This is a genomic window from Cellvibrio sp. PSBB006 (assembly GCF_002162135.1).
GTDB lineage: Bacteria > Pseudomonadota > Gammaproteobacteria > Pseudomonadales > Cellvibrionaceae > Cellvibrio.
The window spans coordinates 2,517,665-2,575,335 of record NZ_CP021382.1 but is presented as its reverse complement, the minus strand read 5'-3'; the positions used below and the strand labels follow the sequence as shown (position 1 = coordinate 2,575,335).

At 52.0% G+C, this 57,671-nt stretch carries 41 protein-coding genes and 1 tRNA gene (2 of these 42 running past the window's edge); 29 read left to right on the top strand and 13 right to left on the bottom strand.

Translation table 11 applies throughout. The annotated features are described in order from the left end of the window. Together CBR65_RS10730 and CBR65_RS10725 are read right to left on the bottom strand one after the other, a co-directional pair. On the bottom strand, window positions 1-1,290 hold the 5' portion of the coding sequence (locus CBR65_RS10730; RefSeq protein WP_087466844.1) for a sodium:solute symporter. 342 nt of this gene lie to the left of the window's left edge; only the first 1,290 of its 1,632 coding nucleotides appear in the window; it begins with the start codon at window positions 1,288-1,290; its stop codon lies beyond the left edge, outside the window. A 112-nt stretch (window positions 1,291-1,402) separates the two neighbouring features. Then, entirely contained in the window at window positions 1,403-4,174 is a 2,772-nt protein-coding gene (locus tag CBR65_RS10725) for a TonB-dependent receptor (protein ID WP_087466843.1), read from the bottom strand. Between the two features lie 321 nt (window positions 4,175-4,495). Here CBR65_RS10725 and CBR65_RS10720 point away from each other — a divergent pair, with 321 nt between their 5' ends. Beyond that, the gene (locus CBR65_RS10720; protein WP_087466842.1) at window positions 4,496-7,870 is read left to right on the top strand and encodes a LamG-like jellyroll fold domain-containing protein; all 3,375 of its coding nucleotides are present in this window, start codon (window positions 4,496-4,498) and stop codon (window positions 7,868-7,870) included. Between the two features lie 174 nt (window positions 7,871-8,044). Continuing rightward, window positions 8,045-9,391: a serine hydrolase gene (locus tag CBR65_RS10715; RefSeq protein WP_087466841.1), complete on the top strand. Its 1,347-nt coding sequence runs from the start codon at window positions 8,045-8,047 to the stop codon at window positions 9,389-9,391. 114 nt (window positions 9,392-9,505) lie between these two features. On the opposite strand, the gene CBR65_RS10710 is transcribed toward CBR65_RS10715, so the two are convergent. Next, entirely contained in the window at window positions 9,506-10,993 is a 1,488-nt protein-coding gene (locus tag CBR65_RS10710; RefSeq protein WP_087466840.1) for a family 43 glycosylhydrolase, read from the bottom strand. Window positions 10,994-11,379: 386 nt separating this feature from the next. After that, entirely contained in the window at window positions 11,380-14,196 is a 2,817-nt protein-coding gene (locus tag CBR65_RS10705; RefSeq protein ID WP_087466839.1) for a TonB-dependent receptor, read from the bottom strand. Window positions 14,197-14,596: 400 nt separating this feature from the next. Here CBR65_RS10705 and CBR65_RS10700 point away from each other — a divergent pair, with 400 nt between their 5' ends. Continuing rightward, window positions 14,597-16,972 carry a glycoside hydrolase family 127 protein gene (locus CBR65_RS10700; protein ID WP_087466838.1) on the top strand — a complete coding sequence of 792 codons (2,376 nt, stop codon included), beginning with the start codon at window positions 14,597-14,599 and terminating at the stop codon, window positions 16,970-16,972. A 142-nt stretch (window positions 16,973-17,114) separates the two neighbouring features. Here CBR65_RS10700 and CBR65_RS10695 read toward each other — a convergent pair whose 3' ends face one another. Next, window positions 17,115-18,134, bottom strand: coding sequence for an arabinan endo-1,5-alpha-L-arabinosidase (locus tag CBR65_RS10695; protein ID WP_087466837.1), 1,020 nt, complete (start codon window positions 18,132-18,134; stop codon window positions 17,115-17,117). A 154-nt stretch (window positions 18,135-18,288) separates the two neighbouring features. Here CBR65_RS10695 and CBR65_RS10690 point away from each other — a divergent pair, with 154 nt between their 5' ends. The 4 genes from CBR65_RS10690 (at window position 18,289) to CBR65_RS10675 (ending at window position 24,659) form a co-directional block, all read left to right on the top strand. Beyond that, window positions 18,289-19,341 carry a family 43 glycosylhydrolase gene (locus tag CBR65_RS10690; RefSeq protein ID WP_087466836.1) on the top strand — a complete coding sequence of 351 codons (1,053 nt, stop codon included), beginning with the start codon at window positions 18,289-18,291 and terminating at the stop codon, window positions 19,339-19,341. 165 nt (window positions 19,342-19,506) lie between these two features. Beyond that, complete coding sequence (locus CBR65_RS10685; RefSeq protein ID WP_087466835.1) at window positions 19,507-20,568, top strand: aldose epimerase family protein; 1,062 nt, start codon at window positions 19,507-19,509, stop codon at window positions 20,566-20,568. Between the two features lie 269 nt (window positions 20,569-20,837). Next, entirely contained in the window at window positions 20,838-22,760 is a 1,923-nt protein-coding gene (locus CBR65_RS10680) for a glycoside hydrolase family 97 protein (protein WP_087466834.1), read from the top strand. Between the two features lie 45 nt (window positions 22,761-22,805). Next, the gene (locus CBR65_RS10675) at window positions 22,806-24,659 is read left to right on the top strand and encodes a family 43 glycosylhydrolase (protein WP_087466833.1); all 1,854 of its coding nucleotides are present in this window, start codon (window positions 22,806-22,808) and stop codon (window positions 24,657-24,659) included. A gap of 257 nt (window positions 24,660-24,916) precedes the next feature. On the opposite strand, the gene CBR65_RS10670 is transcribed toward CBR65_RS10675, so the two are convergent. Further along, complete coding sequence (locus CBR65_RS10670) at window positions 24,917-25,645, bottom strand: FadR/GntR family transcriptional regulator (protein ID WP_087466832.1); 729 nt, start codon at window positions 25,643-25,645, stop codon at window positions 24,917-24,919. 337 nt (window positions 25,646-25,982) lie between these two features. Between CBR65_RS10670 and CBR65_RS10660 the strand changes: the two genes are divergently transcribed. Then, window positions 25,983-27,053, top strand: coding sequence for an ABC transporter substrate-binding protein (locus CBR65_RS10660; RefSeq protein WP_157672036.1), 1,071 nt, complete (start codon window positions 25,983-25,985; stop codon window positions 27,051-27,053). Next, window positions 27,050-30,799: a PAS domain S-box protein gene (locus tag CBR65_RS10655; RefSeq protein WP_087466829.1), complete on the top strand. Its 3,750-nt coding sequence runs from the start codon at window positions 27,050-27,052 to the stop codon at window positions 30,797-30,799. Before CBR65_RS10660 ends, CBR65_RS10655 begins: the two co-directional genes overlap by 4 nt. Here CBR65_RS10655 and CBR65_RS10650 read toward each other — a convergent pair. The 4 genes from CBR65_RS10650 to CBR65_RS10635 all read right to left on the bottom strand — a co-directional run bounded on the left by CBR65_RS10650 (window position 30,796) and on the right by CBR65_RS10635 (window position 34,303). Then, entirely contained in the window at window positions 30,796-31,737 is a 942-nt protein-coding gene (locus CBR65_RS10650; protein WP_087466828.1) for a hypothetical protein, read from the bottom strand. The two genes, CBR65_RS10655 and CBR65_RS10650, sit on opposite strands and share 4 nt — an antisense overlap. A gap of 147 nt (window positions 31,738-31,884) precedes the next feature. Next, the gene (locus CBR65_RS10645; protein WP_087466827.1) at window positions 31,885-32,244 is read right to left on the bottom strand and encodes a hypothetical protein; all 360 of its coding nucleotides are present in this window, start codon (window positions 32,242-32,244) and stop codon (window positions 31,885-31,887) included. 156 nt (window positions 32,245-32,400) lie between these two features. After that, window positions 32,401-33,204 (bottom strand): serine O-acetyltransferase, encoded by an 804-nt coding sequence (gene cysE, locus CBR65_RS10640; RefSeq protein WP_087466826.1) that lies wholly within the window; start codon window positions 33,202-33,204, stop codon window positions 32,401-32,403. Window positions 33,205-33,301: 97 nt separating this feature from the next. Beyond that, window positions 33,302-34,303, bottom strand: a complete 1,002-nt coding sequence (locus tag CBR65_RS10635; RefSeq protein ID WP_087466825.1) for a serine/threonine protein kinase — start codon at window positions 34,301-34,303, stop codon at window positions 33,302-33,304. A gap of 197 nt (window positions 34,304-34,500) precedes the next feature. Between CBR65_RS10635 and CBR65_RS10630 the strand changes: the two genes are divergently transcribed. The 3 genes from CBR65_RS10630 (at window position 34,501) to CBR65_RS10620 (ending at window position 37,501) form a co-directional block, all read left to right on the top strand. After that, window positions 34,501-36,141 carry a S41 family peptidase gene (locus CBR65_RS10630; protein WP_232461416.1) on the top strand — a complete coding sequence of 547 codons (1,641 nt, stop codon included), beginning with the start codon at window positions 34,501-34,503 and terminating at the stop codon, window positions 36,139-36,141. Then, complete coding sequence (locus tag CBR65_RS10625; protein ID WP_087466823.1) at window positions 36,138-36,521, top strand: hypothetical protein; 384 nt, start codon at window positions 36,138-36,140, stop codon at window positions 36,519-36,521. The genes CBR65_RS10630 and CBR65_RS10625 overlap by 4 nt, the downstream gene beginning before the upstream one ends. Before the next feature lie 212 nt (window positions 36,522-36,733). Further along, on the top strand, window positions 36,734-37,501 hold the full coding sequence (locus CBR65_RS10620) for a ParA family protein (protein WP_087466822.1): 768 nt from the start codon (window positions 36,734-36,736) through the stop codon (window positions 37,499-37,501). On the opposite strand, the gene CBR65_RS10615 is transcribed toward CBR65_RS10620, so the two are convergent. Next, window positions 37,496-38,239, bottom strand: a complete 744-nt coding sequence (locus tag CBR65_RS10615) for a ComF family protein (protein WP_232461415.1) — start codon at window positions 38,237-38,239, stop codon at window positions 37,496-37,498. The genes CBR65_RS10620 and CBR65_RS10615 overlap by 6 nt on opposite strands. 168 nt (window positions 38,240-38,407) lie before the next feature. Between CBR65_RS10615 and bioB the strand changes: the two genes are divergently transcribed. The 17 genes from bioB (at window position 38,408) to pnp (ending at window position 56,629) form a co-directional block, all read left to right on the top strand. Further along, entirely contained in the window at window positions 38,408-39,466 is a 1,059-nt protein-coding gene (gene bioB / locus CBR65_RS10610) for a biotin synthase BioB (protein WP_087466821.1), read from the top strand. A gap of 22 nt (window positions 39,467-39,488) precedes the next feature. After that, a complete protein-coding gene (locus CBR65_RS10605) occupies window positions 39,489-40,100 on the top strand; it encodes an outer membrane beta-barrel protein (RefSeq protein WP_087466820.1) in 612 nt (203 codons plus the stop codon). 52 nt (window positions 40,101-40,152) lie between these two features. Continuing rightward, a complete protein-coding gene (bioF, locus tag CBR65_RS10600) occupies window positions 40,153-41,331 on the top strand; it encodes an 8-amino-7-oxononanoate synthase (RefSeq protein ID WP_087469021.1) in 1,179 nt (392 codons plus the stop codon). Beyond that, entirely contained in the window at window positions 41,328-42,932 is a 1,605-nt protein-coding gene (bioC, locus tag CBR65_RS10595; RefSeq protein WP_232461414.1) for a malonyl-ACP O-methyltransferase BioC, read from the top strand. The genes bioF and bioC overlap by 4 nt, the downstream gene beginning before the upstream one ends. A gap of 21 nt (window positions 42,933-42,953) precedes the next feature. Beyond that, window positions 42,954-43,649, top strand: coding sequence for a dethiobiotin synthase (gene bioD, locus CBR65_RS10590; RefSeq protein WP_087466819.1), 696 nt, complete (start codon window positions 42,954-42,956; stop codon window positions 43,647-43,649). A 162-nt stretch (window positions 43,650-43,811) separates the two neighbouring features. Continuing rightward, window positions 43,812-45,503: a bifunctional UDP-sugar hydrolase/5'-nucleotidase gene (locus CBR65_RS10585; RefSeq protein WP_087466818.1), complete on the top strand. Its 1,692-nt coding sequence runs from the start codon at window positions 43,812-43,814 to the stop codon at window positions 45,501-45,503. A gap of 223 nt (window positions 45,504-45,726) precedes the next feature. Beyond that, complete coding sequence (locus CBR65_RS10580) at window positions 45,727-45,969, top strand: hypothetical protein (RefSeq protein ID WP_087466817.1); 243 nt, start codon at window positions 45,727-45,729, stop codon at window positions 45,967-45,969. 13 nt (window positions 45,970-45,982) lie between these two features. After that, the gene (locus tag CBR65_RS10575) at window positions 45,983-46,840 is read left to right on the top strand and encodes a putative metalloprotease CJM1_0395 family protein (protein WP_087466816.1); all 858 of its coding nucleotides are present in this window, start codon (window positions 45,983-45,985) and stop codon (window positions 46,838-46,840) included. Between the two features lie 92 nt (window positions 46,841-46,932). Then, a complete protein-coding gene (locus CBR65_RS10570) occupies window positions 46,933-47,112 on the top strand; it encodes a DUF3094 family protein (protein WP_087466815.1) in 180 nt (59 codons plus the stop codon). A gap of 93 nt (window positions 47,113-47,205) precedes the next feature. Next, a tRNA-Met gene (locus CBR65_RS10565) sits at window positions 47,206-47,282 on the top strand. A 265-nt stretch (window positions 47,283-47,547) separates the two neighbouring features. Continuing rightward, window positions 47,548-48,009, top strand: a complete 462-nt coding sequence (gene rimP, locus CBR65_RS10560) for a ribosome maturation factor RimP (protein ID WP_087466814.1) — start codon at window positions 47,548-47,550, stop codon at window positions 48,007-48,009. Between the two features lie 135 nt (window positions 48,010-48,144). Further along, window positions 48,145-49,626: a transcription termination factor NusA gene (nusA, locus tag CBR65_RS10555; protein ID WP_087466813.1), complete on the top strand. Its 1,482-nt coding sequence runs from the start codon at window positions 48,145-48,147 to the stop codon at window positions 49,624-49,626. Window positions 49,627-49,679: 53 nt separating this feature from the next. Continuing rightward, window positions 49,680-52,400: a translation initiation factor IF-2 gene (gene infB / locus CBR65_RS10550; RefSeq protein ID WP_087466812.1), complete on the top strand. Its 2,721-nt coding sequence runs from the start codon at window positions 49,680-49,682 to the stop codon at window positions 52,398-52,400. 108 nt (window positions 52,401-52,508) lie between these two features. Next, window positions 52,509-52,928, top strand: a complete 420-nt coding sequence (gene rbfA, locus CBR65_RS10545; RefSeq protein WP_087466811.1) for a 30S ribosome-binding factor RbfA — start codon at window positions 52,509-52,511, stop codon at window positions 52,926-52,928. Further along, window positions 52,928-53,890 carry a tRNA pseudouridine(55) synthase TruB gene (gene truB, locus CBR65_RS10540; RefSeq protein ID WP_087466810.1) on the top strand — a complete coding sequence of 321 codons (963 nt, stop codon included), beginning with the start codon at window positions 52,928-52,930 and terminating at the stop codon, window positions 53,888-53,890. Before rbfA ends, truB begins: the two co-directional genes overlap by 1 nt. Window positions 53,891-54,041: 151 nt before the next feature. Further along, window positions 54,042-54,311: a 30S ribosomal protein S15 gene (gene rpsO, locus CBR65_RS10535; protein ID WP_087466809.1), complete on the top strand. Its 270-nt coding sequence runs from the start codon at window positions 54,042-54,044 to the stop codon at window positions 54,309-54,311. A 191-nt stretch (window positions 54,312-54,502) separates the two neighbouring features. Further along, a complete protein-coding gene (gene pnp, locus CBR65_RS10530; RefSeq protein WP_087466808.1) occupies window positions 54,503-56,629 on the top strand; it encodes a polyribonucleotide nucleotidyltransferase in 2,127 nt (708 codons plus the stop codon). Between the two features lie 94 nt (window positions 56,630-56,723). Here pnp and CBR65_RS10525 read toward each other — a convergent pair whose 3' ends face one another. Together CBR65_RS10525 and CBR65_RS10520 are read right to left on the bottom strand one after the other, a co-directional pair. Further along, a complete protein-coding gene (locus tag CBR65_RS10525) occupies window positions 56,724-57,404 on the bottom strand; it encodes a ChrR family anti-sigma-E factor (protein WP_087466807.1) in 681 nt (226 codons plus the stop codon). Then, on the bottom strand, window positions 57,401-57,671 hold the 3' portion of the coding sequence (locus CBR65_RS10520; protein WP_232461413.1) for a sigma-70 family RNA polymerase sigma factor. The gene runs 335 nt beyond the window's last position; 271 of the gene's 606 nt are visible here — the last part of the coding sequence; its start codon lies beyond the right edge, outside the window; it ends in the stop codon at window positions 57,401-57,403. Before CBR65_RS10520 ends, CBR65_RS10525 begins: the two co-directional genes overlap by 4 nt.

The window sequence follows — 57,671 nt, the reverse complement described above, 5'->3', positions numbered from 1 at the left end:
AGTGGGCGTAATGCGTTTGGAAAACACGCCCAGCAAAAATACCGCCGCAATGCCCGGCGCAATCAACGCCTGCACCAGCTGCAAATATTCATAGAGAACACCGGACACCATTTGCATCACGGGTATCCACACAATACCGAGCACCACGACAACAAGGGTGGCAATGCGGCCCACCTGCAACAATTTTGCTTCGCTGGCGGCGGGTTTATATTTTTTGTAGAAGTCGATGGTGAATAAAGTCGCTGAGGAATTAAACAGCGATGCAAGAGAGCTCATCAGCGCCGCAAGCAATCCGGCGATGACAATGCCTTTAATACCCGCCGGTAATAATTCAGTTACCAGCACCGCGAATGCCTGATCGGCGCTATCAACCTGAATTTTTCCCTGCGCGTTCAACGCAAACGCGATCATGCCGGGAAACAAAAAGATAAACACCGGCAACAATTTTAAATAACCTGCAAATATGGTCCCGCGTCGCGCGGCCTGAATACCTTTGGCCGATAGCACCCGCTGCACGATGTATTGATCGGTACACCAATACCAGAAGCCAATAATAATGGAACCGAAGATCACGCCGGGCCAGGGAAAATTCGGATCGCTCGCCGGGCGAATCAAATGCATCTGTTCACCATTGATTCGCTCCAGTTCTGCCATACCGCCCACCATGTCGAGGCCGACATACAGAATCACCAGCGAACCCAGAATTAATACCGGGGTTTGAATGACCGATGTCCACAGGATAGCTTTCATACCGCCGAGCACGGTGTAAATGCCTGTGACTAATACTAATCCCAACGCAGCGACCCAGAAAAAATCAATGCCGAACATGCTGTCGATACCCAGCACAGTTTTTAGCACCACACCACCGGCATACACGGTGACGGACACCTTGGTTAACACATAGCTGATTAATGAAATTATCGACAAAAACGTGCGCGAGCTTGTGGAATAGCGTCGCTCCAGAAATTCCGGCATTGTGTATATTTTGCTGCTCCAGTAAAACGGCGCAAAAATCCAGCCGAGTAAGATAATAATCCACGACTGCAATTCCCAATGTGCCATCGCCATGCCTGACTGCATGCCCGCACCGGATAAACCAACCAAATGTTCAGAACCGATATTGGAGGCGAAGATCGATGAACCGATCACCAGCCAACCGGCATTTCGCCCGGCAAGAAAATAATCGGTGGTGTTCTCTTCCTTTTGTCGCAGAGACCAGATGACGATACCGAGGAGGAGGATGAAAAAACCGGTGAGGACGTACCAGTCCAGGGGGCTGAATTGGATCATGGGGTCTCCTTAGTTATTTATTTTTTATAATGAGAACGCTAAAAGCCAAAGGCCGCTCGACGCGACCTTTGGCTTTTAGCAATAACATAGATACTTTAGTGTGTTTCAATGTCTACATAGAATAGCGTAATCCCAATGCAAAAGTGCGACTGAATAAAGAGGCACCATTGTTATAGAGGTGGTCATCAGTATAGTAACCTTGATAAATCTCTCCAGTCAGATTGGTTGCATCAAATGTAACGACAATATTGTCAGTGACATCATAGCTAAGCTGGAAATCCATGCTGGCTTCTGGCTTGGAGTATGTACCACTCGGCATTGAGCAACAAGTGTTGTAACCGGTAAGGAATTCATCGCGGTAAACGTAAGACAAGCGCATATCAAAGTCTTGCTTATCATAAGCGAGTACTACGCTATATGAAGTATCCGAAACTCCTATCAACGGATTGGTAACTTTATCAACCAGAACACCATCTTCAAACACGGGATCATAATTTTCACCGTCCAGCCAAGTATAACTTGCTTGAACGCCGAAACCATCGAGCCAGGCAGGGACATTCTGTGGGAAGTACACCAAGCCTAACTCGATGCCTTCAAGTTTCCCATCGGCGGAATTGGCGGGCTGTGATAAACGATAGTCATAGGTACCATCCGGCTCTTCCGGGTCAGCCACGGTAATATTGGTAACTGATCCGACGATAAAACCTGTCACGTCACGGCGGAATAACACACCGTAAAGTGAACTTGACTCAGCAAAATACCACTCAAGAGACAAATCGTAATTAATCGATTCGGCAGGCTTCAGAGCCGGATTGCCGCTGCTTGCAGTACCGTATTCAAGGCCAGTAGATGATTTTTGGTAAGTGGTTGCCGGATTTAAATCACCATAGCCGGGGCGGCGGATAGTCTCTCCATAAGTAAAGCGAGCCATTAAGTCATCGGTAAACGAATAGCGGATAACAATGTTCGGAAGTACGGTTGTTTCGCTGGCTTCAGAATTTATTGGATTCCAGTTGCCTTCATCATCTACTTCCATAAAGTCCATGTCGGTATCTAATTGGATAACACGGACTCCAATTTGTCCATCAAGGCGCTGTGAGCCAATATCTACACCGTAGTCTGCTTGTAAATAAACAGTTGCGTTAGTTTCATCAATCGAGAAAGCATCGGCCGGCAAGAATTCCGAGCCACCTTGCTGCAGGCCATAAAGCCGGCGAATTTCATCAGCATTGGCGATCATATAGTTGCCATCTGCTGCGAGCCACTGACTCGGTACGTAAGCTTGATCATCGAAAAAGCCAGGCTCGCTTAAGTTAACCAAACCAGGATTGTCTGTGAGTAAGCAAGCGCTAACGTTTTGATTGCACTCACCACTCTGATCACGAAAATTTGCTTCAGCTCCGCGTAAGTCATAACGTACCCCAAAACTCAATCGTTCGATAAAACTCCAATCGGTTTCGTAATCACCATCAAAAGTCCAGGTGGTCGCTTCACCACGATCTTTACCACCGTTATCATAAACGGTACCCATACTCCATTCTTCTGGATTTGCCAGGGAGCTCTCATCCACATTTGGCGTATTTTCATCGTCCAGGAATGCAACCAGTGGCAGGCCATCGTCTTCATTGAAATCAATAACCAACCGATCGCGTACTGAATTTGTTCGCATCGCCAGGAACGAATACTCGTATTCGCTGGTTTGGTAAACGATCTCGGATTCCAGAGATAGTTTATCGGTTAAGTCCCACTTGCCGCCGAGGGCATATACGAAGCTATCGGTTTCGCCAGTGGAGCCATCACCGCTGGTGAACATACTGGCATTGTTGACGTAATTCTTCTTGATAACATTAGTGCCATCGTACAGCTCAGGGTTTCTGAAGTGACTGGTACCATTAGTGTTAATAAATGCGAGTGAATTAAATGATTGATTGCGGTAGCCGTTATAGAAAGCTTCGAATAGATATTCTGAAGACTCATTGGGGGCCCATTGTAGAGAAATATTGGCAGCTGGGCGCTCACGATTTCCTGTGAAATCAGTAAAGCCCATTGCATCTCGCAACAAGTAATATTCGGTGTCGACTCCGCCTACATTCAGTGTGGAGCCTGGCGCTGAAGGTAATCCTTCGATAGTACCTGGAGTGTATACAGCATTGTTGTTGCTATCGATGCGGGTAAAGTCGTCCGTGCGATAAGGGTCGAGAGAGCCGATCCATATATTCTGGTCGCGGTAATTGGTTTCAGCGTAGGAAACATTTATTAACGCGCCGAAATCACCGGCTCCTGTTTCCCATCTGTCGCTTAATAGCATGCTGACATTCGGATCAATTTCTTCCGAATTACTTTGGTAGATACCGCGGACAGCAAAGACAAATTTTGAATCATCAAAGTCAAACGGACGATTCGTAGTGATATCGATTTGTCCGGCGATGCCTCCTTCGACCTGGCTTGCCGAACGCGTTTTATAAACATCAACGCGATTGATAAGGCTTGCTGGAATATCTGCCAGTGCGACAGACCTTCCAGTAGAAGTAAAAATTTCTCGACCATTTACAGTTGTTGATACATCTGTAAGCCCGCGAATGGTTACCGTATTCACTTCGCCTGCACCGCGTGCTGTTACTTGCACACCTGTAACACGCTGCAAAGCTTCTACGACGTTGTTATCAGGAAATTTACCAATATCTTCGGCAACGATAGAATCGGTAATCTGAATTTTTTGTCGCTTGATATCCAATGCCTTGGTCAAACTTCCGCGAATCCCCGACACAACGATTTCTTCGATGGCATCGTCCTGTTCTGCGCCTGTTTCCTGCGCAAGAAGGGGTTGGTATGAGAATGCAATGGCAATAGCGATGGAGCTGCTTAATACAGAACGCTTAAACATGGGGGTATCTCCCGTTATTAGAGTTATTCGCCTCTTGCGGCAGCGCTTGAGGGGGCAAGGAGGACTTATTGTATAACCTCGCTCTATAATCATACTATTGTATGATTATTAAAGAGTCAACAGGCGAAAAATGTGAACTATTAGGTGATTAGACTTGCTCAAGCCGTACTTTGAGAATAGTATTATATTACAAAACATGTCTATTTTCTCACCGTTCCTATACCGGCGTCTGTTTAATAATAGCTACCAAGGATGCCGCTGGCGGAGAAAAAGCTCGATTTCACAATAAGTTATAACAACAGATAAGAGGGTTTACCCAAGATGAAGCTGAGACCTATAACGCTCGCTCTGAGCGCAATGCTCGCCATGGCTGGATGTGGCGGTTCCGGGGATAAAGAAGATTTACCCGATGATGTTGTCCCCGAAAATACCACCCACCCTGATCCCACCGCCGATGCCAGTGTCATTGCCTATAACGACATGGCTGTGCACGACCCATCGATTATTCGTGCAGACGACGGTACCTACTATGTGTTTGGTTCACACCTGGCAGCTGCCAAATCCACTGACCTGATGACGTGGGAACGTGTCGCAGATGGTGTGGATGATCTCAACCCGTTATTTGAAACGTATTCTTCAGAGATTTCGGAAGGTATTGAATGGGTGGGCGGCCATGTTGGGTCTTGGGCGGCTGATGTTATTCAACGCAAAGACGGTAAGTATTATTTCTATTACAACCATTGCGCGAATAATCTTTCCGAAGAAAATATTTGCAATGCGCCACGTTCTTATCTCGGCGTAGCCGTGTCGGATGACGTCAACGGGCCTTACGTTGATCAGGGCGTTTTTCTGCGCTCTGGCATGAGCGCCGAAGAAATTGAACAGGGCTATGCACCCGAAGGTATTGCGGCATACGACGGTGCCGTTATGCCTAACGCAATTGATCCCGACGTCTTCTATGACAAGAATGGCAATCTCTGGATGGTTTACGGCTCTTATTTCGGTGGGATCTTTATCCTGGAGATGGATGAGGCAACCGGTAAGCCAAAAGATGATCAGGGTTACGGTAAACATTTAGCTGGCGGCGGTTTTGCGCCCATCGAAGGAACCTGGATTTCCTACAATCCCGAGTCCGATTATTACTACATGTTCAATTCTATTGCCGGCTTTGATGCGGCAGGTGGATACAACATTCGTGTCTCTCGCTCGCGCAATCCGGATGGCCCCTATCTGGATGCTGCCGGCAACAATATGGTGCTCGCGCGTGACAACCTGGCGACCTTAAGCAAATACGGCGTCAAGCTGATGGGTGGCTTTAACTTTGTTTCTAACGTGGGTGATGCGGGCGATAGCTGGGGTTATCTGGCACCGGGCCACAACTCCGCCATTTATGACGAGACATTAAAAAAACATCTGTTGGTAACGCACACACGTTTTCCTGATCGCGGTGAACAACATTCTGTGCGCGTGCATGAGATGTGGGTTAATGCTGACGGCTGGTTAGTTGCATCACCACAACGCTACGCTCCGATCAGCGGTGATAACGTTGTTGATGCAGAAGATCTTATCGGCGACTACCGTTTTATCAATCATGAAACCGACTCTAATACTGTTGGGCATGATTCTATCTACATTCGCTTGAATGATGACCGCACGATCACTGGCGAAGCGAATGGCACTTACCGTCTGTCGGATAACAATCCAGAGCGTATTACCTTGGTGATAGCGGGTAAAACCTATGAAGGCATAATGGCCTGGCAATGGGATGAGGCTGCTCGCCGTCTGGTGCCCACCTTTTCTGCGGTGTCTACAGCAGGCGCTTCTGTATGGGGCTCACAGCTTCCGAAACGCTCTACTGCAGAAGCGCTTGATGCAATCGCTGATGCACTGGTATTGCCAGAAAATCTGAGCGACCCCAGTCTCACTTTGCCATTGCGTGGTACGAATGCAGCCACCATCACGTGGGATAGCAGTAATCAGTCCATCATTAATCCCAAACGCGATAAAAAGACGGGTGAGTTGACTGGCTTTGCAAAAGTAAACCGTCCGAGTGCTACGGCGGGTGATCAACAAGTCACCATGACAGCCACCATCACCTTGAACGGCCAAACGCAAACCAAAACCTTCGACATCAATGTGGTCGCCATAAGGCCGATCCCTGCATTGGCATTGTTCACCTTTGAAGGCAACCTCGAAGAGACTAACGGAAATTTTGAAGCAGGTACGGCGACCGGTGATCGCATCAATAACACCGGTGCTGTTGCTTATGCAGAAGGCTGGAATGGCCAAGCGGTTAGCTTGAATGGCACTAACGGTGTTTTGTTACCGCCCGGTTTGATTTCCAATTATGAATACGCCGTTTCATTCTGGATTAAACCTACAGCCCTGACTGCATTTACCACCGCTTTCTTCGGTGCAGTGGATACAGAACAATGGGTGAGCTTCTTGCCTCAAGGTTGGGACGGTAACACCATGCTATGGGCACGTGAGCCGGACTGGTTCGACGGTCTGACCGGTGAACTGATTCCAGCGAATGAATGGTCTAACTTGCTCTTCTCCGTGGATAACGGCGATGTTGCGGTTTATATCAATGGCGAGCGCAAATTTACCGGTACAGGTTTCGGAGATCTTTTCTCGAATAATATTGGTACCTTCGCGTTAGGCGTGAACTATTGGGATATTCCGTTTAACGGTCTGATCGACGATTTGAAAATCTATAACACCGTGTTGAATCCCGAAGATGCCACTGTGCTTGAACCGGGCGACAGAACGCCTGAGCAAGTGTTGGAGTTAGCAAAAGCGGCGTTGACGCTTGGAAATATTTCGGAGTTAAAGGAAGACATCGACTTGCCCATTGCTGGTCCTTACACCACGGCGATTAGTTGGCAGTCACTGAATCAGGATGCGATGGACAATGTTGGAAATATTACCCAGCCAAGCGCCACCTCTCCTGATGCAGAGGTAACGTTAATTGCGACAATTACTTACGGCGGCATATCAACCACCAAGGAATTCAATGCGGTTGTTAAATCCAAAGCGCCACCGGCTCCAGTGGCTGTCTTTGCGTTTGAGGAAAACCTTGACGAGCAAGATAACCTTGTCGGCCCGGGAACTGTTGTGGGCAATCTGGTAAACGTGGCCGGCGGTGAAATCAGCTACGCCGATGGTGTTGCCAATGCAGAAGGTGTCACCGGAAAAGCCCTGGTATTGGATGGAACGTCTGGCGTATTGCTGCCGGATAACCTGATCAATGATGACTCCTATAGTATTTCCTTATGGCTGAACGTCACGGCAGGTAACCAATTTACGCCGGCACTTTTCGGCTGGATAGATACTGAAAATTGGATCAGCCTGGTTCCTCGTGGTCCTGGCTCGGCGCAACACACAATGCTGTGGTCCGGCAGTACCCCCTTCTTTGATGGTACCTTTGGTGCGCAAGCTCCGGTCGCTACCTGGAAGCACTTGGTGATGACGGTTGATAACGGCACCTTGAAAACCTATATCGACGGTGTCCTCACCAATACGCTCACGGGATTCCCGGCAGTATTTGCCGGTGCAGGTGATAGCCACTTTGCCATTGGCGTGAACTTCTGGGATGTTCCCTTCACTGGCTTGATGGACGACCTGCGATTTTACGATGATGTATTAACCGCAGACGATGTAGGCATTGTTGCTGCGCAAAATGCGGCACCGTAATCGGTGTAAACAGTAGGTAGTAAAGAAAAAGGCGCTCCTGGTTGAGCGCCTTTTTTATTTGTGTGTTTGCTGAACAGTCAAGAGGACAACGTACTGCGTGTTGTGCTAATGCCAAGACGAACACTAGAATACAACGCATATTATTCACTAGCCCGATCATAAGGAAAATCAACTATGAAAAAATTTGTCATGCTTGGTAGCGCTTATTGTCTCGCAATAGTCTTGTGGGGTTGTAATACCCAACATCAAAAAATTGAATCCCCGCAACAATTTGACTACCACGCCACTCCCCAGGAAATCGGCACAACACCGCAGGCCATCGCGGACATAGATGCTCTACTGCAATCCTTTGTCGACGATAAAAAAGCCAGCAGCATTGCCGCTTTCGCGGCGAAGGACGGCAAGGTGATGTATTACGATGCCTTCGGTTGGAAAGACATTGACAATAAAATTCCCGCTTCTGTTGATGATTACTATGTGCTCTTTTCCCAAACCAAGGCAATAGTAACGGTGGCGTTTATGACGCTCGTGGATAAAGGCCTGGTGGCGATTGATGATCCAGTGGCGAAATATTTTCCAGAGATTCCGGATGAGGTAGTCACCAGGATCAATGATGACGGAAGCTATGAAACACGTCCCGTAACGACACCGATGACTTTTGCTCATCTGATGTCACATTCATCCGGTCTTGGTGCTGGATTAGCGGGAGATATTCGCCGCGCTGAGTTGAAACGCGATGATCGTCCCTCCGGTTTTTTTGGTGGACCCATACCAGACGTTGTTCCGCACGGCCAACATACCGGTGGTGGTGATCTGAATGCGAAATATCTGGAAGAAGAGATGCTGGCGCTGGTGAAATACCCGCTGGGTTTTGATCCGGGTAGTGAGTGGAACTATCACGTCAGCACCAATATGCTCGGCTATCTCATTGAAAGAATTTCCGGGCGGCCGCTACGTCAGTACGTGAAAGATAATGTGCTTTTGCCGCTGGGTATGAAGGATACCGACTGGTATTACGAGCCGGATGCGTTGGGCCGTTTTGTAAAAGCGTATAGCGCGAAAGACGGCAAATTAATCGCTGCATCCAATATGTACAGCGAGGGCGCCGTGAGTCCACAACAAACCTATGCGGAGGGCGCGATAGGTCTGAATGGCCCCATCGCTGACTACGCAAAATTTTGCCAGATGATGCTCAATAAAGGCACGTTTAACGGCAAACGAATTCTGAAACCGGAAACGGTTGAATTGATGACGACCATCAACCGGTTGCCGGAAAAAAATACCGGCGGTGAAGGTTTTCAGTTCGGGCTTGGGTTTGAGTTATACAACGAGAAGAAAAGTCCGATACCTGAAGTGTCCAATTCAGCTTATGCCTGGGGCGGGTTATTCGGGACCGAATACATCATCGACCCGGAGAATGATTTGATCGTTTTGTTTTATCTGAATATGTATGAACGCGATGCGCTTTATCCGGTATTTTTGCGTAAAGTGTATCAAGCGATAGACAAAGTGGGTCCATAAAAGATACATCGTTCTACGACACTGGTTTTGGAAAAACCTAACTTATCCTTCGGGACTGCGACGTATCGTGTCGCGCATCGCCTGCAATATTTGCAGGCGATGCTTGAGCTTTTATTACTGAACTCGTGTCATTTGAAATTGTTGGTTTGTGGAATTGCTGATACAGCTCCATTGATTGATGTTCGCGCCATCGTTTTGTGACACGCCCGATACATCAAGGCATTTATTGCTGTGTCGCGCGATGATCCGCCATTTTCCGCTACCGGCGCTTTGAAAACGAAACTGCTGACCTTCTCCCCCCCAGTATTCCCACAGCATAATATTGGCGCCATCGGCGGTAGAAATGCCATCCACATCAAGCGCTTTGGTGGGTGCGACGACGGGAGAGATGCGGTAGTAACCATTACCAACATTGGTGACTTGCCATTTCTGACAATCATTATTCAGCCATGACCACTGTTGCACGTTGCTGCCGTCACTGGATGCGCAATTGGCAACGTCCAACGCCTTGTTGCTGTGAACCGGCGTTATGCGATAGGTGCCATTCGCAATGGGTGCTGTGTTGTTATTGGGTTGACCAATTGGGTTCAACGTGAAATTACGTGTGAAAGTCGGCCAGCCATTGGACATATTGATTTGCAGTAAATCCAGCCGACCCGGCCAGCCAGTGGCGGTTGTGCCATCGTAGTAATGAATGGAAGCGAGATGCTGGCCGTTATTATTTAAATAACCGAAATGACCTGGGCCAATATAATTTCCGCTGGTAGATAACACTTCGCTGCCACCGTAATCCCACAGGCTACGGCCGTTTTTATCCAGGTAAGGGCCGGTAGGGCTGGTTGAGCGGCCAACAACAATGTAATACGTACTTTGATTGCCTGCGCAACACTCGCCGAGGTTGACGAACATATAGTAGTAACCATTGATGTATTGCACTTGCGCTGCTTCAAACTCGCTCCATCGTCCGTTGTTCCCTACAACACCGTGACGCGTGTTATTCAAACGCAACCCGGTGGCAGGGTTAATCTGAACCATGTAGAGGCCGGCATAGTGCGACCCGTATACTATCCAGACGTTGTTGTTTGCATCGCGAAAAACGCCTGCGTCGATTGCATTGACAGGTTCATTCGCTGATGAGCGAGGTTCATCTATCGTGGACACAATCATACCGAGATCGCGCCAGTTCGGATTATTGAGTGAGTCCGTTACCATCACGCCAATCGCCGAACGCATTCCTGACGTTGCACTGAAGGCGGAATAATACAAATAAAATCTGCCATTCATTTCGATCAGATCCGGCGCCCAGAAATTACCGTCAAAGCCCGGCACTTTGCTGTTGATCCAATTCGGATAAGTATTGCGTGGAATAGGTGAAGGGCCTCGCTGCCAATTAATCAAGTCGTAAGAGTAGAGCGCGTTGATCGGAAAATTATTGGCGCCACCGCCGGTACCGAAAGTCCAGAATCGGTCGCCATCTCGGACAATGGTTGATGGGTCATGGATATCGGTAGTGCCGGACAGTTGAATGGCGGACACAGACTGGATTAAAAACAGCGATAGAAAAGCAGCTATTAAATACGCTGACAAATGTTTAATTGTCATTGTCAGATCTCCTTGTTGAAAAATTATTATTCAATGCCCACTGCATTCGCGTTAATAGATGTTGCGAAGAGCACGGTGTGGATGCCGATAACGTTATGCGTCCCAGCATTTTATTTATGGAAGAGCAGGTGCCGTGTCAGGGTGTGGAGTTGGATAAAATAGTTACTATTATTGTTATGTTGAAAGATTGTTGATTATAAAGATCACGTGGATCTTCTCGTGATAAATAAAACTGCAATGTGACTCTTGCCTCATGCAGTGTTGCAGTAAGAAAACGAATTTTCATTAGAAAGAAAAATATAAAGAAATGGCTGATCATTATTGTTCTTTATCTTAAAAAGTGGCAGCCGTGTGTCTGCCACTTTTTATCACTCGAAGTACATCTTCTAGAACGAATATCGCGCACCAACGGCAAAGGTTCGGCTGTAAAGAGAAGAACCGAAGTTATGCGTTGTAGGATATTCATAATAACTTTGATACAACTCATTAGTCAGGTTTGTTGCGTCAAATGTCACCACGAGATTGTCGGTCACGTCATAACTTACCTGTAGGTCCATGCTTTCTTCCGCTTTGCGGTAGATGCCCAATGGGTTTGCGAATTGGCGAGCTTCATAGTTGTTCAGGAAGTCATCACGCCAGACATATGAGAGGCGTGCATCAAACTTATCCCTTTCATAAGCTAGCACAACGCTATAAGAACTATCCGAAACACCAAACAGAGGTGTTGTGTCTGTGCCAACCAGATTTCCTTCGTCATCGGTGATTGGAATGTCTTGAGTTGAATCAAGTGCGGTATAACTGGCTTGAATACCGAAGCCGTCGAGTATACCTGGAAGGTTATCAGGGAAATACACTACCCCCAATTCCAAGCCCTCAAGCTCACCATTTGAAGCATTATCCGGTTGAGTAAGAATGTAATCATAATCTTCATAGGTGACTCGACGCGCAAAATCTACAACGAAGCCTTCTACTTCTCGACGGAACAGTGTTCCATAGATGGAGCTTGAATCAGAGAAATACCACTCCAATGAAACGTCATAGTTTTTGGATTCGGTAGGATCAAGATTGGGGTTTCCACCTGTAGCTGTACCGTAACCAATATTGGTTACGTCCTCTACATAGTTTATGGTGGGATTTAATTGGAAGAACGCGGCGCGACGGAGTGTTTCACCATAGCTGAATCGAGCGATCAAGTCTTCAGTGATGCCATATCTTACCATCAGGCTGGGCAATGCTTTCGAAACACTGGTTGACACAGATCCGGTAGTGAATGCAACATCGGTATCGATTGAAACATAGCGTACGCCAAACTGTCCATCCAATACGCGGCCAGCGATCTCGGTTTCAAAATCAGCCTGTAGATAAACTGCCGTAGTTAATTCATCAACATTAAAATTTTCAACAACATTTAACTGATCACTTAGGGCCAGATTGGCTCCGGCCTCTTCGTTATACATTCTTCTGATAGCATCAGCATTACTGCGAATATAATGTCCATCGGCGACAGCCCAAGAGGTTGGCACATCTGATTCGCCATCGAAGAAAGCGCTATTGATGTGTACCAATCCAGGCAAATCCTGGAAGGTGGTAGTCAAACAAATCTCGGGGCCTGTTGGGTCCTCAGGGTTAATGCCGCACCTGTCAGTATCTTGAATTCGTTGTGCTTCAGATGCTTGACGATCATCGTAACGTAGGCCGAAACTGACATTCTTGACAAAGCCCCCATCAATACCATAATCGCCATCAATAGTGAAAGTGATAGCATCCCCATCGCGTTTGTTGCCGTTATCATAAAGCTGGTTGATAGTCCATTGACTAGGGTCTGCGGCATTGCTTTCATCAATATCCGCAGTGGCTGGATTATCATTGAAACCAAAAGCGGGAACACCTCCACCAGAGTTGAAATCTACGTCGATTTCATGAGTGACCCTTTCCGTTCTCATGGCAAAGAAGGTCTCATTGTATTCGCTGGTTTGGTAAACCAACTCTGATTCAAGTTCGAAGTTATTTGTGATGTCCCATTTTCCGCCTAGAGCATAAACGTAGCTATCGGTTTCTCCAGTGCGCAAATCTCCGCTGGTAAAATTATAAGGTGCCCCAATAGTTCTTTCCTTTATGATGTTTGTCCCATCATAAAGGCTTAGGGTTGAACTGGGATCATCACCAAGGTTGCCCCACCAATCAACGAAGGAGAAAAGCAATGAGTTGAAAGATTCATCGCGGTAGCCGTTGTAAAAGGCTTCAAACATATATTCCGATGTTTCACTTGGGGCAAACTGCAGAGAGATATTTGCAGCAGGACGTTCGCGTTTACCGGTGAAGTCACTAGCGAATATAGCGTCGCGAGATAGCAAATATTCAACTTCCTCACCATTCACTTCGAGAGTGGAGCCGGGTGCGAACGGTAGACCTGCTTCGAGTCCTGGTTGCCAAATAGGGTCTTCGGTGGCACGTCCGTCAGTGGAACGAATAATTTCATAGGGAGCCCAGCCTGCCGGTGGATTATCCGTAGCAAAAGGCATCATAGCTCCCGCTGTAACAGACTGATCACGATAATTGGTTTCAGCATAGGAAATATTTAATAAAGCACCGAATTCTCCGGCACCAGTTTCCCAGCGGTTGCTGAAAAGAGCGCTGATGTTCGGGTCGACTTCATCTGACTGTTCCTGATAGATACCGCGAGCAGCAATAACAACTTTACTACCATCGAAATCAAAGGGACGTTGCGTATGAATATCAATTTGACCAGCGATGCCAGTTTCTATTAAATCTGCCGAACGGGTCTTATAAACATCAACGCGGCCTAGGAGGCTCGCAGGTATATCTTGTAAGGCCACAGAAAGTCCGGATGCGGTGAAAATATTCCTACCATTGATAGTAGTGGTTACATCATCAAGGCCGCGAATGGCAACTTTGGATACTTCACCCGCACCGCGATCAGTCACCTGAATACCTGACACACGCTGCAAGGCTTCCACTACGTTGTTATCAGGAAATTTACCGATATCTTCGGCGACGATCGCATCAACGATTTGATAGGCGTTGCGTTTGATATCCAGACCTTTCGTCAAGCTCGCACGAATACCCGTCACCACGACCTCTTCGATCATGGAATCATCGGCTTCTTCCTGGGCTAAAACGGATTGGGCAGACACAGCGATTGCCACAGCAATGCTGGTGCTAAGTACAGAACGCTTAAACATTATTGTTACTCCCCTGAGGATTAAGCATTTCGCCGCGCTGCAACAGGTTATTGTTAGTGTGCAGGCGGGCATGTGAGTTATTATTGCGCTTGGAGGCGCTACCAATAATATTGTATTATAAAATTATAATCAAACTTTTCGCCAGGCAGCGAGTCCGAGTTGCTGATTCTGAAAAAAGAGCTTATTTATCAAATGGTTACGAATAACAGGAACTGAGTTATATTGATATTTTGGCACATTTTACATCACATTCCCGCCGTGCCACTTAGTTCTTTTTTGCTGGTCAAAACTAATTTAAGGATGATTATGTGCTATGCATGGAGCAAGAAAGGAGGTGCCTTCGGGGCCTGATAATAACGAGTGCGAGTGAGCAACTTCTCGCTTTTCTGTCAGAGGTCTTATGAAAATTTTCGCTGCTATTTTGTTATTACTTCTCGTTAATTCCGCACTGGTTGGCGCTGCTCCTGCGGTAGAGCCGTTTCCTCTGGAAGACGTTCGGTTGTTGGATAGCCCCTTCAAACACGCCGAGCAAACCAATCTCCAATACCTGCTCGCGATGGAGCCGGATCGTCTGCTGGCGCCCTATCGGCGTGAGGCGGGTTTGCCGTTAAAGGCAGAGAGTTACGGCAACTGGGAATCGTCCGGGCTCGATGGTCACATCGGTGGGCACTACATCACGGCTTTGGCGCTGATGTACGCATCAACCGGTAATGAAATCGTGCTGAAGCGCTTGAATTACATGATTGATGAGTTAAAAAAATGTCAGGATAAAAATGGTAATGGCTATCTCGGTGGCATTCCCGATGGTGATGATGCCTGGAAAGCGTTGGCTAAAGGCCAGATCAAGGTCGACAATTTTTCACTCAACGATAAATGGGTGCCCTGGTATAACCTCCATAAAACCTACGCAGGTTTACGTGATGCGTATCTCTATGCCGGTAATGAAACGGCGAAGGCAATGTTGGTCAAGCTGTCTGATTGGGCCCTGCGATTAACCGAGTCGTTAAGTGATGAGCAAATGGAATTGATGTTGCGCAGCGAATACGGCGGCATGAATGAAATATTTGTCGATGTGGCGGACATAACCGGCGATAAAAAATATCTTGTCCTGGCGAAACGTTTTTCCCATCGCCATTTATTGAATCCACTATTGCAATATGAGGATCAACTGAACGGCATGCATGCCAATACCCAGATACCCAAGGTTATCGGGTTCAAGCGTATTGCCGATGCGACGAATGATAAAAAGTGGAATGATGCGGCGCAGTTCTTTTGGGAGACTGTGGTAGAGAAGCGTAGTGTAGCGATCGGTGGCAACAGTGTGAAAGAACATTTCCACCCGGCTGATGATTTTCAGCCAATGATTGAGGAAGTGGAGGGGCCAGAAACATGTAATACCTATAATATGTTGAAGCTGTCCAAATTATTTTATGAATCTTCAGGAAATTTAAAGTACCTGGATTTTTATGAGCGTGGCTTGTACAACCATATTTTATCCTCACAACATCCGGATACCGGCGGGCTCGTTTATTTCACGCCGATGCGCCCCAATCATTATCGCGTTTATTCGCAAGTGGATAAGGCGATGTGGTGTTGCGTTGGTTCCGGGATTGAAAATCACGGCAAGTACGGCGAATTGATTTACGCGCATCAGGGCGATCAGCTTTACGTTAATTTGTTTATTCCGTCCACCTTGAACTGGCGTGAGAAGAAAATCAAAGTGCGTCAGGAAACGGCATTTCCCGATGCTGAGCGCAGTGCAATTCATATTGAGAATAACGGAAAGTTTACCCTGAACATTCGTTACCCGAATTGGGTTGCTAATAAAGCACTGGCCGTGCGCGTCAACGATAAAGAAATAAACGTTACAGCGAAGCCGGGTCAGTATGTACAGATAAAACGTGATTGGCGCGCTGGCGACAAAGTGACTATCGATACCCCAATGCATACGCACATGGAGTCGATGCCAGATCAATCCGACTATTATGCTGTGCTCCATGGTCCTATCGTACTCGCAGCGAAGACACAGCCTTTTCCCACGGAAAAACTGCAATATTTTGCCGATGACAGTCGCATGGGGCACATCGCGCAAGGTCAACTATGTCCGCTGGATACGGCACCTACCTTTGTGACGGACGATAAGGATTTTCTGCAAAAAATCACCCCGGTGGCTGGAAAGTCCTTAACCTTCCGTGCGCCGGCAATGGAAGGTGATCAGGCTCGCCAGGTGGAATTGATCCCGTTTTTTCGATTGCATGATTCACGTTATACCCTGTACTGGCCGATGACCAGCAAGAGACAATTTGAAGCCTTGCAGGCCGCGAATAGCATGAAGGAACGCACTCGCTTCGCGCTGGACGCTATGACAATTGATGAGGTTAATCCCGGCCAGCAGCAACCGGAGTCGGATCATTTTCTGAAATCTGAACGCAGTGATATGGGTATTCATCTGGGGCGCCATTGGCGTCACGCTGAAGGTTGGTTCAGTTATGTCATGAATGATCCGGAACATGTCGCTACCACTCTGCGGGTGACTTACTTTTCCGGCGACACCGGTCGCCGTTTTGATATTGTGATCAATGATCATGTCATTGCTGAAGTGGAATTGCAGGCGCGCAAAGATAAGGATTTTTACACAGTTGATTACCCGCTTCCACGCGCGTTGGTCGCGTCGGCACCGGGTGGAAAACTGGTAGTGAAATTTGTTGCAAAGAAGAATTCTATTGCCGGTGGTATTTATTACGTGCGTTTGTTGCGGGGTGGGCGAGGGGATTGATTTGCCGGATGCGATTGGTATTTCGCTAGGCTGGTGTTTCATTGTTAATTGTGTGTCGGATTACGGCTTTGCCTAATCCGACCTACCCGGTAGTTCCCGTAGGTCGGATTAGACGCGCCAGCGTCGTAATCCGACAGATACCTCAATCTATCAACTTACTTTGATACCGATCCAACGCTTTCGCATCAACCACTGGCCAGGCGTCTTTATCCCACGTCATCTCCAGGATTTTAATTTTCTGTAAATAATTATCCGCTGTTTCATAAGCATGTAGCACCAGATAATCTTTCTTGCCAAAGGTGTAAGCGCTGTTGTGGCCCAGGGCGATCCAATCTTTATTGCCGGCGATCACCAATGAACCGCCGCCGTGATTCATATCCACGCCGTCTTTATCCAGATAAGGTCCGCGAATATTTTTAGCGCGACCGACGACAACTTTATAATCACTGTCTTTTCCGCGACAACACTTATCCCAGGATGCAAACAAATAATAGTAATCGCCCTTTTTGAAGATAAATGGGGCTTCAATGGCGGCGGAACCGGCGCTGGCATCGTCCTGCAAGATGGAGCGCTCGCGTTTAGCGATCGTATGCCACTCCTGCGGCTCAGCCAGGGCCGTTAAATTTTCTGCCAATTTTACCAATTTCAATCCGGCCCAGAATGAACCGAAACTCATCCAGGGTGTGCCGGTTTCATCGACGATAACCGCCGGGTCAATGGCATTCCACATATCGCGATGGGGTACCGACTGCAAGACAATGCCCTGATCTTTCCAGCCATAATCCGGTGATGAAGTATCCAATGTTTTCGTTACCGTGACGCCCATGGCCGACGTGTTTTTGCCGAAGGCGGATACCGAGTAGTACAGATAAAACTGGCCTTTGTGCTGCACAATATCCGGCGCCCACAAATGACCGTTGAATTCCGGCGCAACGCGGCGTGCCCACTCTGGCTCTGTGGCAAACACGCGGCCTGCCTTGCGCCAGCTTTTCATATCAGTAGAGCTGTAGAAGGTAATGCCGGGGCCGGTGCTGAACAGGTAATAGGTGTCGCCCTCTTTAGCCATGACTGGATCGTGGACGTCCACTTGCCGGGCAAAGGCCAGGGAGGTCAACAGTAGGCCGCACAGTAGGGCCAAACAGGGGAGGGAGGGTAGACGCATGAGAAGCTCCAGAGGTGATTGTTTACAATTCTATTCATTTTATTAATAGCCCGAAGGTATCATGGGCTATTTATTGTATTATAATAATACTCCAAGTTGAGATAAGAATAACATCGCCCGTCCACTGATGGGCCAACCCGGAGTGTTGAGTTTTATGAAAATCCCTGCGGCGCTGTTCGCCTTCTGTCTATCGATAGTCTGCTGCCTGATTGTCGGCTGCGGCAACACACCGCCGCGCCAAGCTACGGCGGCCGCCCCCCAGCCCTTGATCCCGCAACGCGCTGACCCTTGGGTGTACCGTCACGATAACGGCCAATACTTTTTTATCGCTACCTCCCCGTCCTTTGACCAAATAGAAATGCGGCAGGCAAATTCATTGCAAGGTCTGGCTGATGCTGAGCCGCAGGTTGTCTGGCGCATACATGCCACGGGCGAGATGGGTGCAAATATCTGGGCGCCGGAGCTACACCGTATTGATGGTATCTGGTATATCTATTTTGCCGCCGGTGAGGCCGAGCAACCCTGGCTTATTCGCATGTATGTTTTGGCGAACACCTCGGCTAACCCCCCGGACGGCGAGTGGCAGGAGTTGGGACGTATTAAAACCCAGCGCGATTCTTTTTCTCTTGACGCTACTCATTTTGCGCATCGCAATAAGCGTTATTTGATTTGGGCGCAGAAAGATCCTGAAGAAAAATTTAATTCGGCCCTTTATATTGCCGAGATGAAAAGCCCCACAGAATTGCATGAACATGAAGTGATGTTGACGCGACCGGAGTTGCCTTGGGAAATTATCGGTTACAAAGTGAATGAGGGTGCAGCAGTATTAATTCGTAACGATAAAATTTTTGTTACCTATTCTGCCAGCGCCACCGATCACAATTACGCCATGGGTTTATTGTGGGCGGATGTGGGTGCCGATCTGCTCGATCCGGCTTCCTGGCATAAATCCGCACAGCCGGTATTTTTTACTCAGGAAGCGTTGCAACGTTTCGGGCCAGGGCACAACAGTTTTACTCTGGCGGACGATGGTAAGACCGATGTCATGATTTACCATGCGCGGGATTATCGTGACCTTAAAGGCACGCCGCTAACCGATCCGAATCGCCACACCTATGTGCGTCGGTTGTTGTGGGACAAGGATGGTATGCCGAATTTTGGACAGGATTTAAGTGACGCGGAAACCTGGCAGCCGCTTGTCGAATAATTTCCACAGACCTTGCAGTGAGTCGTTTATCGCGGCTCACTGTTATCGTCAAATAATGTCGCTGACGATATTGTTCACGCTAATGAGCGGCGTGTTTTCTTGTAGTCATTAAAACCTATTGCCAGTAGAATACCGCTCCTCCACGACCTTCCCGGAAGCTTTTTCATGTCAAAACCCGCTATTTCCACGTTTTTTTTTGGCACTACCCCTGCAGGTGAAACCGTTAACCTGTACACGCTGACCAATACGTCTGGCATGGAGATCGGCATTATTAATTTCGGCGGTATCATCACCCATATTAAAACCCTGGATCGCCAGGGTGAGTTCGCCGACGTAGCACTGGGCTTTGATGAGCTGGAACCCTACCTGCAAGCGTCACCCTATTTCGGCGCATTAATCGGTCGCTTCGGTAACCGCCTGGCCAAAGGGCGTTTTGAGTTGGATGGTAAAACCTATCAACTGGCAACCAATAATGGTGAGAATCATCTGCACGGTGGTGTGACCGGTTTTGACAAAGTGGTGTGGGAAGCAACGCCGTTTACTGCTGACACTCACGTGGGGCTGAAATTGTTTTATCTCAGTCGCGATGGCGATCAGGGGTATCCGGGAAATCTGTCGGTTACCGTGACCTATACGCTGACCAATGAAGATGAAATCCTGGTGGATTATCATGCGACCACTGACCAGGCGACACCGATCAACTTAACGCAGCACAGTTATTTTAATCTTGCGGGGCAGGACGATATTTTGCAGCATGAGTTGATGATCAATGCGGATGCATTTACGCCGATTGATGATACCCAGATTCCTTTGGGCGGGTCGCAAGCAGTCGCTGACACACCATTTGATTTCAGAACAGCAAAAAAAATCGGCGCGGATATTAATCAGGACGATGAGCAATTGCGCTGTGGCCTGGGTTACGATCATAACTTTGTGTTAAACAAAGCTGCACCCGAAAAATTAACACTGGCGGCGCGCGCTACAGAAAGTACAACCGGGCGAGTGTTGGAGGTATATACCGAAGAGCCCGGCGTGCAATTTTATTCCGGAAACTTCCTCGATGGCAGTTTGACCGGTAAAGGAAAAACCTACGCATACCGCACAGGTTTTTGTCTGGAGCCACAACATTTTCCGGACTCGCCTAATCAGCCGGATTTTCCATCGACAATCTTACGGCCGGGTGAGGTTTATAGTAGTCGTACGATATTTAAATTTCTGGTGCAATAAATTTGGCCAACCCTGGGTCGGATTAGCCGTAGGCGTAATCCGACACCACATACTCCACAGAATGCCCCAGCGGCACGGACTACGCCGCCACTCCCTACAGTGCCTTGCTCCCATCCGCGGGCAAAGAACCCTCTTCCCCCTCCCCAACATAAATTTACTCGTGAAACACTGGCATCGAGTGATCATCCACTATAAAATTTGAATATTATATTATAAATATTGAGCCGATATGGCTCCGGTATCAATCCATTAATAAGAAGGAAAAGCGGATGAAAGTCTTGATCGTCAGCCTGATCGCGTTGTGTCTGTGGGGATGTAATGGGCAAAAGCCGGTTTCATTAAGCAGTCCTGACAACAGGATTCGTGTCGATGTATTTCTCGACAACCAGTCGGCCCCCGGCTATTCAATCACCTACCAGAATGCGGAAGTACTGCAAGCATCGCAGTTGGGCATTGCGCTTAACGACAGCGACTTCACCCGCGACCTGACCCTGAAAAGTGCATCGCCCATCGAGACCATCAGCGACAGTTACGAGCTGTGGGCCGGTAAGCAGCGTCAGATAACCTATACCGCCAATGAGCAGACGTTCACCTTCGCCAATGCCGAGGGGCGTGAGTTGAAGATTATCTTCCGAGTCTCTGATGATGGTGTGGCTTTTCGTTATGCATTCCCCGGCGAGTCGGATGATGTTAAACAAGTGCTGCGGGAAACCACCTCTTTTGCACTGCCGAAAGAAAGTCTCGCCTGGTTGCAGCCCATTGCGGTGGCACAAACCGGTTGGATGAACACCAATCCCTCCTATGAAGAGCATTACCAGATGGCTATCCCGGCGGGGACCGCTGCACCGACGGAAGCGGGCTGGGTATTTCCGGCATTATTTAACGCCGGTGATGCCTGGCTCTTGATAACCGAAACCGATATGAACGGCACATACCACGCGTCGCGTCTGCAACAACAGGCCGAGGGTGGCGAGTACAAAATCGGCACGCCCATGGCACCGGAAGTTTTTACCGGCGGCGCATTGCTTGCACAATCCACGCTGCCGTTTGCGTCGCCCTGGCGCATCATCACGGTGGGTTCCTTGGCCACGATTATGGAATCTACGCTGGGCACGGATCTCGCCGCGCCAACCATTGAGATGAACACGGATTTTGTTAAGCCGGGCATCGCGTCCTGGAGTTGGGGTTTATTAAAAGACGACGCCACGGTGTACGACGTCCAAAAAGAATTTATTGATTACGCAGCGGATATGAATTGGCCTTACACCCTGGTGGATGCCGATTGGGACCGCAAGATCGGTTATGAAAAAATCAAGGAACTGGTGGACTACGCGGCCAAAAAAAATGTCGGCTTGCTGGTGTGGTACAACTCCTCCGGTGCCTGGAATAAAACAGAGTACACACCCAAGAGTGCGTTATTAACCCATGAGCAGCGCCAGCAGGAATTCAGTCGGTTACAAGAAATCGGTATTAAAGGCGTGAAGATTGATTTCTTCGCGGGCGACGGTCAGTCGATGATGCAGTATTACAACGACATCCTGAAAGATGCCGCGCAGTATGAACTGCTGGTGAACTATCACGGTTCTTCCTTGCCACGCGGTTTGCAACGCACCTATCCACACATGATGACCATGGAGTCGGTGAAAGGCTTCGAGATGATTACCTTTAGCCAGGAGACGGCGGATCTGGAAGCCAGTCACGCCAGCATATTGCCCTTCACCCGCAATGCGTTTGACCCCATGGATTTTACGCCCACCGTATTCCATGACATTCCCAATATCGAACGCAAAACCAGCAACGGTTTTCAATTAGCCCTGCCGATTATTTTTCTCTCCGGTATTCAGCATATTGTGGAAACGCCGGAAGGCATGGCCACCGTGCCTTACTTTGTTAAAGAATTTATGCGCGAGGTTCCTGCGCGTTGGGATGCAGTGAAATTTGTTGATGGTTATCCCGGTAAGTCCGTTGTTATTGCACGCAAGGCGGGTGATACCTGGTTTGTTGCAGGTATCAATGGCGAGCAACAAACGAAAACCCTCAACCTGGATCTGGCGTTTATCGGCGATAAAACGGGTTATGTCATTGAAGACGATGCTCAGCCGCGCTCGTTTGTAAAACGGCCGGTGAGTGCATCAACTAATGTAGCGCTGACCATGCAGCCGGCTGGTGGTTTTGTGATGGTCTTTGAATAAAAATTAAATCCAAATGCAATTGAATACTGTTGTGGAGAAAACAGAATGAACCTTGTTGAGAAGTTTAAAAAGCGGGGCCTGCCCCTGCCATTGTTATTACTGACGCTATCACTGATATTGTCGGGCTGTGCGGGCAATACCGCTGACGCACCAAAAACAAAAAATTCACAGACTGATAGTAAACCGACAACCTTTACCAATCCATTATTCAGCAACGGCGCCGATCCCTGGCTGGAATATTACCAGGGCAATTATTATCTCACGACGACCACCTGGACATCGCAATTGGTCATGCGCAAATCACCAACCTTATCCGGCTTGGCGACTGCAACACCGATCAACATCTGGTCACACACAGAATTTGAACGTTGCTGTAATTTTTGGGCGTTTGAGTTTCATCGCCTCAAAGGTCCGAACGGTTGGCGTTGGTACGTGATGTATACATCCGGCCAGGACGGCACACTCGATCACCAACATTTAAGTGTGATTGAAAGTGTGGGCGATGATCCGTTGGGACCATACGAATACAAAGGCTCACCTATGCCCAACAGCTGGAATATCGACGGCACCTATTTTCAACACAAAGATAAATTGTATTTACTGTGGTCCGAATGGGTCGGCGATGAGCAATTAAATTTTATCTCCGAGATGAGCAATCCCTGGACCATCACCGGACCGCGCATGGTATTAACACGCCCGACCTACGACTGGGAACAGAGCGGTCGCAAGGTAACGGAAGGTGCAGAAATTCTTAAACACAACGGCAAAACCTTTGTGATTTATTCCGCAAGTTTTTGTGATACCCCGGATTACAAATTGGGCCAACTTGAGTTGGTAGGCGACGACCCGATGAAACCGGAATCCTGGAAAAAATCCGCCGAGCCGGTCTTCCAAACCGCCAACGGTGTATACGCACCGGGCCACAACGGCTTCTTTAAATCCCCGGACGGCACAGAAGACTGGATCGTCTACCACGGCAACTCATCACCCAAACACGGTTGCAGCGCAACGCGCTCCGTGCGCGCCCAAAAATTTACCTGGAACACAGACGGCACCCCAAAATTTGGTGAACCGGTTGCCGAAGGCACACCCGTTGTTTTACCGTCCGGCGAAAACGGCCCACTGACCACGCGTGTGTTGGGCGCGGAATATCAACTGGTCAATCGCAGCAGCAATCAATGCCTAGTCAAAGCCGGCAATCAATTAAACGCCGCCTGCCAGGGCGACACCGCGCAATGGGTACTCGACTACACCAGTGACGGCTACTTCCGCCTCGCCCACAACGCCACCGGCAATTTCCTCAGCCAATGTTCTGCGCAAGAAATACAGCTATCACCCTGGACCAACGCCAACTGCCAGGAATGGAAACTCGAAGCGCAAGCCGACGGCTGGTTACGCCTCGTCAACCGCGCAACGCAATCCGCATTAACCGCCGAAAACTGCACCGCGGAACATTGCGACCAATGGCGCGCACAACCCATCGGCAAAGTCGCCATCGCCAGCGTACAAAGCGGCAAGATGCTAACCGCCGAAGACTGCACAAAAAACCCCACCGCCAACCTCACCCAATCCGAATGGCGCAACGACGCCTGCCAACAATGGTCATTCAACCCCACCGACGCCGGCTATTTTGAAATCCACTCGGACAACGGTGCGTGTCTAGCCGTAGAAAAATCTGCAGTCGTCGCCGGAGCCAATATCTCGCTCAACAAATGCACCGGCAATAACAGCCAATGGCGCATCGAGCACCTACCCAACGGCACCCAACGTCTTGTCGCTCGCCACAGCCAACAAGTCATGGACCTGGCGCATTGCGGTTTGGCCAATGGCACCAACCTGGCCCAAGCCCCAGCGTTGGATACCATTTGCCAAACGTTTCAATTGAGGGCGGTGGAGTAATGTTTCTCTCCGGGATGTGAAGCGTGTATGCATCCCGGTTAATTAGAAAAAATTCTGAGCAAATAAAAAGGGCGTTTATCGCAAGATAAACGCCCTTACTTTTGATGACTTTGGCACAATACGAGTTTGGCGTTAGGGCTTCTGTTTCGAAACCCTCAAGTCAGGGATGACTTGAGGGAGCTACAGGGATGTATTCATGCGCTTTCGAAACAGAAGCCCTAATGACAAACGAACTACGAAGTCCGTTCATCAACAATCTAGTTAGAAGCGTTCTGCTCCCGCGCCACCAATTCCTCTTCAATAAAATTCAACGCCTCATCAATCAACAACAACATAGAATGCTTCGCACGCTCCGCGTTGCGATTTTTGATCGCATTAAACACCTTCGCATGATCCTCCACCACACCCTCATGGTTCGCCTTGATCGGACTTGTATGGCGAATACTCACACGCAACGCCGTCTGAATAAAATCACGCAGACGAATATAAAAACGATTCTGGCTCGCATAAAGAATACTGACATGAAACGCGATATCCGCCTCCAGCTCAGCCTCCATATTATCGCCCGCCGCCTTCATGCGTTCGAGCGCCGCTTCAATCGCATCGATTTTTTCCGGCGTCGCATAACGCGCTGCAAGTGATGCCGCTTCCGGCTCGATCGCAATACGCATCTGCAAAAACTCCTTCAACACTTTCATCGAAGGATTGCTTTCCAGAGACCAACGCAATAAATCCGTATCGAAAATATTCCACTGTTCCTCAGGCTGAATGCGAATGCCCTGGCGCGGCTTGCTGGAGATCAAGCCTTTGGCAGACAGCATCTTCACCGCTTCGCGCACTGCGCTGCGGCTCACACCGAATTTTTCGCACAGTTCTGCTTCAGTGGGCAGACTTTCATTTTTATCGTAAACACCACAGACAATCTGACGACCCAACTCCTGTGTCATACGCTGTGAGAGATTGAAATTTCTATCGAGAATAGACATAAAACATTGTCCGTAACAGAGCGTGGAATTGCGCAAGCATATCGCCTTGGTTGGGCGATTACAATCATATTATCTGAATCTACACGGCCCGCCGGATGAGGGCATTTACGCAAAAATCTCCCGCAAAATTCTGCATTTTTTCAGGCTTGCCGAAACCCCGGAAGACGCCGGTGGCGGCAGTAAACAACGGGTTAATATCCTCGCTTAAGACATTTTTCTATAGCGTTTGGGGAAATGTGCTCTCATGGCGACAGGTAAGGGATCGGGCGGCATGACCGGTGTGCAGGAATCCGGCCGCCAAGGGGCGGAAGTGCTAGAGTAAATAGCAGCGGACAGTTTGTCCGGCGGAGCCATCACCATTAATCCCAGGGATGCCCAGTTGATGTATTGCACATTGTTGTTTTCTGTCTTCGCGCGTATAAGCGGCCTGCTTCTGGCACTGGTCCTGATGGCCTGTGGTCCATCGACGCGCGATCCCCTGCGGGTGGCAACCTTGCCCTGGCCCGGTTATGAAACCCTGCATCTGGCGCAGAGCCTGGAATATCTCAATGAGCCGGACATCCGGTTGGTGGAACTGGTCAACACCAGCCAGATCGCCTCGGCCCTGCGCAACGGGACGGTTGCGGCCGCGACCATTACCCTCGATTCCGCCTTGACCCTGATACACGAAGGCGTGGACCTGAACGTGGTGCTGGTCATGGATTATTCCCTGGGTGCGGATGCTGTCATTGCCCGGCCGGCCATCACAACATTGCAGCATATACGCGGCAAACGTATAGCCGTGGAAAATGCCACCGTGGGTGGCGTCATGCTCGATGCCCTGTTAACGGAAGCGGCATTATCGGTCACCGATATCCAATTGGTGTCCATGACCGTCAACGAACATCTGGCCGCCTACCGCCGGGGTGAGGTGGACGTGGTGGTGACCTTTGAACCCGTCTCGACCGTGTTGTTGGATGAGGGCGGGTTGCGCCTCTACGACAGCCGTGCAATTCCCGGCCGTGTTCTCGATGTCCTGGTGGTGCGCAAGGAGTTGATGAATCGTTATCGTCCCCAATTGCAGGCATTGCTGAAGGCGCACTTCCGGGCGCTGGATTATCTGCAACAGTCGCCGGATGACGCCTACGCGCGTATTGCGCCCTATCTTGGTGTATCAGCGGAACAGGTGGCGACGATGATGGCTGGTATTCGCGTGCCGTCCCTCGGTGACAACCACCGTTTGCTGAACGGCAGTCGACCGGAACTGGTCCGCGTCGCCGGCGAGCTGGCGGATTTTATGGTGCAACGCCAGTTACTCCGTCGTGCGCCCGCTGTGGACCATCTGGTGCAGCCGGATTTTCTGCCGCCCTCCAATTTCTTTACAAGCCAGTTCCTTACGAGCCAGCCGGCCGGGCAGGTTCAGCCATGACAATGTATCGGAGCATCAACCTGCGCTTGTGGTTGCCGGTCATTATCCTCGGCGCCTTGCTCATGATGATGACACTGGGTGCCCTGTGGCGTTATGAAAACCAGAATCGCCAGGTGGAAGCCGATACCCTCGATTTGTTGCAAAAACGTATGGCCCGTGACCGGCGCCATATCGAGAGCTTGATGCGAATGGAACAGATGGGGCTGGTGGCTGAATGGGTGGCCGATCTGGGGGCGATTCCGGATGTAGAACTGGTGGCGCTAATCGACGAACAGCGCCGCATCCTGTTCGCCAGTCATCCCCTGTGGCCGGGCCAACCCTTAACGGCTATCGCTGATCGATGGGATGAACGCTGGATACCTGCTGATACCCGTCAGTACCTGGCACAGTTCGCCAGGGTTCGCGGGCAACCGGTCGTCAACGCCTATCAACCGATATCCCTGCCCAGCCGGGCGGGCGAAATCCGATCGGATCGTGTCGGCGCTATCCTCCTGCAATACAACCTGCAAAACAGTAAAGCCAAAGTGGGGCGGGCGGTGCTGCGCAGCAGCCTGGTGAACCTGGGTATCGGTACCCTGGTGATGTTGCTGATGATGTGGATGCTGGATCGCTGGCTGGCACAACCGCTCGGTTATCTGCGCACTAAAGTGGGCGAGATCAGTCGTGGTCATTTCAATACGCCGATCAATATCCTTGGTGAGGGAGAGATGGCCGCCTTAGCGGTTGCAGTTAACAAGATGCAGGCAGATCTGGCGCAAGCTGACGCCGCCCAGGTCCAGACGCAAAAAGAGTTGGAACAATATAAAAACACGCTCGACCAGATTCTGGATGGCGTCTTCATTGCCAGCCTCAAGGATTTCCATTTCCTTTACGCTAACCAGGGCGCCCAGCGGCAACTGGGATATAGCGAGGCGGAACTGCTTGGCATGAGTCCGCTGGATATCAAGCCGGACAGTGATCCGACATCATTGCGCGAACGCATGCAGCCGTTGCTGGATGGACGTGTACCCGCCATCAGTTTTGAAAGTCAACATCGCCATAAAAACGGTCATGTCTTCCCGGTGGAGATCTTCTTGCAGATCATCCACCACCAAGGGAAACCTTCAAGCTTTGTGGCCATTGTGCGCGACATCACGGCGCGCAAATACGCTGAGGCGGAGCTGCGCGCCAGTGAGGCGCGTTTCCGTGTGCTGTTTGAACAGGCCGGGGTGGGTGTTGCGGTTATTGAGACCGCCAGTTGCCGCTTTATCCGTATCAACAAAAAGTACGCCGATATCGTGGGTTATTCCGTGGTGGAGATGTTGCAAATGGACTTTGCCATGATCACCTACCCGGAAGATCTGGAGCCGGATCTGGCCAATATTGCACGGCTCAAGGCAGGCGAGATTCGTGAATTTACCATGGAAAAACGCTACATCCGCAAGGATGGCAGCATCTGTTGGGTGAACCTGACGGTATCGCCCATGTGGGAAAACGACACCCCGTTTGACTACCACGTGGCGGTGGTGGAGGACATTACCGCGCGCAAGCACAGCGAAGCCTTGCTGAACAGCCAGATGGCGGTATTGGAGATGATTGCCCGCCGCGCGTCACTGGGCGAGATACTGACCACGTTGATTCACGCCGTCGAAGCCCAGGCTCCGCAGATGCTGTGTTCTGTGTTGCTGCTTGATGCGGAGGGGCGGCATCTGCATCACGGCGCGGCGCCCAGTTTGCCCGCTGCTTATAGCCGCGCTATTGATGGTTCCCCCATTGGTGAGGCGGCGGGTTCCTGTGGCACGGCCGCCTTTCGCGGTGAGCCGGTCATTGTGACGGATATCGCCTGCGACCCGCTGTGGAAAGATTATGCGCAACTGGCGTTACCCCATGGCTTAAAGGCTTGCTGGTCCACTCCCATCTTCAGCGCGCGCCATCGGGTATTGGGTACGTTTGCGGTGTATTACCGCCACCTCGGTTCACCCACGGCACAACACCAGCAGATTATCGCCATGGCGACCCACACGGCAGCGGTGGCGATTGAGCGGGAACAGTTCGAGGCGGCCTTGCGGGACGGAGCGGAATATACCCAGACCATCCTCGACAACGTGGCCGACGGCATCATCACCACCAATATCCAGGGTGTCATTGAATCCTTCAACAACGCGGCGGCGCGGATCTTCGGCTACAGCGCTGAAGACGTTGTCGGCCAATCCGCCAACACCCTGATGCCGGGCCTTTACGATGATGAAGGCGAGGAGCAGCCGGAGGGCATCAAGGATGTACTGTCGCGTGTACTCGGCCGGCGCCGGGAGGTCGAGGGCCAACGCAAGGACGGCTCCACGTTTCCCATGGAGTTATCGGTATCTCGGGTACTCCACAATGGCCAGGTCAAGCTGATCGGCCTGGTGAGTGATATTTCCGAGCGACGCCGCCACGAAGAGCGTATCCAGCGGCTGGCGTTTTACGATTCCCTGACAGAACTGCCCAATCGCCGCCTGTTGATGGACCGGCTGCAGCACGCCCTGGCCAGCAGCGCGCGGAACGGTTCCCTGGGCGCCTTGCTGCTGCTCGACCTCGATCACTTCAAAAACCTCAACGATACCCACGGTCACGATGCTGGTGACTTGTTGCTTTGCCAGGTGGCGGAGCGCCTCACCCGCTGTGTGCGTGAAGGCGACACAGTGGCGCGGCTTGGCGGCGATGAGTTTGTGGTGGTGCTGGAAGGCTTGAGCCAAAACGTCCACGAAGCGGCCGGGCGAGCCAAAGCCGTGGGCGAGCACATTCTTTCCTTGCTGAGTCAGACATACCTGCTGGACGATATTGAGCATTACAGCAGCCCCAGCATCGGCATTACGTTGTTTAGTCAGCAGGCGGAAACGGTGGATGCCCTCTTGAAACGGGCGGATGTGGCCATGTACCAGGCCAAGGCGGCGGGACGTAATACCCTACAATTCTTCGACTCTGAACTGCAGGCATCCCTGGCAGCGCGCACCGCGCTGGAAGCCGACATGCGCCTCGGTCTGACGCAGCAACAATTCATGCTGTTTTACCAGCCGCAGGTGGATGGTGAGGGGCACATCACCGGGGCGGAAGCGCTGCTGCGCTGGCATCACCCGGAGCGAGGCATGGTCTCTCCGGCTGAGTTTATTCCCTTGGCAGAACAGTCCGGGTTCATCCTGCCCTTGGGGCAGTGGGTACTGGAAACAGCGTGCGAACAGCTGGTGAGCTGGGCTCAGGAACCGGCGTCCCGTGAACTGACCCTCGCGATCAACGTCAGTGCCCGCCAGTTCCGCCAGATCGGTTTTGTGGAGCAGGTGCTGGATGTGATCCAGCAAACCGGGGCGGACCCGACGCGCATCAAGCTGGAGTTGACCGAGAGTCTGTTGGTTAACAACCTGGATGACGTCATCGGGAAGATGCGTGCGCTCAAAAGTTGCGGCGTAGGTTTTTCGCTGGATGACTTTGGTACCGGCTATTCGTCCCTCAGCTACCTGCGGCAGTTGCCCCTCGATCAACTGAAGATTGATCAATCCTTTGTGCGTGACGTGCTGGTTGACCCTAATGATGCGGTGATCGCACGCACGATTATCGCGCTGGGTCTCAGTCTGGGTTTATCGGTCATCGCGGAGGGTGTGGAAACGGAAGGGCAGCGCGCTTTTCTGGCCACCAACGGGTGCTATGCCTATCAGGGCTATCTTTTTGCCCGGCCCATGCCGGCCGCTGAATTTGATGTGTTGCTGCTTAAACAGCATGGTGTGGTGAGTTAAGGGGTCGCCGCCGATGTGCTCAATGAAGGTGCTACCGCCGCTGGCGCCGCCGGCGGGTTTATCAGTCGCCAACTATCCACCTCGCGATGAAAAAATCCACTTTCTTCATAGGCTTTATGAATGAGGCCACGCTCTTTCATCAGGGTGATGCCTTTCTGTAGGGCATCATAATATTCCTCCCCACGCGGATGGCGGCGGCTGACCGGCCAGTGGCGAGTGCCCTGGATAGCCACTTTAATGCCTTCAATGGGAATCAGCTCCATACCGTCCAGCACAACCTTCATGCCGGCGGAGGGTTGAAACGGTGCGAGCGTAAAATCGGCCCGCCCGGCGCTGACCATGCGCACCATGTGAATCCAGTCGGTGGTGAAATACAGGTGGTTGATGCCCATGTGTTTCAGGGTGGCGACATCGGCATACCATTGGATGCTGGAAACAGCCCGCAGCTGGCGCAGGTCTTCCAGGCTTTTCGCGGCCAGCGCTTTTTGGTTGGTGGGCGAGGTATAAAAGCCGACGATGAATTCACCTTCATCAATGACCGGCTGGGTAATGTGGAATAAATCGGGCAGGTTCAGCACATCGGAGTACCACACCAGGGCGCCGGAGGAAATCAGGTCGCCATCGGCAATCTGTCGCAGAGTGCGCAGATAATTCTGTTCATCGCGCAGTTCCAGCGAATCCTTGAAGCCACCTAATTGCAAGGCTTGCTGCAAGAGGACTACCTCAATCACATCACGGCGCGCGCCGGAGCCACCGTAGTAATCAATGCTGGCAACATCCCGTCCCCGCACAAACTGGCGGTAATCCGCATAGATATCTTCATAGATGGAAACCGCGAGCGGGTCGGGCGCTTCGTCGGCTCCCTGGGTAGCGACCGACCAGCCGCCCAATAAACAGGAGACCAGCGCTAACCAACGAAACGTCAAAGGATTGCTCATAGATTTTCGGGTAACAAGGAATGCCGACAGAGTGGGCCTGGAATCAGCAGTCTAGAGATGTGCGCCAGGGTGGGCAAGGACCAGGGCTTGCGTCAGTGCGTTGCATCACCGGATGGCACGATGGCACGATGGCACGATGGCAGGAGGTTAGTACTCCACCACCTGCCCGCGATAGATACGCACCGGCCTGTGGGATTCCTTGGTGGTGGGCGCATCTACCAGACTGACCTGCCCGCGATAGACTTTGGTGATTTGCTTCGGGGTGTCGGGCTTGGGAGTCTCGGATTTAGGCTTGGGTTCATCCAACTGGTCAACCCAGGGTTCACCGGCCAGAGAGAGCAGTTCCTTGATCAGGGTTCGGGTAATCGTATCCTTACAGTCGTGATGGAACTCGGCCAGTTCCTGCAACATATCCGGATTGGCCAGTTTGATACCTGGCTTCATCTTCGCATCAACACGGCGACGTATTTCATACACCAAATCGATCATGGGTTTGCTGTATTGCATAGGGCCTCCACTTGAACAGGTGGTGACTCAAGCAAGAAGCCAGCCAATCGCTGGAAACCCGTTTTTGAGGTGTTTTTTGAATATCCATACGCCAAGAGGTGCACGTAAGTGGTGCGTTTCTGATGGGCGCTGCCTGCTTATCCATCAGGTGGCGCATTAACTCAGGTGGTGATCCATATCCCGCGAAGGCTGCGCGCACTTGCTGTCACCGACCACTTTGGCTGGTACGCCTGCCACGGTGGTGCGCGGCGGAACGCTCTTCAATACAACGCTACCGGCGCCGACCTTGGCGCATTCGCCGATGTCGATATTGCCCAGGATCTTGGCGCCAGCGCTGATTAATACACCCTTGCGCACCTTGGGATGGCGATCGCCCCCTTCCTTTCCGGTGCCGCCCAGGGTTACCGATTGCATGATGGAGACGTTGTCTTCCACCACCGCCGTTTCGCCAATCACGATACCGGTGGCGTGATCGAACATAATGCCTTTACCGATCTTCGCGGCCGGGTGTATGTCCACCGCAAACACCGAGGAAATACGATTTTGCAGGAACAGCGCCAGCGGATTGCGGCCCTGTTGCCACAGCCAGTGCGCAATGCGGTAAGCCTGCAAGGCATGGAAACCCTTGAAGTAGAGCAGCGGCGTCACCAGCGAGCAGCAAGCTGAATCACGTTCGTTTACTGCATACAAATCGGCGCGCACGGCCTCACCGATGGACGGATCATCATTCAAGGCCTGCTCAATCACTTCGCGCATCAACATGGCCGGCATGGCGGGACTGTCCAGCTTGTTGGCCAGGTGAAAGCTGAGCGCTGCTTCCAGGGTTTCATGGTTGAGGATGGTGGAGTAGAGGAAGCTGGCCAGTACCGGTTCCGATTCCGCCTGCTTGCGGGTCTGGTTGCGGATAGATTCCCAGAGCGCGTCGATGGGCTTTGCGGCGGGGGCAGCAGTAGCAGTCATGATGAGATCCTTTGAATGGCCGGTTGAAGCGTCTGTGCATTATTGGGCCTTGAACCGGGGATTTCCAGTGCGCTGGCCCACACGAGGGTTTTCGCTGTTAAAACACCGCCAGAGGTGGTTCATACAAGGCCGCCAGTTGTTCGCGCAATTCGAGTATATGTTCGCCCCAGTAACGCTCGGTATTGAACCAGGGAAAGTGCCGGGGAAAGGCCGGGTCGTCCCAGCGGCGCGCGAGCCAGGCGCTGTAATGCATGATACGTAAGGTACGCAGAGCTTCGATCAAATTCAGTTCGGCCAGATCAAAGTCACAAAATTCCCGATAACCATCCAGAATTTCAGCCAACTGCAAACTTTGCTGCTCGCGCTCGCCGGACAGCAGCATCCACAGATCCTGCACGGCTGGCCCGTTGCGCGCATCATCAAAGTCCACGAAATGGGGCGCATCATTGCGCCACAGGATATTGCCGGGGTGGCAATCGCCATGTAAGCGAATGGGGGTGAAGCGGGTCTGGGCAAAGCGATCTTCCAGGCGGCGGATCAGGTCCGCGCCCAGGCTGCGGTAGGATTCGCGCAGGCTGGGTGGAATAAAATCATGCTCCATCAGGAAGGTGTAACTGTCCCGTGCAAAGCTCTGGACATCCAGCATGGGGCGTTCGATAAAGGGGCGCGCGCGGCCCAGTGCGTGGATGCGGCCCAGTACCCGGCCTAGGGAGAGCAGCTGGTCATAGTCATCCAGATTGGGCGCATGGCCGCCCTGGCGGGGGTAAAGCGCAAAACGAAAACTGTTGTCCTGACGGGTGAATGTCCGCAGGGTATTACCGTCCGCATCGGCAATCGGTGGCACCACGGAAATCTCCAACTCATGCAAAGCCTGGGTGAAGGTATGCTCCTCCAGAATCTGCGCGTCGCTCCAGCGCTGTGGGCGGTAGAACTTGGCGATCAGGGGCGCGCCCTCTTCAACACCGACCTGGTATACCCGATTTTCGTAGCTGTTTAATGCCAGGACGCGGGCGTCGCTCAGGTAGCCGCAACTTTCTACGGCATCCAGCACCAGGTCGGGGCTGAGCGCTTCGTATGGATGGGCTGTGGGCTGATTCATGGAGGTTGGCCTTTTATGCATGGAAGTTCACGGACAAATATCCTAGGCTGAGGCATAGTTCTGGATAGCCTCGACGCGGTCGGACAGTGTGCCTCACCGGCCAGAGGAGCGGAACCTTTAATGTGGGTAAATAATGCAGGTAAATGTCGTCAGCGGCGTTTGCCGGCGGAGATAATAGATAACAGAAGGAATTCAGTGTGATTCACACATTTGCAGCAAGGCTTAATATGTTCAGTCGTTTATTTTTTGTGCTGTTGTTAGCGGGTTTGGCGGGTTGTGGCGGCGGAGGTGGTTCCTCCTTGCTTGATGATCGAACCGGCAACAACAATAACACCAATACGGCATGGGAACCGGGGGTCTTTAAACCCGCCAGTGATTTTGAGAGTCGCTGCGCTGCGCCGCGCTCGGGTACAGATCCCTATACCGGTAACAGCTACCCCGACCGCTCCGGTAAAACGCTTGATGAAAACAACTGGTTACGCTCCTGGAGCAATGAGACCTATCTGTGGTACGACGAGATTATCGATCTTGATCCGGCCGAATTTGACGATCCGATCACCTATTTCAGCCTACTCAAAACCAATGATCTGACGCCCTCGGGCGCACCTAAAGACCAGTTCCACTTCACCTACGACACGGCCGAATGGAATGCACTATCCGGTTCCGGGGTTTCTGCTGGTTATGGGGTAACCTGGGCTGTAATCAATAGCGTGCCGCCGCGTGAAATTCGCGTGGCCTACACAGAACCCAATACTCCCGCGACAGCGGAAGGCGTGGATCTGGCCCGCGGTACGCTGGTGCTGGAAGTGAATGGTGTCGATGCTGTCGAGGACAACACCGGGGCCGGTGTGGATACCTTGAATGAAGGTCTTTTTCCGTCCGATACCGGGCAAAGTGTCACGCTGGTTGTCCAAGATATCGGCTCCGACGAGCCGCGCACCCTTACCCTGACATCGACCACCATCACTTCCACGCCGGTGCAATATGTCAAAACCCTGGAAAGTGAATCCGGCGAGCAGGTGGGCTATCTGTTATTCAATGATCATATTGCCACCTCGGAAGAGCTGCTGATTGATGCCATTGATGAGCTCAGTTCAGCCGGCGCCACACAGCTAGTGCTGGATCTGCGCTACAACGGCGGTGGTTTGCTCGCTATCGCCAGCCAGCTGGCCTATATGCTTGCCGGGGATACGCCCACCGCAGACCAGGTGTTTTACGGCATCAGCTTTAACGACAAACATCCCGACCGCGACCCGGTTACCGGCCAGAGCCTGACGCCTATTCCGTTTTATGATCGAACGCTGGGGTTTTCTACCGCCACCGGCCAGCCGTTGCCCAGTCTCAATCTGACGCGGGTATATATCCTGACCGGGGCCAACACCTGCTCCGCCAGTGAGGCGATTATCAATGGCCTGCGCGGCGTGGATGTAGAAGTTATCCAGATAGGCACTTCAACCTGCGGCAAACCTTACGGCTTCTACCCCACCGACAACTGCGGCACCACCTATTTTACGGTTCAATTCAAGGGCGATAACGCCAAAGGCTTTGGTGAATATTCCGATGGCTTCACACCGGGCAGCAATCCGGCAGATGCCGCCAGTTTGCCCGGCTGTATGGTGGCAGACGACTACCTGCACGCCTTGGGTGATCCGGCAGAGGCGCGTCTGGCGGCTGCATTGACCTATCACGAGACGGGCGAGTGTCCGGCAGTGAGTGGCACGGGTATGCAAAAGGGGCTGCAAAAACAAGCACGACCAATGGCCGAGGGCTATGTGCATAAGCCGGCCGCGCTGCAAAACACGATCCTGTTGCCTCCGGATACCGGAGCTGAGCAATGAGTTGGGGCGGAAGCAATATCGGCTGGCTGCTCCTGGCGGTGTTGTTCACCGCCTGCGCCACACCGGATCTCGATCCCCGTGCTGATCGGCCCGCGCGCCTTGCTGATCCTTCACCCGCTACCCGCGAACAGGTTCAGCAAGTGGTTGAGAAGGCATTGGGTATACCGGTAATGCTGGCTGACGATGTATTCAGTTCCAGCAGCCGTCTGATTATCGAACGCAAACAACATCGCCACCTGGAGCAGGGGTTGGTGATGGGAACTGACCTGTCCGGACCGGGGGAGCAATTTGTCCTGATGCGCAACGGTGATGTCTGTTTGTTGGTGCGCGCCGCCGACCAGAGCCGCTGGCCGCTCAATGTGGACTGTGTGGCGGAATAGGGGCGGAAAATCGCCCAACCACTGTTAAAACTCTATAAAAATCATGAATAGCAAATGTAAATTTTTGTGGAGCAGGGCTCATCAGCCGTGTCGGGACTTTCATCCTGGCCGGATAGAGGCTATAAGGAGATAGAAGCTTAAAGAGCCAGAACTAAAGGAGTTGGGGTCTATTAAGAGCCTAATAATAAGTTCGTCTAATCAGCGAGAGCCCTATGATCACGATTGCGTTCTACAACCTCAAAGGTGGCGTGGGTAAAACCACTACCGCCGTAAACATGGCTTACATGGCGGCGGCGGCCGGGAAAAACACGGTGTTGTGGGATCTGGACCCCCAGGCCGCAGCGACCTGGTTGTGTCAGCAAGAGAATGCCAAATCCCGGGCCATTAAAGTCTTCAGCAAGGGTAGAGCGGTTGCCGACCTGGAGGTGGCTACACCCTTCCCCGGTTTGAGCGTCATTCCGGCAGACCTGAGCCTGCGCAAGATGGAGAAGGAGTTTGAAGGCCAGAGCGGCAATCGCTGGTTGAAGAACCTCATCAAACCCCTCGCTGATAAGAACGACATCCTGATCTACGACTGCGCCCCCTCCCTTTCGCCTGCCATGGAGCAGCTGTTGAGCGATGTCGATATTGTGCTGATTCCCATGATTCCCAGTCCGCTGTCGATTCGTGCCATGGAACAGGTCATCGCGTTCTTTGGCGAAAAGAAAAACAGCCCGCAAAAGATCGTGGGCTTTTTTAACCAGGTAGATATGCGCCGCAACCTGCACCGCCAGGCGGTGGAAAACCTCAAGCAAATGCCGGTACCTATGCTTAAAAGCTGGATTCCCATGAACTCAGCGGTAGAGCAAATGGCGCTGCGGCAGGCACCGCTGACCAGCTACGCGAGCCATGGCCGCGCCGCGCTGGCTTATCAGGAAATGTGGAAGGAATTGGCCCGTTTGTTACGGAAGACTGAGCGGGAAGCCAGCGTTGCCTCATAGGTCTGTTCGGGCGACCGCCCAGACATGTACCTCCTTTGCCCCCTGCTGAATCAATAACCTGCTCAATTCACGCGTGGTGGCTGTGGTTGTAACTACATCATCCAGCAGTGCAATACACCGTCCGTCCATTGCAGTGCGCCCGGTCGCCGTCACACAAAACACCTGACGCAGATTCTCCTGCCGTTTTGCGCGGCTCAAGCCTTTTTGTGACGGCGTGTATCGCGTGCGCCGGCAAAGCCGGGATTGCAATGGAATATCCAGATGTCTGGCCAGTTGCCGTCCGAGTAGCTCGGTTTGATTGAAGCCGCGCAACCAGCGCCGCGCCCAGTGCAAAGGCACGGGAATTATCAGTTCCGGTAAATGCCAACCTTGTTCACTGTAGGTGTGCTGGATGCACTGCGCCAACGCATTCCCTAATGCTCTGCCTGCGGTGAGTTGGCGACGATATTTGAAATTGTGGATCAGGAAATCCACCGGGTGCTGGTAACGAAAGGGCGCAATAGTGCGTGAAAAAGCGGGCGGTTTCTGTAAACACTGGCCGCAATAACCGGCGTCGCTGGTCAGTGGTAATGCACACTGTTGGCATGAGTGCTCAGCGAATGAAATGTGAGGAAGTGATAACTCACAGTTGTGGCAGAGAAGCTCGCCGTGTAGGCCGCAGCTGCATAGCAGGCAGGCCGTGGGCGACAGTCGATTAAAAAATTCCCCGATCCTGTGGTGAATATGCGGAAACATCATTTTCCCTCCTCCTTGTGTGTCGCCGGACTCTAATGGCTGCGCATCCATTTGCCAAGTGATGAGTTGTTAACCTGTTTTCATTTTCAGGTTGACAGCTTTTATTGCCCCGCTAAGATAGAGCCCATCTCAACCCAGCAACATGCTGCTAAACCTTGCGACTATCTTCCTATGAATGCTACCAGCCACCCCCTGATTCGCCATGACTGGACCCGCGCTGAAGTGAAAGCGCTGTTTGAATTACCTTTCAGTGATCTGATGTATCAAGCCCAGACGGTCCATCGCAGTTTTTTTAATCCCAACGAAGTCCAGGTCAGTACCTTGTGTTCCATCAAGACCGGTGCCTGCCCGGAAGATTGCGCTTACTGTCCGCAGTCCGCCCGCTACGACACCGGGCTGGAACGCGAAAAACTCATGGCGGTTGAAAAAGTCATCGAGGAAGCCAAAGCGGCCAAGGCCAGCGGCGCCACTCGTTTCTGTATGGGCGCGGCCTGGCGGTCACCTAAAGGTAAAGATATGCCTTACGTCACCAGCATGGTTAAAGGCGTGAAGTCGCTGGGGCTGGAAACCTGTATGACCCTGGGTATGTTGAATGAAGATCAGGCGCAGGAACTGGCTGACGCCGGTCTGGATTATTACAACCACAATCTCGATACCTCGCCGGAATACTATGGCGAAATCATCACCACCCGCACCTATCAGGATCGCCTGCAAACCCTCAGCAATGTGCGCAAAGCCGGCATGAAAGTCTGCTGTGGCGGCATCGTCGGTATGGGCGAAGAAGAAGGTGATCGCGCGGGCTTGCTGGTGCAATTGGCGACCATGCCGGAGCACCCGGAATCGGTGCCGGTGAACATGCTGGTTAAAGTGGAAGGCACACCACTGGCAGATCAGGCAGATCTTGATCCGTTTGATTTTATCCGCACCATCGCCGTTGCCCGCATCCTGATGCCCAAATCCCACGTTCGTTTATCGGCCGGTCGTGAACAGATGAACGAGCAAATGCAAGCCATGGCATTTCTCGCCGGCGCCAATTCGATTTTCTACGGCGAAAAATTATTGACCACGCCCAATCCGGAAGCCAGCAAGGACATGCAATTGTTCAAGCGTCTTGGCATTACGCCGGAAGCCTATGAAATTCATGAAGATGAAGCCGAGCAAGAAGCGGCCGTCGTCAATCAATTGCAAGAAGCGCAACTCGATTCATTTTTCTACAACGCTGCCAAATAATTTATTCACCCAGGGATTGAATATGAAATACGGATGGATTGCGCTGGCAATGTGTGGATTGTTCGCCCTGCCGGTTCACGCGGAAAATTACGGTGGCTTTGCACTAGGTGCGGCAGAGTTTTGTGAAGGGGCCGGCGAGTCCGGTTTTTTCGGTGGCGATTGTTTAAACCCAAGATTCTTGCTGCGTGGTTACGCGGGTCATCGGTTTTCCGATTTTGTCAGTCTTGAACTTAGCTTTGATGCCATTCTCGATCCGCGCGGTTGGTTTGGCGGCGGACATGGAAAAACGCAAATCGACGGTGCAACTGTCGGTGCTTACGGATTGATGTCACTGCCGCTTGCGGATGAAGCTCGCTTATTCGCTGGCCCTGGCGTTGGCGGTTCAATGGTCCATACATCCTGGGGCGACACTCGCTTTGTTGAGGCTGGCGATGAAACATGGGAAACGCGTGAATCGAGCGATACCACCTTTGGTATGAATATCGGTTGGACTGCCGGGGTGGAGTTTGCAACAAGCTATACCGGCGTTGTACGCATCCAATGGCAAACCTGGCGCTCCATTGATTCTGATGCACTTTTTGATGATGAATTTAGTGCGAACTATTTATCTATTTCCTTGCGTGGCGATTTCTAAACGGGCCGGGTAACAGGGCCGATCATTTTTAACAGGTGTAACAGATTTGCCCGTGGACAATTCTCTCGAACACATTCTCGCGCCGGCGCTTTCCGAGCGCCGCGCCGCTCATCGTTATCGCCATCGGCGGGTGCTGGAAACGCCGCAGTTGCCGGAACTGGTTGTTGATGGTAAATCCTATCAGGCATTTTGCAGCAACGACTATCTCGGCCTTGCCAATCATCCTGCGGTAATAAAACGTTTGCAGAGCGCAGCGGAGCACTTCGGTGTGGGCAGCGGCGCATCGCATCTGGTCAACGGCCATTCCTCAGAACACCACGCACTCGAAGAAGAATTGGCGGCGTTTTGCGGGCGCGAACGCGCCTTGTTATTTTCCACCGGCTACATGGCCAATTTCGGTGCGATTACCGCCTTGGTCGGGCAGGGCGATGCCGTCTTTGAAGATCGGTTAAACCATGCATCGTTACTGGACGCCGGGCTGCTCAGCAGTGCGCGCTTTCAACGTTTTCTGCACAACGACCTGGATAACTTGCAAACCCGTTTGGAAAAAACCGAAGCTGCGCGAAAATTAATTGTGGTGGATGGTGTGTTCAGTATGGATGGCGACTTTGCGCCGCTGCCGCAACTGGCGCAACTGGCGCAGCAACATAATGCCTGGCTGATGGTAGATGATGCGCACGGCTTCGGCTGCTTCGGTCAACGTGGTGGTGGCACTGCTGAACATTTCGGTTTAACGCAAGCACAATTACCGATTCTGATGGGCACATTAGGAAAAGCGTTTGGAACCTTCGGTGCGTTTATCGCCGGCAGTGAAGTGCTGATAGAAACACTGATTCAATTTGCGCGCCCGTACATCTACACCACCGCCATGCCGCCAGCTGTCGCAGCGGCTACTCGCACCAGTTTGCAATTGCTGCAACAGGAATCCTGGCGGCGCGAACATTTGCAACAACTCATCGTGCATTTTCGCCGTGGTGCGGCGGAAATTGGTTTGCAGTTGCTCTATTCAGCCTCGCCAATCCAACCGATTATTTTGGGCGATGAAGCTCGCGCCCTGGCTTTTTCTGAAGAGCTCGCAGCGCGTGGCTTTTTGGTGATAGCGATTCGTCCTCCCACAGTACCGGTCGGCAGTTCGCGTTTGCGCGTCACCTTGTCAGCAGCACATTCCGTTGCCCAGGTCGATGCGTTATTGAATGCACTCACCGACATTAACAACAAGGTGCGCGCGTGATTCCGGCAAGACAATCATCATCGCCGACCCGGTTGGCTGTTCATTATTATCCTGCACAGAAATTGCCGGTACAGCGCGAGCCGTTGGTGCTGTTGCATGGCTGGGGGTGTGACAGCCAAACCTGGCAGCCATTGCTGCACGACTTGCAACAGTTCGGTGATCTCTATGCTATAGATCTGCCCGGTTTTGGCGGCAGTGAATCCATACCTTTTGCTGGGCTGGATACGGTGCTGGATTTGCTGGCGCAACAATTGCCCGCGCGCGCTGTGCTGATGGGCTGGTCGCTGGGCGGCATGCTCGCGGTCGCGCTGGCGGCGCGTGCGCCAGAAAAAGTGTCTCGTGTGATTACGTTGGCCACCAATGTAAAATTTGTCGCGTCCGCCGATTATCCAGCGGCTATGCCGCGCGCGATCAATCGCAACTTTAATCAGCAATTTGCCGCCGACCCGCACCAGACCTTGAAGCTGTTTACCGGTTTGCTGGCGCAGGGTGATGCACGGGAACGTTCGCTGCTGAAAACCTTGCGCGGCATAAAAACAGGTGAGCCTAACACTGCGTGGCAAGATGCACTCTTGTTGTTGGCGCAATTGGATAATCGCACTGCTTTTGCGCAGCTCTCTCAACCTGGGTTGCACATTCTGACCGAAGCCGATGCTTTGGTGCCGGTAAGCGCTGCAGATGAACTGCGTAAACTCAACCCGCATCAACACATAGAAGTCCTGTCTGATTCTGCTCATGCGATTCACTGGAGTCAACCGCATCAGGTCGTGCAGTTGATCAACATATTTTTGCAGCCCACTCCGGGTGTTTTGGATAAATGCAAAGTCGCGCAATCCTTCAGTCGCGCAGCGCGCACCTATGATGCGGTGGCGAAATTGCAGCGCGATGTCGGTCAGCACTTATTACAGCAATTGCCGAAACATCTGGTACCACACCGAGTCATTGACCTAGGTTGTGGTACGGGGTTTTTTAGTCAGCAGCTCCGGCAGCAGTTTCCGCCCGCCGAACTTATCGGTGTGGATATTGCGCAAGGCATGTTGGATTTCGCTCGTGAAACTCACGGTGATCTGGCGACCTGGTTATGTTGCGATGCAGAACAGCTTTCCCTTGCTGACGCCAGTGTGGAATTGATTTTTTCCAGTCTGGCCATTCAGTGGTGCACTGACACTGATCGACTATTCGCAGAAATTCGCCGCGTATTAACACCGGGTGGCGTTGCTTTGCTGGCCACTCTCGGGCCAGCCACCTTGCATGAGTTGCGTCATGCCTGGCAACAGGTGGATGGCTATGTGCATGTCAATCGGTTTGAAACCGCTGAAAACTTACAAGCGTCTATTGCAGCATCCGATTTAGTGTTGGCTGATTGGCAAACTGAACAACGGGAATTGCACTACGATCGCCTGGTGGATTTGACCCGGGAGCTGAAAGCCCTGGGCGCGCACAATATCAATGCCGGGAAACCGGGAGGTCTGACCGGCCGCAAAAAAATTGAGGCCTTTAAGCAGGCATACGAACAATTTCGTCGCGATGATGCATTGCCGGCAAGTTACGAGTTGTTCTATGTATTGGTGCAGGCGCCTTGGGCAACCTCGGAAAATTAACATTCAACATTCATCAAATTTATGACTAAAAAAACGTTTTTCGTAACAGGTACGGATACCGGTGTAGGCAAAACATTGATGTCCGCCGGACTGCTGTTGGCTGCAAAAGAGCGTGGTTTATCGACCGCTGCATTAAAACCAGTGGCTGCAGGTTGCGAGGTCACCGCAGAGGGCTTGCGCAATGACGATGCGTTGTTGTTGCAGTCTGTCATCACGCAGTCTTTGGCTTATGAGCAAATCAATCCCATCGCGCTTGAGCCGGCCATTGCCCCACACATTGCGGCACAACAAGCCCGGCGTGTGTTATCGGTGGATCGCCTGACCGGGTTTTGTCGCGGGGTTTTAAATCAGGCGGACTTTACTCTGGTGGAAGGTGCTGGCGGTTGGCGAGTGCCGTTAAATTCAGCAGAAACCCTGGCGGATCTTGCGCGCACCTTGCAGTTGCCGGTGATATTGATTGTGGGGATACGTTTGGGATGTATTAACCACGCCATGCTAACGGTCGAAGCCATCGCGCGGGATGGTTTACCCCTTGCCGGCTGGGTGGCCAATATTATTGATCCGGATATGCCGTGCCAGCAGGAAAATATTGTGTCCTTGCAGCAACGCTTGGCAGCGCCTTGTTTGGGTGTTGTGCCTTACCTGGGGCAGGGCGCATCCCCGGTACAACTGAAAGAATTTTTTTCCAACACCTCTGTCGCGTCTCTTTTCCAATAGCTCACTTCTGGCTGAGCGTCACCGAACAGTCATCCTGGCCTTGCATTATTGCCGTAAGCATTGGTTAAAAACCTGACCGAGGCTGGCATGGTCCATGCCTGAAAAACGCGAGTATCGTTGCGACAATAGCAAGTTCGGTTAGGTAAAAACGAGGGGTTCTGCGTGAAGGCAAAAACATTTCTTCTGATTCTATTTCTCAATACCTTATTGGTAAGTTGTGCAGGCCCCGGGTCCCGCGAGCCGGTGGAAATCAATCTGGTTGCCCTCAATGACTTTCACGGTTACCTGCAGCCGAGTCCATTCAGTTACACCGACCCCGGTAATCCGGATGCGGTTATTACGGTTCAGGCTGGCGGCGTCGCGACGCTTGGCGGTTTGCTGAATAAATTACGGCAGGATGATCCGCAATTACTGTTTGTCGGGGTGGGTGATCTAATCGGTGCTTCCCCGCCGATCTCGGCTATGTGGGCCGATGAACCGAGTCTGGAAGCGATGAAATTGTTGGAGCTGCGCCTTTCATCGCTCGGCAATCATGAGCTGGATGAAGGCAAAGCCGAGCTATTGCGCCAGATCAACGGTGGGTGTGATTCCCCGCGCCCGGAGAAAGCCTGCCAATGGCGCAACGATTTTAGCGGTGCAGGTTTTCCGTATATTGCTGCGAACCTGATCGATACAGAAACAGAGAATACTCTGGTTGCGCCCTATGTGATTGAAACCGTGCGTGGAATAAAGATCGCGTTTGTCGGTGCACAAGTGGAAGACCTTGCGTCGGTCGTCTCTGCCAGTTCCATGCAAGGCATTCGCGTTGAGGATGAAGCTGAAGCAATCAACCGTTTTATCCCGGAGATTAAACGCAAGGGCGCAGATATTGTTGTCGCCGTTGTGCATCAGGGTGGCAATACCCTCGCCGCGTTTGATCAACCCGATTGTACTGACCTGGAGGGCGACATCGTGGATATTGTTGAGCGCCTCGATCCCGCCGTTGACCTGGTATTGAGCGCGCACACTCATGAAGCCTATTTATGCATGGTGGGCGATGTACCGGTAACGCAAGCGGCATCCTACGGTCGCCTGGTGACGCACCTTACCCTGGTATTCGAGCCCGCCGGGGAAAAATTGTTGGATGTGCAGGCACGTAACCTGATTGTTGACCCACAGCGCTATGAACCCGATCCGGAATTATTGGCCTGGCAGGCGACGGTTGAGGCACGCAGTCGCGCGGTGCTTGAGCGGCCGATTGCGCGTATGGGTGCAGCGACAATCACGCGCGTACCTAATCGTCACGGCGAATCAGCCATGGGCGATCTGGTCGCCGATGCGCAACTTGCTGCGACTCAAGCTTTGGGAGCGCAAATCGCGTTGATGAACAGTGGCGGTATTCGCAGTGACCTGGTGCTGAAAGATGTTGAAACACCGTTAAATTTTTCGCAGGTAGCTGCAGTTCATCCGTTTAAAGGGACGCTGCAAGTCATCAGCTTGACCGGTGCACAAATAAAGGCTGTGTTGGAGCAGCAATGGCAGGGCGAGGGCGCGGGTAGTTTTAAACCCTTACAGATTTCACACTCGTTCACTTACCGTTGGGATGGATCGCAGCCACGCGGCCAGCGTGTTCTGGCTGACAGCCTGTCGCTTGATGGTGAACCAATCTTGCCGACAGAAACCTATCGCATTTCTGTTAACGCCTTTCTCGCGGATGGCGGCGATAATTTTTCAGCGCTAACGGAAGCTAGCGAGCGGATTGATACCGGCATACCGGACCTCAAGGCGCTGACAGATTATCTGGTTGCCCAGGAGAAAGCAGGCGCTCCGGCGGGGCGTGCTGAGCCGGCGGAACGTATCCTGCGGGTTGATTGATTACCTGCCGGGCCACAAAAAATGACCCTATGACAGTAGTCAGTTATATGTGGCTTGTTATATAGAACCGGCTTTTGCGCCAAACCGGTCTTAAAAATCCGGGCTGGAGCGGCAATTCTGGCTGTTTTTCAGGCAAAGCCAAGCGTAAAATGGCTTCAATTGTGGGTAAGTCTGCTTTTTCCATCGCAACTAACCTGTTACCGTTATTTTACGAGGAGCTGCCATGCAAATCGGTTCAGTCATCACCCAGGGTTTGATCGGGATGCAGAACAGCCAGGCGGAGATGACCCGCTCCGCTACCCAGATTGCCCAGGCTACTACCACCCAGAGTGACAATCCTCAAGCTACCGATTTGGTCGAGCCTTTGATCAACCTGCAATTGCAGTCGCAATTATTCGACAGTTCTGCACGTGTGGTGCAGGTCGCTGACGAAACCCTGGGCACTTTGCTTGATACCAAGGCCTGACGGATACCCATCCATGATTACCAATATCCCTTCCAGCTTTGCCAACGCCGTCGCACCCTTCGCGCCGCTCGGTCGTCAGGTAGTGAGCGAGGAAGGGGTTGATCTCAAATCGTCGAACTTCAAAGCCCTGGAGCAATCCGCTGACGCCGCACGGGGGGAAAACCGCCGCTCTCCCGATGAACGTCCCAATGATATAGGCGAGCAAGAGCGCCTCCGCGAAGGGCGGGTCAGGGGTGATGATGCCCAGGGTGGGCGTCGCGGTGATCCCGAAAAAGCAGGCGAGGATCAAGAGCTGCAAGAAGTTCGTGAGCTCGCGGCTCGTGATCGTGAGGTGCGCAGCCATGAGCAAGCGCATGCAGCCGTAGGCGGTAAATATGCGGGAAGCCCCGTCTATGAATTCGTGCGCGGCCCCGATGGTGTGAGCTATGCCGTGGGTGGCGAGGTCAGCATTGATACCAGCCCTATTCCCGGTGATCCCGAAGCGACTATTGCCAAGGCGCAACAGATTCGTCGCGCCGCCAACGCGCCAGCGGAGCCTTCATCACAGGATCGCCGCGTGGCGGCGGAGGCATCCCTGATGGAAGCCGAGGCGCGAGCAGTGCTGCGTCAGGAGCGGGTCGCTGAGAGTGAGCAAGCCCGCGAAGAAAAAATCGAGCGTGCCGATGAGAAAAAAGCAGAAGACGCGCGCAAGGAAAAAGAAAGCGAAGCCCAGCAAGCTGCCAGCGAACGTGCTGAACAGCAGCGCGCACAGCGTGCCGACGCGCTGGCGGAAGCAAGCCGCCGCAATATCGATATCAACCGTCGCCTGCTCGACATCGGTGTGAATAACAATATCCCTGTCATTGGTTCCTTTCTCGATCGTCAGGCCTAGTCTGCCGGTTGCTCTTGCGTCATTCGTGTTGATCCCCTAGAGTTTTGTCTCGCGCAAAAAATCCATAACGCCAATAAGGTTGAGGTCGTGACATGACGAGCAAGTTATCGCCGGAAGATCAGGCGCGGGTGGACAGTGTGACGTCCCGTGGTGTTAACAGTGTTGAGCGAGCGCCTTTTCGTGTCTGGGTATTACTCGGCGTTATCCTGCTTGTGCTAACAGGTTTGAGTATCTTCAGCTACATCATCGCCTGGTTACACGGTGTCGTGTAGATTCGTGATTTAGTTAGACTTTTCCCTTGACCGTTGTGAGATGCGTCCCTATAATTCGCGGCCTCACTTGGACACAGTCCAGTGAGTTGAGGACGCGGGGTGGAGCAGCTTGGTAGCTCGTCGGGCTCATAACCCGAAGGTCGTTGGTTCAAATCCAGCCCCCGCAACCAGCTTTATGTTTTGTGGCTTGATCTCAAGCGACAAAACCGACGCAGGCTTCTTCTCCAGTCGGCCTCGTATCAGCGTAAAACAGGCAGCCGTAGAAGTTGCTTGTCATCGATAAGCCCCTATATGGGGCTTTTTTGTATTTGTTTTTGCCACAGGGGGCCGCCCCCAGCTACAGAGGCCTGTAGTGTTGTGAAGTTGTTGCGAATGGGCCTTGAGCCCATTTTTTATTTGTGGACTCTCGCTCGCTGAGCACAGAAAGGTGTTGTCATGGCGTCCAAACAAGAACAGTTACACGCATTGATTGCTCCGGTTGCCGCGTCATTAGGCTGCGAGCTCTGGGGGTTGGAATATTTGACCCAGGGGCGCTATACCACACTGCGAATTTATATTGATCGCGAAGACGGTGGTGTGATGTTGGAAGACTGCGAAAAGGTCAGTCGCCAGGTCAGCAGCGTGATGGACGTGGAAGACCCAATCGACGGTGAATACACGCTGGAAGTATCTTCTCCCGGTATGGATCGCCCCTTGTACACACTGGACCAATACGCGCGTTATATCGGCGAGCAAATTAATGTTCGCTTACGTCTTGCGCGCGATGGTCGTCGTAAATTCAAAGGCACCATCATGGCCGTAGAAGGCGATGAAGTCCGTATTGGTGTTGATGACAAAGAATATGTTTTACATCTGGATGCTATCGATAAAGCGAATATTGTTCCTCGCTTTGATTGATATTGCCCAACAACTATTTTCGATTTACATCACATAATGTGCGCGCAGCGAAGGTCAGTTGCGCGCAACCTGAGTTCCACGTTACCGGCGCAGTGGTTTGCGGTGTCGGGTTGAGGAGTTAACAGAGGCAAAGAGATGAACAAAGAAATTTTGCTGGTCGCTGATGCAGTTTCCAATGAGAAAGGTGTCGACAAGGAACTGATCTTCGAAGCCATTGAAACCGCACTGGCTACCGCCACGAAAAAACGTTTTGATGAAGACTCTACAATTGAAGTCATCATCAACCGCTCCACTGGAGATTACGAAACTTTCCGTATCTGGGATGTAGTAGCCGATGATGTGGTGGCGGAATTAGGTACTCAATTTACGCTGGAAGAAGCACACGAAAAAGACACCGCATTAAAAGCGGGTGATACCTATCGCGAAAAAATCGAAAACGTTGAGTTCGGTCGTATTGCTGCCCAGACTGCCAAGCAAGTGATCGTGCAAAAAGTGCGTGAAGCTGAGCGCGCGCAAATGGTAGAAGAATACCGCGATCGCATGGGTGACCTGATCAGCGGTAGTGTCAAGAAAGTGACCCGTGACAGCATTATTGTGGATCTGGGTAATAACGCTGAAGGCTTACTGCCGCGCGATCAATTGGTTGGCCGTGAAATTTTCCGTGTCGGTGATCGTATTCGCGCACTGCTACTGGATGTTCGTACTGAAGCACGCGGTCCGCAATTATTTTTGAGCCGCTCATGTCCGCAGATGTTGATCGAGCTGTTCAAGATTGAAGTGCCGGAGATTGCAGAAGAAGTTATCGAAATCAAAGGTGCAGCCCGCGATCCCGGTTCTCGCGCCAAGATTGCTGTAAAAACCAATGACGGGCGTATCGACCCTGTGGGTGCCTGTGTTGGTATGCGCGGTTCGCGTGTGCAGGCAGTTTCCAACGAGTTGGGTAACGAGCGCGTTGATATTGTGTTGTGGGACGATAACCCGGCGCAGTTTGTTATCAACGCTATGTCGCCCGCTGAAATCGAATCCATTGTGGTGGATGAAGATGCAGGCTCGATGGATGTTGCCGTCAGCGAAGACAATCTCGCCATGGCCATCGGTCGCGGTGGCCAGAATGTGCGTTTGGCTTGTGAGTTAACTGGCTGGGATATCAATGTGATGAGCGTGCCAGAGTGGCAGGCCAAGCAGCAGGCAGAGTCCGGTAGTTATATTCAGGTATTTATGAACGCGCTGGATGTGGATGAAGATGTCGCCACGGTTCTGGTTGAAGAAGGCTTCACCACATTGGAAGAAGTAGCCTACGTACCCTTGGAAGAAATGCTGGCGATTGACGGTTTCGATGAGGACATCGCTGAAGAACTGCGCGCGCGCGCTAAAGATGCGCTCCTGACCCAAGCGTTGGCATCGGAAGAGCGTCTTGAAGGTGCTGCTCCGGCAGAAGACTTATTGGGGATGGAAGGTATGGATGACGCATTGGCTGCGAATTTGGCGCGCCGCGGCATTGTGACGATGGAAGATTTGGCCGAGCAAGCCATCGATGATCTGTTGGACATCGACGGCATGGACGAAACCCGTGCAGCTGCACTGATTATGAAAGCCCGCGAGCCTTGGTTTGCATGATTGCTGCCAAAGTATGAATTGTCGTGGGCAATGAACAAGACTGAGGAAAAGCAATGGCAGAAGTAACAGTAAGCGAACTCGCCAAATCTGTGGGAGCACCGGTTGAGCGACTGCTGAAACAAATGCAGGAAGCCGGGCTGAAACAGAAAACCGCTGATGCGGTGGTGTCTGATGAAGAAAAGCAAAAGTTGTTGGACTTTTTAAAGACCAGCCACGGTGAAACAAGCGGCGAGCCAAAGAAAATTACCTTGCAGCGCAAGACCACAACCACGTTGAAGACGGGTTCTGGCAGTGCGCGTAAAACGGTGAATGTTGAAGTGCGCAAAAAGCGCACCTACGTCAAACGCGAAGAAGCGGAAGATCAGCCCGGTGCGGAGTTAGACGCTGTTCAGGAAAACGAAGAGTTGCTGGTGCAGGAACCGCAACCCGTGGTAGAGGCACCTGTGGAGGAGCCGACTCCCGCGCCCGAACCTGAGCCGGACGTCACAGAAGATGTGCCCGTTGTGGAAGCCGCACAGCCAGATGCCGATGCTGCTGGCCGCTCATCATTTACCGATGGTATTGAAGAAAAACGCCGCGCTGCCCAGGAGCGTCGTATGGCGGAAGAGGCTCAGCGCAAGGCTGAGGCGGCCGCTAAAGAAGAAGCCAAGCGCGTGGAGCAACAGCAGACGCGTACAGCGGAAGCAAAACCGGCAGCAAAAACCGCGGAAGACGCTGCACGTCCTGCACGTCCCAAGCCGGCTGCCGCAGCAACCCCGGCAACAGCAGCAGATCGCGATGAAAAGCATGGCCGTAAGCGTGAAACCCGTCGCGAAGAAGATTTTGATGAAGAAGACAAGCACCGTAAGCGTGCTGGTAAAGCGACCAAGAAAGTGGGCATGCCCAAGAAAGGCGCCAAGGTCGATTTGCTGGAGCTGGAAGGTGATGACGGTGAGGATATGGATCTGTTAGCTCGTCGCCGCAGTGTGCGGGCTAACCATAAAGCCTCTAACAAACACGCCTTTAAGAAACCGACGACCAAGATCGTGCACCAGGTGGATGTCCCCGAAACTATCGTGGTCTCCGAGTTGGCGCAGCGCCTGACGGTAAAAGTGGGCGAGCTGATCAAACGCCTGATGAAGATGGGCGTTATGGCCTCTATGAACGAAGCCATTGATCAGGATACGGCCGTATTGATTGTGGAAGAGTTGGGTCACCAGGCTAATCTGGTTAGCGAGAACGATATCGAACATGCATTGGAAAAGTCCCTGGAAACCGAAGGGGAGTTGTTGTCGCGTGCGCCGGTCGTTACGGTAATGGGCCACGTTGACCACGGTAAAACCTCGCTGCTCGATTATATTCGTGAAGCCAAGGTGGCCGCCGGGGAAGCGGGCGGTATTACCCAGCATATCGGCGCCTATCGCGTTGCTACCAGCCGGGGTGAGATTACCTTTCTGGATACTCCCGGCCACGCCGCGTTTACTGCCATGCGTGCCCGCGGTGCCAAAGCAACCGACGTGGTGATTCTGGTCGTCGCTGCTGATGATGGTGTGATGCCGCAAACCGAAGAAGCCATCCTGCACGCCCGTGCGGCGGAAGTGCCTTTGGTGGTAGCGATCAACAAATGTGACAAGCCCAGCGCCGATCCGGATCGTGTCAAGAACGAACTGGTGGCGAAAGGGGTTATTCCGGAAGCCTGGGGTGGCGACACCCAGTTTGTGGAAGTCTCCGCGCACACCGGCCAGGGTATTGATGAATTGCTCGAAGCCATCTCACTACAGGCGGAAGTGCTTGAACTTACCTCGGTGGTCGATGCTGCCGCTAAAGGTGTGGTCATTGAATCCCGTATGGACAAAGGTCGCGGCGTAGTCGCCACCCTGCTGATCCAACAGGGCACCCTGAAGCATGGTGATCTTGTGCTGGCAGGTCAGAGCTATGGTCGCGTGCGTGCCATGAGCAACGAGCGCGGCCAGCAAGTCAAGGATGCCGGTCCTTCAACGCCAGTAGAAATATTGGGTCTGGATACAACGCCCAGTGCCGGTGATGACTTTGTTGTCCTGGCCGATGAGCGCAAGGCTCGTGAAGTGGCACAGTTCCGTGCTGAGAAAGAACGTAAGGATAAGCTGGCTCGCCAGCAGGCATCCAAGTTGGAAAACATGTTTGCCGGGATGGATGCCGGTCAGAAGAAGACCCTGTCTGTCGTGGTCAAAGCCGATGTGCGTGGCTCGCTGGAAGCGATTCTGTCTTCACTGGCGGAGATCGGCAACGAAGAGGTGCAGGTCAACGTGGTGTCTTCCGGTGTCGGTGGTATCACCGAAAACGATGTCAACCTGGCCTTGACTACCGGTTCGATCATCGTCGGCTTCAATGTGCGGGCTGATGCGGGGACGCGTCGGATTGCCGAAGCCGAAGGTGTGGATATTCGCTACTACAGCATCATTTATCAGTTGCTGGATGAGATCAAAGCGGCCCTCAGCGGGATGCTTGATCCGGAGCGCGTCGAGACCATCGTCGGTATCGCCAACGTTCGCGAAGTCTTTACCTCACCGAAATTCGGTCAAGTGGCAGGTTGTATGGTGGTGGAAGGTACCGTCTACCGCAGCAAGCCCATCCGTGTACTGCGCGACAATGTGGTGATCTTCGAGGGTGAACTGGAGTCTCTGCGTCGCTTCAAAGATGACGTCAACGAAGTGCGCAACGGCATCGAATGTGGCATCGGTGTGAAGAACTACGACGTTAAGGTCGGCGATCAGATCGAAGTCTATGAAGTTAAAGAAGTGGCGCGTCAGCTGTAATCGCTGATTGCCTGCATCCGCCCCGAACAGCCAATCCGGTGTTCGGGGCGTTGTTATTTTTGTCGACCGCGTAATGGCGTGGGAATCGGCAAATGGAGGTTTAGGGCTATGCCTAGAGAATTCACGCGTTCCGACCGGGTGTCGGATGCGATACAGCGACTTTTGGGACAATTGATTCCCCAGGAAATCCGCGATCCACGGGTGGGAATGGTCAACATCAACGGCGTGACCGTGACTCGTGATATGGCCTATGCCAAGGTGTACGTCACCTTTGTCGGTATGCAGGATGAACAAGCCAGTCTCGACGCGGCGGCAGTGCTCAACAAGGCATCAGGCTTTTTGCGCACTTTTCTGGCCAAAGAGCTGAGCATGCGCACGGTGCCGAAATTACAGTTTATCTATGACAAATCAGCTATTCGCGGGCAGGAATTGTCCTTCCTTATTGACCGGGCTATAGCTGAAGATCGCGAGCATCATCAGGATGAAGACGATCTGGAAAGTGGCGATGACGAGGCCGGTAACAAGTAATGGCGCGTAGAAAAGGCCGTCCGGTGGACGGTGTATTGTTGTTGCACAAACCGGCCGGAATGACGTCCAATCGCGCACTGCAGATTGCCAAGCGCCTGTATTTTGCTGAAAAGGCGGGTCATACCGGCAGTCTCGACCCGTTAGCTACCGGTGTATTGCCACTGTGCTTCGGAGAGGCGACCAAGTTTTCCCAGTTTTTGCTGGATGCAGACAAAGGTTATCGCAGCACCTTTCGCCTGGGTGTTCGCACAACCACCAGCGACGCTGACGGTGAGGTTCTGGCAGAGTGCTCGACGGAAGCTATCACCCGGCCCCAGGTTGAGCAGGCATTGACCGCTTTTGTGGGTGAGATTCAGCAGGTGCCGTCAATGTACTCAGCGCTCAAGCACCAGGGCCAGCCACTCTACAAGATGGCGCGTCAGGGAGTAGAGATTGAGCGTCCGCCGCGCCAGGTAACGATTTACAGTCTGACCTTGCTGGATTTCAGACCCGGCCCGACAGCCGAGGTTGATGTTGACGTGCGCTGTAGCAAGGGGACATATATCCGCTCCATTGCCGAAGATCTGGGAATTGCTTTGGGGTGTGGCGCGCATGTTAAAACCTTGCATCGCTCGGCCGCCGGGGCGTTTGATGAAACGCGCACCCTGACCCTGGATGCGCTGGAGATGGCCGCTGAGCAGGGTGGTTACCCCGCGCTGGACGCGCTCCTGCTTCCGCCGGACTCGCCTGTGGCCAGTCTGCCAGCTTTGGAGCTGCCCGAACAAAGCGGTTATTACTTCCGTCAGGGCAACCCGGTGATGGACCCGCAGGTCTATCGCGTAGGGGATCAAGGTGATATTGTACGCGTCTTTTTATCCGCTTCAGCGGAGCAGCCGGCCCAGTTTCTGGGGCTTGGCGAATTGACTGAAGACGGCCGTGTAGCGCCGAAACGTATTATTGCCAACCGTTCAGCATCCGTCTGATTTGGATTGGCGTGAAATTTGTCGTGGCGATTTTCGTCAAGGCAAAACCAGCGGCACTGGGATGGATCTCATTCCTGTTGCCATAGCCCACCTGTAAATATGCACGGGTGCGGCCGTAATCTCTGTCGCATATTAATTTGAGGAAAACATCATGGCACTGAGTGCTGTTGAAAAAGCTGCTGTAGTAAAAGAGTACCAACAAGCTGAAGGTGATACCGGTTCACCGGAAGTGCAAGTAGCGCTGTTGACGGTCAACATCAACAAGCTGCAAGACCACTTTGCTGGTCACAAGCACGATCACCATTCCCGTCGTGGATTGATCCGCATGGTTAACCAACGTCGTAAATTGTTGGATTACCTGAAGAGCAAAAATACTGATCGTTACTCAGCACTGATTCAAAAATTGGGTCTGCGCCGTTAAGTTTGTCCCGTGCCCGCCTAGTGCGGGCACTTTTTTATTTTTTTATTCAGTTCGCAGGAGGCGGCGACAGCGGTATCCGGGTTTAGAAATATCGCGTTGGCAGGGAGCAATGACACTACTGTGTATTTTTTTAAAAGACATGTTTTTATTACAGGCGCGTAAAAAGTTAACGCAAAAGAAAGGATAGAAGAGTGAATCCGATTATTAAAAAATTCCAATACGGCAACCAAACTGTCACCCTGGAAACTGGCCGCATCGCGCGCCAGGCTACCGGTGCAGTGGTGGTTACCATGGGAGAAACTGCCGTTTTATGTACCGTTGTGGGCGCGAAAGAGGCATCGCCCGGGCAGGATTTCTTCCCGTTATCTGTACACTATATTGAAAAAGCCTACGCTGCCGGAAAAATCCCCGGCGGCTTCTTCAAACGCGAAGGTCGTCCATCCGAGAAAGAAACATTAACCTCCCGTTTGATTGATCGTCCCATCCGCCCCCTGTTTCCCGAAGGTTTCCTGAACGAAGTCCAGGTTGTTTGTACTGTTTTGTCGACTGACAAAGTGAACGATCCGGATATCGCTGCCATGATCGGCACCTCTGCGGCACTGTCAGTTTCCGGTATTCCGTTTAATGGTCCCATTGGTGGTGCACGCGTGGGCTACACCACGGAACAAGGTTATCTGCTCAACCCGAGCTTCAAGGAACTGGCTACCTCCGAATTGGACATGGTTGTTGCCGGTACCAAAGATGCCGTGTTGATGGTGGAATCTGAAGCAAAAGAATTGCCGGAAGACATCATGCTTGGTGCCGTACTTTATGCGCACCAGGAGATGCAAGTGGTGATTCAGGCGTGTGTTGAGCTGGCGCGCGATGCAGGCAAGGCGCGTTGGGATTGGCAAGCACCGGTTGTGAATGCTGATTTGAAAGCAGCGGTAGAAAAGCATTTTGCTGACTCCATCGGCGTGGCATACCGCATCACTGACAAGGCCAAGCGCTATGATCGTTTGTCAGAACTGCGCACCCAGGCTGTTGCAGAACTGGTTAATGAAGAAGCTGGTGTTTCAGCTGATGATGTTAAAGACATGTTTGGTCGCGTAGAGTCGAACATCGTGCGTTCGCGCATCGTGGCCGGCGAGCCGCGCATTGATGGCCGCGATAATAAAACAGTTCGTCCGATTGAAGTGGAAGTCGGTGTATTGCCGCGGGTTCACGGCTCTGCATTGTTCACCCGCGGTGAAACCCAGGCATTGGTTGTTGCGACTCTGGGTAATGCGCGCGATGTACAGATCATTGATGCACTGGAAGGCGAGCGTAAAGATCCTTTCATGCTGCATTACAACTTCCCGCCTTATTCTGTCGGTGAGTGCGGTCGTATGGGTTCAACCGGTCGCCGCGAAATCGGTCACGGTCGCCTGGCGCGTCGCGGTGTTGCTGCCATGTTGCCGGATCAGGATAGCTTCCCTTACACCCTGCGTGTCGTAAGTGAAATTACCGAGTCCAACGGTTCCAGCTCTATGGCTTCTGTGTGTGGTTCCAGCCTGGCGTTGATGGATGCGGGCGTGCCTTTGAAAGCACCGGTTGCCGGTATTGCCATGGGCCTGGTGAAAGAAGACAACGGTTTCGCCGTACTGACCGATATCCTCGGTGACGAAGATCACCTGGGCGATATGGACTTTAAAGTGGCCGGTACCACCAGCGGCGTTACCGCGTTGCAGATGGATATCAAGATCGAAGGCATCACCGAAGAGATCATGGAGATCGCCCTTGAGCAGGCATTGCATGCACGTTTGCATATCCTCGCTGAAATGAACAAGGTTATCTCCAAGCCGCGTTCCACTATCAGCGATACTGCGCCGCGCTTTGAAACCATCAAGGTTCATCCGGATAAGATCCGCGACATCATCGGTAAGGGCGGCGCTACTATCCGTGCAATTACTGAAGAAACCGGTTCTTCTATCGACATCGATGATAACGGCACAGTGAAGATTTATGCTGACAACGGTGAGAACCTCAAAGAGGCTATCTTGCGTATCGAGAGCATCGTGGCTGAAGCAGAAATCGGTGCGATCTATGAAGGTACCGTTGTGCGTATCGTAGACTTCGGCGCATTCGTTAACTTCCTGCCGGGCAAAGACGGTCTGGTGCACATCTCACAAATCGCCGACGAGCGTGTTAACAACGTCAGCGACTATCTGAAAGAAGGTCAGGTAGTGAAGGTGAAATGTCTGGATGTGGATCAACGCGGTCGTATCAAGCTTTCGATCAAGGAAGCTGTGGCCGACGAGAATGGTTCTGCATCAAATGTTGAAGAGGCTGCTGAGTAATCAAGCGGTTTTGCAAGATAAATAAAAACGCCCGCTCTGCGGGCGTTTTTATTTATGGGCTAAGTTTTTATTTATGGGGCTAACTTGAAACGTGTTAATGCCACGCCATAAATGGATTAAAAATACGTTGCCAACCGGTAAATTTAATCGGCGCATCCAACACTGTCAGGCAAATACAGTCTTCATTTTGTAATGCGGTCGGGCTGTGTTTGTGGCTGCCATCGCGTGCAATAAAATCACCCGCGTGATAAACCCCCAGTTCATCAGAAAAACCACCGTGCAATATCACGGTCAGCTCATGGCCTTTGTGCGTATGCACCGGCACTTTTGCTCCGGCGGTAATCTTTTGCAAGGCGACCTGAAAACCACTTACGTTAATAATGCTGGTCAAATCATATTTGCTGATTTCCCGCGTCTGCTGCTGCCAGGGCAGATTCTGTAGTGGAGCCGGTAAATAGGACAACAGTGGATTGGTGATGTCTTTTTTCGGTGCCGATCGCGCTTCTGTCGCAAGGTTCTCGGCGATTATTGTTTCAGTATTTCCCTTATCGTCGCTTTCGAGTTGCACCATTAACTGATCAAAAGCATCATCTTCCAAACTGGCTGGCTTGGTGTTTTCCAATAGCACGCCGCCGATGCTGTTCAATTTTTTCAGCTGGTTGCGGCAGTGGCTGCAAAAGCATAAGTGGACCGATACGGCCAGCGCGTAGGGTAGCGATAAGCTACCGGCTGCATAATCAAGCAATACCATATCGTCGGGGTGATGCGCGCTCATAACTCTGTTGCCTCTAACATAACGCGTAATTTTTTCAGCGAAAGGCGCAATCGACCTTTCAGTGTTCCCAAGGGAATATTCAGTTCCTCCGCCACTTCCTGATGGGTTTTTCCTTCGTAATAAACCTTGCGCACAGCAATCATTTGTTCTTCCGGCAAGGTGTCGATAGATTCACGAATACATTTTTCCGTTGATGCATTTTGAATGGAGCGCACGGTGGTGTCTTCCATCGGAATCTGCCACAGCTCTTCCGTCTCGATAACAACT

Excerpts from the sequence above, each read along its gene's own strand:
- rimP (WP_087466814.1), top strand. The coding sequence starts at position 47,548 with ATGGCGTCCAAACAAGAACAGTTACACGCATTGATTGCTCCGGTTGCC.
- truB (WP_087466810.1), top strand. The coding sequence starts at position 52,928 with ATGGCGCGTAGAAAAGGCCGTCCGGTGGACGGTGTATTGTTGTTGCAC.
- CBR65_RS10525 (WP_087466807.1), bottom strand. The coding sequence starts at position 57,404 with ATGAGCGCGCATCACCCCGACGATATGGTATTGCTTGATTATGCAGCC.
- cysE (WP_087466826.1), bottom strand. The coding sequence starts at position 33,204 with ATGACTGCTACTGCTGCCCCCGCCGCAAAGCCCATCGACGCGCTCTGG.
- CBR65_RS10625 (WP_087466823.1), top strand. The coding sequence starts at position 36,138 with ATGAGTTGGGGCGGAAGCAATATCGGCTGGCTGCTCCTGGCGGTGTTG.
- CBR65_RS10725 (WP_087466843.1), bottom strand. The coding sequence starts at position 4,174 with ATGTTTAAGCGTTCTGTATTAAGCAGCTCCATCGCTATTGCCATTGCA.
- CBR65_RS10695 (WP_087466837.1), bottom strand. The coding sequence starts at position 18,134 with ATGCGTCTACCCTCCCTCCCCTGTTTGGCCCTACTGTGCGGCCTACTG.
- CBR65_RS10580 (WP_087466817.1), top strand. The coding sequence starts at position 45,727 with ATGCAAATCGGTTCAGTCATCACCCAGGGTTTGATCGGGATGCAGAAC.
- CBR65_RS10615 (WP_232461415.1), bottom strand. The coding sequence starts at position 38,239 with ATGATGTTTCCGCATATTCACCACAGGATCGGGGAATTTTTTAATCGA.
- CBR65_RS10635 (WP_087466825.1), bottom strand. The coding sequence starts at position 34,303 with ATGAATCAGCCCACAGCCCATCCATACGAAGCGCTCAGCCCCGACCTG.
- CBR65_RS10620 (WP_087466822.1), top strand. The coding sequence starts at position 36,734 with ATGATCACGATTGCGTTCTACAACCTCAAAGGTGGCGTGGGTAAAACC.
- bioD (WP_087466819.1), top strand. The coding sequence starts at position 42,954 with ATGACTAAAAAAACGTTTTTCGTAACAGGTACGGATACCGGTGTAGGC.
- CBR65_RS10680 (WP_087466834.1), top strand. The coding sequence starts at position 20,838 with ATGAAAGTCTTGATCGTCAGCCTGATCGCGTTGTGTCTGTGGGGATGT.
- CBR65_RS10685 (WP_087466835.1), top strand. The coding sequence starts at position 19,507 with ATGTCAAAACCCGCTATTTCCACGTTTTTTTTTGGCACTACCCCTGCA.
- nusA (WP_087466813.1), top strand. The coding sequence starts at position 48,145 with ATGAACAAAGAAATTTTGCTGGTCGCTGATGCAGTTTCCAATGAGAAA.
- CBR65_RS10700 (WP_087466838.1), top strand. The coding sequence starts at position 14,597 with ATGAAAATTTTCGCTGCTATTTTGTTATTACTTCTCGTTAATTCCGCA.
- rbfA (WP_087466811.1), top strand. The coding sequence starts at position 52,509 with ATGCCTAGAGAATTCACGCGTTCCGACCGGGTGTCGGATGCGATACAG.
- CBR65_RS10570 (WP_087466815.1), top strand. The coding sequence starts at position 46,933 with ATGACGAGCAAGTTATCGCCGGAAGATCAGGCGCGGGTGGACAGTGTG.
- CBR65_RS10645 (WP_087466827.1), bottom strand. The coding sequence starts at position 32,244 with ATGCAATACAGCAAACCCATGATCGATTTGGTGTATGAAATACGTCGC.
- CBR65_RS10575 (WP_087466816.1), top strand. The coding sequence starts at position 45,983 with ATGATTACCAATATCCCTTCCAGCTTTGCCAACGCCGTCGCACCCTTC.
- CBR65_RS10710 (WP_087466840.1), bottom strand. The coding sequence starts at position 10,993 with ATGACAATTAAACATTTGTCAGCGTATTTAATAGCTGCTTTTCTATCG.
- CBR65_RS10715 (WP_087466841.1), top strand. The coding sequence starts at position 8,045 with ATGAAAAAATTTGTCATGCTTGGTAGCGCTTATTGTCTCGCAATAGTC.
- CBR65_RS10650 (WP_087466828.1), bottom strand. The coding sequence starts at position 31,737 with ATGAGCAATCCTTTGACGTTTCGTTGGTTAGCGCTGGTCTCCTGTTTA.
- infB (WP_087466812.1), top strand. The coding sequence starts at position 49,680 with ATGGCAGAAGTAACAGTAAGCGAACTCGCCAAATCTGTGGGAGCACCG.
- CBR65_RS10670 (WP_087466832.1), bottom strand. The coding sequence starts at position 25,645 with ATGTCTATTCTCGATAGAAATTTCAATCTCTCACAGCGTATGACACAG.
- CBR65_RS10720 (WP_087466842.1), top strand. The coding sequence starts at position 4,496 with ATGAAGCTGAGACCTATAACGCTCGCTCTGAGCGCAATGCTCGCCATG.
- CBR65_RS10705 (WP_087466839.1), bottom strand. The coding sequence starts at position 14,196 with ATGTTTAAGCGTTCTGTACTTAGCACCAGCATTGCTGTGGCAATCGCT.
- CBR65_RS10675 (WP_087466833.1), top strand. The coding sequence starts at position 22,806 with ATGAACCTTGTTGAGAAGTTTAAAAAGCGGGGCCTGCCCCTGCCATTG.
- CBR65_RS10690 (WP_087466836.1), top strand. The coding sequence starts at position 18,289 with ATGAAAATCCCTGCGGCGCTGTTCGCCTTCTGTCTATCGATAGTCTGC.
- CBR65_RS10605 (WP_087466820.1), top strand. The coding sequence starts at position 39,489 with ATGAAATACGGATGGATTGCGCTGGCAATGTGTGGATTGTTCGCCCTG.
- rpsO (WP_087466809.1), top strand. The coding sequence starts at position 54,042 with ATGGCACTGAGTGCTGTTGAAAAAGCTGCTGTAGTAAAAGAGTACCAA.
- CBR65_RS10655 (WP_087466829.1), top strand. The coding sequence starts at position 27,050 with ATGACAATGTATCGGAGCATCAACCTGCGCTTGTGGTTGCCGGTCATT.
- bioB (WP_087466821.1), top strand. The coding sequence starts at position 38,408 with ATGAATGCTACCAGCCACCCCCTGATTCGCCATGACTGGACCCGCGCT.